Genomic DNA, 56,225 nt, shown 5'->3' with positions numbered 1-56,225 from the left:
ATGCTGTTCTTATCCCGGACAATCGGGCTGTTGTAATAGCCGACGATGTTGGTTGCATCGTTGTAGATCCAGCGCGACTTCATGAAGCGCAGGATGAGGCCCTCATAAATATAGTTCTCACCGGTTTTCTGCGGATAGACGGTGCCGTCGTTGAAGCCCTGGTAGGCGATCTTCTTCTCGTCTTCGACGCCGAGGCCGCCGAAGCCGCGGATGAGAATGATAGGCTGCTCGACACGCGTCGCTGGGGTGGTCGCTGCACCCGTGGCGGGTTTCTTCGCCATGATACCGGTCCCCTTCAAATCGTCTGCGCTCGCGAGATAAGCACAATCTCCGGTGGCGCGCCATCGGACCTGCTGCACATATGCCCGCCTTACCCGCCTCCCTACGCCCCGCCTTTAGGGCGGCGGGGCGAACGTCGCCATGTATCTACGCGCAGGCATGTGTTGCCCATCGAAGGCAAGCGCGGCACACAGAAAAAGGCTGTCAAATCCGAACGATCAACCGGTCGACACAAAGCAGGGTAGCTGCTCCCAGGAGGCCCACGGGCGAGATTGCAAAACGCGACGTGATTTGCTCTAACTTCTGCTACGGGCGGTACTAAACGCGTGCCAAAAACCGTGCCACGCCGATCGGCGGAAATTAAATTTATGAGTCCGAGCAAGGACTTGCGGGCGTAGTTCAATGGTAGAACGGCAGCTTCCCAAGCTGCATACGAGGGTTCGATTCCCTTCGCCCGCTCCAAGCCTTCCGCTACGGGAGCCGCGTACGCCCAGTCGGGCCACCGACGAGGCGCAGCTTAAAAATCATAGATCATCTCGAATCTTGAGCCGCTCTCCCTGAGCTGACGCAGCGTTTCTCTCAAATTGTCCGCGCGTGCCTCCACGGTAACCCGATATCTGTATCCATCTAGATGGAAAAACAGTTCGTGCCGATCGATTGCTTTGACTGGCGCGGAATTTGAAAACGGCGTCTCGATATTTTTTGAGAGATATCCAAGCGCGATCGTCTCGTGTCCCATGAGTTCAATAAAGGTCACGTTCCCATCGAGTAGTTTCAAACGCCCCAAAAAACTTTGCCAAAGTAACCAAACAGAAAATATGCAGGCAAAATTGAACGTGATGGTTCGTTCGCAAAGCTGCGATGGTTCGATTCCTTATCGCCCGCTCCATTCCATGATGCATCCCTATCCCAGCATCGGGTTCATTGCCTCGACCGATGTCTGTTGCATAACCGCGGCGCGTCACCCGCATTAATACGGACGCCGGAGGCGAGGTCGCGTATCTGCCGTTGCCGCGCCTCACACTCGTGCCTGTGTTTCAACGCGCACTTTGCCGGCGGCCTGTACAGATCCGCCTGATGGGGAGTGGTCGGCCCTCGTTTGCGCCTGTGTGCCAATCGCAAACGTGAGCGTGATTGCGACGATGCGTGCAGGCCGCATTTCAACTTCCCCCGTGTTTCTACGGTTGAGAGTTCGCTCGACGGTAAATCGGCGCGCTGACGAAGAACGCCGAGAGCTTCTTCGCTGCACTGGTCGGAACTTCGACTTCGTTCCGCACGAACGGGAAAGCAACAGTCTTACTAAAAAAATCCAGTAGCTCAGAAAAGAGGCTCCCATTTTTTTCGGAGTATGGCCTCCTTAGTTGCCGGAGAGTTCGTGTGATTCGCGAATTGATGTCAGTCCAGAATGGAGGCTGCCATGAAAGCGTTCGGTCGCGTACTAACGATGTTCGGTATTCTTCTGGTGTCTTTTCGTGCTGACGCTCACGATGCGTCGATGCCGCACCACGAGTGGTTCAACAAACAGGAAATGAACCCTGCCGCTCAACAGCGGCTCGGTGTTCCCTGGAAATCGTGTTGCGACAACGGCGATGTATTCAAAACACGCTTTCGCGTCGCAGACGACCATTCGGACCAGTGGCAATACCTCAAAGATGGCCAATGGAAAGTCATCCCACCCGACATCATCAAGTCTGAAGACACGCCAGATCATTTGCCCGTGCTGTTCATAAACAGGCGCACAGGCGACGAGCTCTGCTTCTTCGTTCCGAAGGGTGGATTGTGACGCTTTAGGCCTGTCGCCGGCTCGACCCGTCGACTACGGGCAACAGAAGCCTATCTTTCGTGAGCGATCACGCGTAGGGTCGCTTCGTCGCAAGACGATGGCGCTGAACCTTAGAGTGGACTGCGGGCAGACCCGGGGGCAGTACCCGGCGCCTCCACCTTAGCAGCTTGAGCTTAAAGGTCTCATCTCGGTGAGATCGATTCTGCCGAAAGGCCGAATCCCAGGGCTGCTAGGGCGGGGGCGAACCAGGATCGATGGTCGCAAAGAAGCTCTGAATTGTGCTCGGCATGATACCGCCGTTATCGGGTCAAAAACCTAAATGCAAACGATAACGTTGCATTGAACGAAGTGCGCCTCGCGGCGTAACCGTTCGGGGTTGGTCCACCTAGCAACAGAACGGCCATCGCCGCGTCAGCCTTCGGGTTGGCGCGGCTTTAATTTGCGGCCCGGCTCACGCCTCGCCCGTTGCCTTCAATCTCCGTCGCTGCCGTGCTAAAACGTCAGGCGTGTCGTAAAGAGGAGTGCGGGTTGACCCAGGCGATCACTTCCACCGACACCTCGCGAAACCTGCTCATGATCGCCGCTGGCGGCATCGTGTCCGGCATTCTCACGCCGCTGTTGCCGGCGCTGATCGATCAGATCGTCGGCTTGCCGGGCCAGCTTCGCATTTCGCTGATCGCGGTGCCGTTTGCCGTGCTCGTCTTCATTCTGGTGTGGCGCTTCAGCGCCAATCCCTGGTGGGCGGCGGGGCTGGCTGCGATCGTCACCATGGTCGCTTTTGTCTGCGCGGTGAATGCGGCGATCTTTATCGAGGGACAGACCGCGGGCGCTGCCGCGGTCATGCGCTATCTGCTCGCCGGATTGACTGGCGGGCTGGTCGGTGCGGGCGCGATGGCGCTTGGGATAGGCATGCTGGCGGGGCCACGTGTGGCGGCCGTATGGTGGCCGATGCTGATCACGGGGACGCTCGCCGGCACGCTGCTGGCGCTCGACAATGCGCTTGGCCTCGATCAGGTCTCGTTCCTCTATCCGGTCTGGCAGGCTGGCGTCGCGGTGCGGCTGGTGATGGCGCTGCGGTCCTGACGGCCGAGAGCCGCGTGCGCCCCGTAGTTCTACTGGCCCGCATTAAAGCCTGCATTAAGGCTGCCTTAGCCGAGCTCCGCCTACGTTGACCGCTCCCTCACGCAGCGGAATCACAAATATGCGGATCGGTCGACTCTTTGCGGTATCGATGCTTTCGGTGACGATCCTGGCGGTCATCCTTGGTGCCGGGGTCCTCGTCCCGCAGTACCGGACCTTTGCCAGCAAGACCGAAGCTATCAAGGCGGTGGAAGCCTATGGCACGGTGCTGGCGGTTGGTCAGCAGGTCGCCGGCTACCGCGCGCCCTATGTCGGCCCGCTGTTCCAGGAAGGCGCCGCGACGCAGGCGCAACTCGATGCGGCGGCGAAGGCCGTGCAGGCGGCAGATGCAGCGTTCGCGAAGGCGCGGACCGCCGTCGGTGCGCTCAGCGATGGCGCGTCGATCGTTCAGGGCTTCAACCAGGCGGCGGCCAAACTGGCCGAGGTTCGCGCGGCGAGCGATCGCGCGATGGCGTTGCCGATGAGCGCGCGCGATTCTGCGGCGATGAAAGGCTTCCTGCCGGGCATTACTGCTGTTGTCGGGATTCTCGAACCGCAGTTGAACCGCCTGGAAAATCAGGTCGCGATGGCGGACGCGTCGTTGACGGCGCTGTTGAATGTCGCCCGCACGTCGCAGGATCTACGGATCTCGGCCGGCGGCCGGGCCGCTACGGTATCGCTTGCGATCAGCACCCGCCGTCCACTGACGGCGGCTGAAATATCCAGCATGGACCGCGCCCAGGGCCGCGTCGACCTCGATCGCGAACGGATCGAAGCCGGTGTGGATCAGATCGGCAGCCCGCCGCGTCTTGCGAAAGCGATGAACGACGCGATCGAGGCCTATTTCGGCAAGGCCGCGCCATGGCTTGAAAAGGAAATGGCGGCCGGGCGCAACGACGGCAAATTCGCCATCAACTCCGAGCAGCTCGCCGGCACGATCGTCCCGGCGGTGCAGGCCTTCTTCGCCGTGCGCGATGCCGCGTTGGCGGAAGCCGGAGAACGCGCGGGTGCCGCGCGCGACGCAGCCTTGACGATGCTGGCGCTGGCCGGCCTTGCCGTTATGGCGCTGCTTGCCGTGCTTGCCGGCGTCACCGTGATGTTGCGGCGGCGCGTGATCACGCCGCTCTCGACGCTAACCGGTGTCGTCGGCGACCTCGCTGCCGGCCGGCATGACGTCACGATCCCGACCATCGAGCGTGCCGATGAAATTGGCGCCATGGCGGGCTCGCTGCAGGTGTTCAAGGATGCGCTGATCGCCAAGAAGGCTGCCGACGCTGCCGCTGCGGTCGAAGCGGATGCCAAGATCCAGCGCGGCCAGCGCGTCGACCGGATTACCAGCGATTTCGAAGCGATGATTGGTGAAATCGTCGAGATCGTGTCGTCGGCCTCGACCGAGCTGGAAGCCTCGGCCGGTACGCTGACGGCGACCGCGGAACGTTCGGAGGAGCTTGCCACCACGGTTGCGGCGGCTTCCGAGGAAGCCTCCACCAATGTGCAATCGGTCGCATCGGCCACCGAAGAGATGGCGTCCTCGGTCAACGAGATCAGCCGACAGGTCCAGGGCTCGGCGCGGATCGCGGGTGAGGCGGTGGAGCAGGCGCAGAAGACCAACGACCGCGTCGCTGAACTCGCCAAGGCCGCCGCCCGGATCGGCGATGTGGTGGAGCTGATCAACACCATCGCGGGCCAGACCAACCTGCTGGCACTCAATGCCACCATCGAGGCGGCGCGGGCCGGCGAGGCGGGACGCGGCTTTGCGGTGGTCGCGTCCGAAGTAAAAGCGCTGGCCGAACAGACGGCGAAAGCGACCGGCGAGATCAGCCAGCAGATATCGGGCATCCAGGCAGCGACACAGGAATCGGTCGGCGCCATCAAGGAGATCGGCAACACCATCGGACGGATGTCGGAGATCGCCGCCACCATCGCGGCCGCGGTCGAGGAGCAAGGCGCGGCGACCCAGGAAATTTCCCGCAACGTGCAGCAGGCCGCGAACGGCACGCAGCAGGTTTCCTCCAACATCGCCGACGTGCAGCGTGGCGCCAGCGAGACGGGGTCTGCCTCCGCTCAGGTGCTTACCGCGGCAAAATCATTGTCCGGCGAGAGCGATCGGCTCAAGCGCGAGGTCGGCAAATTCCTCTCCTCGGTGCGGGCGGCTTGAGCCGCCGCTATCGCGAAAGCTAGGGCACGATCGTCAGCACGGCCTTCATGTTCGGATGGTACCGGCAATAGTATTCGATGGTGCCGGCCTTCTTCAGAACCGAAGTCACTGTTTTCTTCGGCGGCATGTTGACGTCGAAGTCGCCATTGCGTGCGGTCGCGGTGTGGACGAACACGTCCTTGTTGATCCATTCGATGGTGTCGCCGACCTTGGCCGAGACCTCGGCCGGCGCAAACACCAGATCGGTCGTCGTGATTTGTATCGTCGCCGCATGCGCCGGGACGGCCATCGTGCCGAACAGCAGGGCGGCCATAGCAGGCAGATAGCGTCCCGGACGCATGGCAGGGCTCCTTACTTCAGCTTGGCGGCGACTTGTTCGGCATGTTGTTGGTGGCCCTGAAAGATCTTCAGGCCGGTCTGCAGCAGGCTTTTCAGCTCGGCATTGCTGGCTGAGGGAATCAGCTGTGTCTCCAGCGCGCCGTTGACGGCCTTGTGGTAGGCGACCTCGTTGGCGACATAGGCCTTGTCGTAGTCGGCGCCTTTCAGCTTGGCGAGTTCGGCGAGCTTGTCGGCGGCCTGCTTCGACAGCGCCTTGCTGGTGTCGTTGTCTTCCGGCGTCACCTTCAGCTTCTTGACGAGGTCTAGCGCCTGCTTGTTCACGGCTTCATGGTCGCGCACCATGTCCTGCGCGAACGTCTTGACGTCCTTGTTGCCAGCTTTTTCGATCGCCTGCTTGGCCGCGGCGATGTCGATGACGCCAGCCGTGTAGGCGATATGCGCGATCTGGGGATCAGTGGGCTTTGCGCCTTGCGCCAGCGCGGCGCTGCTTAGGATGCTCAATGCGGCGACCGCCGCGCTCAATCGAAGGAACATGGTCTGACACTCCTGTGGCGCCGGGCGCGAGCACCCGGCGCATGTTGGTTGCACAGGAGTTGGATGGTGGAGGTGCCCGGAGGTTCCCGGAATTGTCAGGCGAATCCCAGCCGCTTCAGCACGGCGTTCGTTAGCCGCTCGCAGCGCTTGCCGGCAAAGGGAAATGCCTCCATCACCACCGGGCCGATCTTCCTCTCGACGTTGTCGCGCAGCATATGGCGTGCGCGGTGCAGCCGGCTCTTCACCGTCTCCGGCTTGAGCGAGAGAATTTCGGCGGTTTCTTCCACATTCATGCCCTCGATGACGCGGGTGATGAAGACGAGACGAAACGCCTCCGGCAGTTCGTCGATGGCATGCTCGACGACGGCTTGAATTTCGCGTTGGGCCATGGATTTTTCCGGATCGGCGGCAGCGGAGAGGGGGAACTGGATGATCTCGGCTTCGAGCGCGCCTTGCGGCAGCGCGTCCAGCTCCACGGCGGGCCGCCGGCGGCGCAGCCGGCCGAGCGCCTCGTTCATGGCGATCCGCGACAGCCATGTCGACAGGCTGGAATCGCCGCGAAAACTTTCCAGATGCGTGAAGGCGCGAACGTAGGCCTCCTGCACCACATCCTCGGCCTCGCTGTCGTTGCGCAGCAGGCCGCGGGCAAGGCGATAGAGCCTGCGGTTATTCGCCTGCATGATGGCGCGAACTGCCGTCTCGTCGCGGGCCAGCGCCCGCCGCACCAGCTCGGTGTCGCCGGATTCGATGGGCGTTGTTTGCGGTATGTGGGCCTGGCGCATGATGTCCACCAATAACAGGGTATTGGGGTTGGATGCGGCAGAGGGAAAGAGGTTCCCGAAAAAATTACCCGGAAATGCGGCCGCCCGGATCGCCGGGCAGGCCGCGTCGCCGTTCTCACGCGCCAGCCGGCACCTGGTCGAGGAACCCGGTGATGCTGCGGATGCGGCCGTCGCTGAGCACCGCGAAATCCGTTCCCTTGATCGGGCTGTCGCCGCCGTCGGGGCCCAGCCCCCAGGAGAAACGGACGTGGTCGCCAAAGCCGTTGGGTTCGCCGATCAGCCTGAATTTGAAATCCGGAAAGCGCTGCTGCACGCCGGCGACGAGCGCGTCCACGCCGTCATGGCCATCGCCCGACATCAGCGGGTCGACATATCGGGCATCGCTGGTCCAGTTCGCGGCCAGAATTTCGCGCCGACGGCTTGGGGTCCGCTCATTCCACAAATCGATGTAGCGGTTCGCGACGGTCTTGTGATCGGTCATGTTGTTCTCCTTCGATGGCGCCGGATGGATCGGCTGAACGCACTATCGAAGGTTCGCCCGGGCTGATCGATTACCTCGGAGGTCAAGGATTTCGATCTTTGGCCAATCATGTGTCCGCCGTTCCGTTGTTGGCGCGGGCATGGGCGTCCAGTGCATCGAGGAAGCACCTCACCTTGGGCGGACGAACTGCCGCGCTGACCTATTTCCGCTGGTTGCTGGCCGCGGCGGATCGAGGCAGAGGGAAGCGCGGCGCGGGCGGCATAGAGTGCAGTGCGGCCGTGGCCGCGTCGCGCTGCAATCGCTGGAGCGTTACCATTGATCGGGCTGGGGCCTGCGCCGGATTTGGCGTACAAGCGTGATCTCGACCTTGTTGGTTCTTGATCAGAGCCAAAGCTTGGGCCCTTGCCGTCCTCCTCTTATGGGGCGATCAATCGGTGACAGTGAAAAACAAGAAGCCGGAGCAGCACGCGGGCGCCGACTGGGCGCAGCAGGCCTGGCTGTGGCCGCTCGAAGCCACGCGATTGGCGCTGAACACTTACGCGCAATGGTTCGCGGATCAGAAGCCGGTGCCGTCGCCCGCGCCGGACCAGGTGCCGCTGGCCTGGGCAATGCCAAACGTGGTCACGTTGCAGCTTCCGTCGATGCGGTTGCGCGAGTTCTCGCGGGGGAGTTCGGCGCAGCAACCGGTTCTCGTCTGCGCGCCTTACGCGTTGCACGGTGCACTGATCGCGGACTTCGCGCCGGGCCATAGTCTGGTGCAGGCGTTGCAAGAAGGCGGCGTGAACCGCATCTACGTCACCGACTGGTGCTCGGCGACGCCGGAGATGCGCTATCTGTCGATCGACAACTATCTTGCTGATCTCAATGTGGCGATCGACGAAATCGGTGCGCCTGTCGATCTGGTCGGTCTGTGCCAGGGCGGTTGGCTGTCACTGGTCTATGCCGCGCGCTTTCCCGGCAAGGTGCGGCGACTCGTGCTCGCCGGTACCCCGGTCGATGTCTCCACGCCGTCAGAGCTCTCGAAGATGGTGGCCGCACTGCCGCAGCAAGCTTTCGAGCAGATGGTGCAGCAAGGCGACGGCATCGTCAGCGGCGAGCACATGCTGCGAATCTGGAACGCCCCGTTCAGCCAGGATGACGTGGAAGCCGTGCTGCAGCGCAGTCTGGGGGACGGATCGGACGAAGCTCAGGTGCTGCTGGATCGTTTCGAGCGCTGGGACCGCGCCACGCTGGATCTGCCGGGGACCTATTATCTCGAGGTGACCGAGCGGGTTTTCCGGCAAAACCTGATCGCCAGAGGCCGTTTGGTCGCGCTCGGGCGCAGGATCGATCTTTCCGAGGTGCGCGTACCGGTCTTCCTGCTCGCCGGCGAGGACGATATCGTCGTCCCGCGCGATCAGGCGTTCGCGACGGCACGGCTGTTGGGCACACAACCGGCGTGGCTGGAGCGGGCCTCCGAGCCGTGCGACCACCTCAGCCTTTTCATGGGGCGCAAGGTCTTGAGCCATTCGTGGTGGCGGATCGCCCGATGGCTTCAGGCCGATATCGGCGATGTCGCCGGCGCAAAAATCAGCGCGTGACGTGCAAATGAAAATGCCCCGGATTGCGTCTGCAATCCGGGGCAGCTAACCGCTTTGCGGCGGATAACCTTACTTCGCCGCGACCACCATGATCTCCACATTGTACTGCGGCGCGGCGAGCTTGGCCTCGACGGTGGCGCGCGCCGGCGTATTGCCGGCCGATACCCAGCCGTCCCACACCGCGTTCATTTCGGGAAACGTCTTCATGTCGGTGATGTAGATCGTGGCCGACAGCAGCTTCGACTTGTCAGTGCCTGCCTTGGCGAGATGGCCGTCGATGATCGCGAGGATGTCCTGCGTCTGCTCGGTCACGCTCTTGCCGGCGGCCTTGCCGGCGACGACGCCCGCGAGATAGACGGTGTTGCCGTGGACGACGACCTGGCTCATGCGGGGTCCGGTTTCGAAGCGCTGGATGGTCATGTTGTTCTCCTGATGAGGGGCGGCGGCTTCTTAGCGCGCTGATGCCTTGTGCGCCACTGCGTTATTTGCATCGAACCTCGGCATAGGCGAGCGGAAGCGACGCCGTCCCTTCAGACGGCTATGTCAGGGCTTGACGAGAAGCCGTTTCACGCCGCCGCCTTCGCCGCCGCGCGTCCGGCATTCCTGCCCGAGAACAGGCAGCCGCCGAGGAAGGTGCCTTCCAGCGAACGGTAGCCGTGCACGCCGCCGCCGCCGAAGCCGGCCGCTTCGCCTGCGGCATAAAGTCCCCGGATGATCTCGCCATTGCTGCCGAACACGCGCGAGTCGAGATCGGTCTCAAAACCGCCCAGCGTCTTGCGCGTCAGGATGTTGAGCTTGACCGCGATCAGCGGGCCGTGATCGGGATCGAGAATCCGGTGCGGCTTTGCCGTGCGGATCAGCTTGTCGCCGATGTAGCGGCGCGCGTTGTGCAGGTTCATCACCTGCGCGTCCTTGACGTAGGGGTTGGTGATCTCGCGGTCGCGCGCCTCGATCTGCGCCTTGATGTGATCGAGCTTGAGCAGATTGTCGCCGGACAGCGCGTTCATCGCGCTGACCAGATCGGCGAGATTGTCGCGCACGATGAAATCCGCGCCGTTCTTCTTGAACGCCTCCACCGGCGCGGGTGCGCCCTTGTTGGTGGCGCGCTTGATCGTCATGCGCCAGCTCTTGCCGGTGAGATCAGGGTTCTGCTCGGAGCCGGAGAGCGCAAATTCCTTCTTGATGATGCTCTGGGTCAGGATGAACCAGGAGTAATCGTAGCCGGTCGACATGATGTAGTGCAGTTGGCCGAGCGTATCGGAGCCCGGGAAAAGCGGCGCGGGCAGGCGTTTTCCGGTCGCGTCGAACCACATCGAGGACGGGCCGGGCAGGATGCGGATGCCGTGGCGCGGCCAGATCGGATTCCAGTTTCGGATGCCCTCGACGTAATGCCACATCCGGTCGCGGTTGATCAGCCGCGCGCCGGCCGCCTCGGTGATGCCGATCATGCGGCCGTCGACATGTTCGGGCACGCCGGAGATCATGAATTTCGGCGGCTCGCCCAGCCGCTTCGGCCAGTTCTGCCGGACCATGTCGTGATTGCCGCCAATGCCGCCGGAGGCGACGATCACGGCCTGCGCGCGCAAGCTGAAATCGCCGATCACCTTGCGCGATGAACTCTTGCCGCGCTCGACGCTGTCAGGTTCGAGCACCGCCCCACTGATGCCCTCGACCACGCCGTTCGTCATCACGAGTGTGTCGACGCGGTGGCGAAACCTGAACGTTAACCGGCCGTTTTTTTGCGCTTCGCGTGCGCGGCGCTCGAACGGCTCGACGATGCCGGGGCCGGTGCCCCAGGTGACGTGAAAGCGCGGCACCGAATTGCCGTGGCCCATCGCGTCATAGCCGCCGCGTTCGGCCCAGCCGACCACCGGAAAAATACGGTGGCCCATCGCGCGCAGCCAGTCGCGCTTTTCGCCGGCCGCAAACGCGACATAGGCTTCTGCCCATCGCTTGGGCCAACGGTCGTCGTCGCGGTCGAAGCCCGCGGTGCCCATCCAGTCTTGCAGTGCGAGATCGTAGGAATCCTTAATGCCGAGCCGACGCTGCTCGGCAGAGTCCACCAGGAAGAGTCCGCCGAACGACCAAAAGGCTTGTCCGCCAAGGCTTTGCTCGCCTTCCTGGTCGACGACGATGACGCGTTTGCCGGCGTCTGCGATCTCCGTCGCTGCGACCAGTCCCGCCAGTCCGGCGCCGACTACGATTACGTCTGTGACCTCGGTCATCGTTTCCTCCCCCGTGCCATTTATGATTCAACCCCGCGTCGTTGCGCGCGGTCAACGGCAAAGCGTCTTGCCTGTGGCTGCGTCGCCACCTCGGCGAGAGTCGTTTGTTCCAGTATGGGACCTTTTCGCGCGGAGGGTGCAGCGGCCCGGCAACACTTAATTTGAATTTGTTTTGACGGGCTGTGTTTGCCTAGACAAAATCACGATCTCAAACGACGCTACATCCTGTCTTGCATCACTAAGACGATCAGATTCGGTTTCGACATTCTTCCGACTGGGGCTGGGATATGAAGCTGGTTACGGGGTTGCTTGCAGCGGTGCTGCTGCTGGCGGGGGTAGGGGCGAGCCAGGCGGTGGTGCGGATTGCCGACGATCGCGGCGGCCGGATCGGCACCTATGTCGACAAGTACCAGGGGCTGCGTACCTCGGGCGAAACCGTGATCATCGACGGCCTGTGCGCCTCGGCCTGCACCATCGTTCTCGGTGCGGTTCCCCATGATCGGATCTGCGTCACCTCGCACGCAAATCTCGGTTTCCATGCCGCCTGGGATTTCGGCGCCAACGGTCGCGCCGTCACCAACGCCGAAGCCACCCACATGCTTTATTCGATGTATCCGCCGCCGGTCCGGAAGTGGATTTCGGCGCGGGGCGGCCTGACCCAGCGCATGATCTTCCTGCGCGGCAAGCAGCTGCAGGCGATGTACAAGCCCTGCTACCTCGACGCGCAAGCCTCCACCAACAAGCCGGCATCGCGCTGAACTAGGGGCGGCCGTTTCGCCGAAATTGGACGTGGTGGCCGGGCCTTGTCCCGGCCATTTACTTTTCGTGCACCTCTCGCCCAGCTTGCCCCTCCGCATGACGTGATGTCGCGTGCGGCCATTCCGCTTGCCTGCCCTTGGAACTAGCCCTATCTGAAACGCATGGCTCAGCCGATTTCCACCCAAGCCGGAATGATGACCGCGACCCCGCGTCAGGGCAGGGTGGCCTCGATCATTGTTTGGAGCGCTGCCGGCCTCAGCGCGCTGGCCGTGCTCGGCGCGGCGGCATTGTGGTTCCATTACGGCACCGCGGTGTTTTTCGAGATGATTGCCGCCGGCATCTCGGCCTGCTTCTGATACGACGAAAAGGAAATCGACGATGGACCGGACGATCCGCCCGCTGGTGATTATCGCTGCCTTCGCCGCGAGCCTCGTGGTCGGGCTGGTGATCATGCTGTGGGCGATGGGCGGGCTGCGCACCGTGACCGCACCGGCCGCGATCGGCGGTCCCTTTCAACTGACCGATCAGGCCGGGCAGGCCGTCACCGAGCAGAATCTGAAGGGCAAGCCGACGCTGATCTTCTTTGGCTTCACCCATTGCCCCGATGTCTGCCCGACCTCGCTGTTCGAGATTTCGGAAGTGCTGAAGGCGATGGGCAAGGACGCCGACAAGGTGAACGCGTGGTTCGTGTCCGTCGATCCCGAGCGCGACACGGCCGCCGCGATGAAGGATTATCTCTCCAGCTTCGACCCGCATTTGAAGGGGCTGACCGGCGAGCCTGCGGCGGTGGCCAAGGTGATTTCGGCCTACCGGGTCTATGCCAGAAAAGTCCCGCTCAAGGACGGCGACTACACCATGGACCATACCGCGCTGATCTATCTGATGGACCGCGACGGCAATTTCGTAGCGCCCTTCAACCTGAAACGGACGCCGGAAGAAGCCGCCAAGGATTTGAAGCGCTATCTCTGAGCGGCAACCCAGCCTCAAAAGCCGAAAACGGCCCTCGCATCGCGGGCCGGATGGTCTATAAGGCCCTGAAATTCCGCTAGCATTGCCGAAGATGCCATATCCTAACGCCCCGTTAACCAATGCAAGACTGCGTCGAACCATCAGCGCCTGGCTGGCCGGGTTGCTGGTCGCGTCCGCGTTGATGGCTGTTGGCGGGGCTGCGGCGCAGGCGCAAACCCAACCCCGCCCGACGGTCGAGGCGGCTCCGCAGGCGGTGCCCGGCTTCTGGGATCCGCGGCGGCGTCCGGACCGGCCGGACATGTCGCGCCTCACCGTGATCCGGTTCCTGACCGAGACCGACTACCCGCCGTTCAACTTCACCGGCGCCGACGGCAATCCCGCCGGCTTCAATGTCGATCTGGCGCGCGCGCTGTGCGACGAGATCAAAATCAGCTGCACCGTCCAGATGCGCCGGTTCGAGACGCTGGTCGACGCCATCACCAGCAACCGTGGCGACGCCATCATCGCCTCGATGGCGGTGACGCCGGCCTTGCGCGCAAGGCTCGATTTCACCGATCCCTATTACCGCGCGCCGGCGCGCTTCGTGTCGCGGCGCGACGCCGTGATGCCGGAGGTTCGTCCCGAATATCTCGAAGGCAAGAAGGTCGGCGTCATCGCCGGCACCTCGCACGAGGCCTATCTGAAGGCGATGTTCACCGACGCCGAGCTCAAGTCCTATCCCAATGACGACGCGCTGCGGCTGGCGCTCAGGCGGAGCGAGGTCGATTTCATCTTCGGCGACGCGATCTCGCTGGCGTTCTGGATCAACGGAACCGATTCGGGCGAATGCTGCGCGTTCTCGGGCGGGCCCTTTGTCGAGAGCCGCTATTTCGGCGAGGGCATCGGCATCGCCGTCCGCAAGGGCAACGATTTGCTGCGGACGTCGCTGAACTGGGCGCTGTTCCGGATCTGGGAAAAAGGCCGCTTCACCGATCTGTGGCTGCGGTATTTTTCGATCAGTCCGTTTTAGGAGTTCGAGACTTCGTAGGGTGGGCAAAGGCGCCCTTGCGCCGTGCCCACCATTTCTTGCACGGAACGCGATGGTGGGCACGCTACGCTTTGCCCACCCTACGAATTCCGGCCGTCATTTTGCATTTCTACGCGGAAGCGCTAGTTTCCGCGCCCTTGGAGACCACCTGATGTCCGTCATCGACCTTGCCGCTAGCCCGAGCGATTTGCGCACGCTCGCCGAACAATCCAACGCCTGGCCGTTCGAGCAGGCCAAGGCCATTGTCGCGCGGCTGAAGAAAAACCCGAAGGACGAGGTGCTGTTCGAAACCGGCTACGGTCCGTCCGGCCTGCCGCATATCGGCACCTTCGGCGAGGTCGCGCGCACCACCATGGTCCGCCACGCCTTCCGCGTGCTGACCGAGGACAAGATAAAGACGAGGCTGCTGGCGTTCTCAGACGACATGGATGGCCTGCGCAAGGTGCCGGACAACGTACCAAACAAGGAGATGCTGGCATCGCATCTCGGCAAGCCGCTGAGCCGCATTCCGGATCCGTTTTCGAACGAATATCCGTCGTTCGGCGCGCACAACAATGCGCGGCTCCGCGCCTTTCTCGACACCTTCGGTTTCGACTACGAGTTCGCGAGCTCGACTGATTATTACAGTTCGGGAAAGTTCGACGCGGCGCTGTTGCGCATGCTGGAGCGTTTCGATGCGGTGATGGCGATCATGCTGCCGAGCCTGCGCGAGGAGCGCGCGGCGACCTATTCGCCGTTCCTGCCGATCTGTCCGCGCACCGACGTGGTGCTGCAGGTGCCTATCGTCGCCCATGACGTCAAGGGCGGCACGGTTTCCTACGACGATCCCGAGACCGGGGAGCGCGTCACCGTCCCCGTGACTGGCGGGCATTGCAAGCTGCAATGGAAGCCGGACTGGGCGATGCGCTGGTTCGCGCTCGGCGTCGACTACGAAATGGCCGGCAAGGATCTGATCGACTCGGTCAAGCTGTCCGGCAAGATCTGCGCGGCGCTCGGCGGTACGCCGCCGGAGGGCTTTAACTACGAACTGTTCCTCGACGACAAGGGCCAGAAGATTTCGAAGTCGAAGGGCAACGGGCTCACCATCGACGAATGGCTGCGCTACGCCTCGCCGGAATCGCTGTCGCTGTTCATGTACCGCGAGCCCAAGGCAGCGAAGCGGCTGTATTTCGACGTCATCCCGCGCAACGTCGACGACTACCAGCAATTCCTCGACGGCTTCACGCGGCAGGATGCGAAGCAGCAACTGCAGAATCCGGTCTGGCATATCCATGCCGGCAAGCCGCCGAAGGCCGACATGCCGGTCACGTTCCAATTGCTGTTGACGCTGGTGTCATCGTCGAACGCGGAGAACGCCGAGACGCTGTGGGGCTTCATCGGGCGCTATCGTCCGGGCGTGACGCCGCAGACGCATCCGAAGTTGGACGCGATGGTCGGCTACGCCATCAACTATTATCGCGACTTCGTGGCGCCGACGAAGCAGTTCCGCGAACCGACCGACAACGAGCGCGCGGCGCTGCAGGATCTGCGCGATGCGCTGTCGCAATTGCCGGCGGGAGCGAGCGCGGAAGACATCCAGAACGTGGTCTACGAGATCGGCCGCCGCGAGCCATTTCTGGATCAGGTGAAGAAGGGCAAGGACGGCCGTCCCGGCGTTTCGCTCGACTGGTTCAACATGCTTTACCAGGTGCTGCTCGGCCAGGAGAAGGGCCCACGCTTCGGCTCGTTCGTCGCGGTGTATGGCGTGACAAATGCGATCGCGATGATCGACGGCGCGCTGGCGCGGTCGGCATAACTCTCTCCGTCGTCCCTGCCTAGTGCGCAATTGCGCACGGGCGCAGGGACCCATAACCACAGGTCGACATTACTGGCGTCGCTGTGGCTCCGGCTTGATGCAAGCAACGAACGCCTGTGGTTATGGGTCCCGGCTCAAGGCCGGGACGACAGCGGAGGCTTGGCCGCAGCCTGGGTCCGCAAACCGGGATGGCAGGCCCGCCGCAATTTCAGCCACGGCAGCGCCGGATTGCGCTACAATCCTCTCATAACAGCCGTCAAAGCCCCCGCCGAGGGGCAGGCAACACAGTGGGAGAAAGCTCATGCAGTTCAGGGTTTCGCCGAACACGCTCAGCGAATACAGCGCCGAGCAATGGCAGGCGCGGGTCGATCTCGCCGCCGCGCACCGGCTGGCCTTCATCCAGGGATTTTCCGAAGGTATCTTCAACCATCTGACCTTCGTGGTGCCGGGCAGCACGGATCGCTACTATCAGATCCCGTTCGGCACGCATTGGTCCGAGGTCACGGCTTCCTGCTTCATGGAAGTCGGCATCGACGATGGCGAGGTCAAGCGCGGCGAAGGCGAGGTGGAGCGCTCCTGCTATTGCATCCACGCGCCGATCCACAAGGCGCTGCCGCAGGCGAAGGCGGTGTTTCACACCCACATGCCGCATGCCAGCGCGCTGACGCGGCTCGAAGACCCCCGCATCAAGGAGATCGGCCAGACCGAGGTCGGGCTGTCGGGCGCCATCGCCTATGACGACGAGTATGCCGGTCCGGCGCTCGATCCTGCCGAAGGCGCGCGGCTCGCAAAGGTCATCGGCGACAAGACGGTGCTGTTCATGGCCAACCACGGCATCTCCACCGTCGGCGCGACCGTCGCGGAGGCCTACGACATGCTGTACTACGTCGAGCGCGCCGCCCAAGTGCAGATCTACGCGATGTGGACCGGGCAGAAGCTGAAACAGCTCCCAGCGCCTGTGGTGGAGAAAACCAAGCGCGATTACAAGGACGAGCATCTCTACAAGGGACCAACCCCGGCGCAGCGGCATTTCGATGCGCTGAAGCGGATGCTGGACCGGAAAGAGCCTGACTACGCGATGTAAGTGCGCTGCTGCCGCGTAGACAGCTTGTAGGGTGGGCAAAGGCGCGCTCTTCGCGCCGTGCCCACCATCTTCGATCCGGATTGGTGCTGCAAATGGTGGGCACGCTTCGCTTTGCCCACCCTACGGCTTCCTTCCTGTGGGAGAAGGAAGGCAGTCAGCCCGCCGCTCTGACCGCATCCGCAAACTGGTGCCAGATTTCCGGACGCCAGCTTCCATTGGCGGCGCCCGATGTCGACGGCAATATCCAGACCCTGGTGTCGCCGATCAGCTCGAGCTGCTCGCCATAGTCCCGCTTGCCGTCGAAGAATTTCTGTCCGGCCGTCTTGCTGGTGAATGCGAGGAATTGCGGGCGGAACGTCGCGATGGCGGTGCGTAGCCGGGCGCGATCCGCCGCCGTCAGTTTTGGCAGCGTGGCGCGATCCATCCCCGCGCCCGCTTTCACGAGATCAGTCAGGCCGATCCGATGTTGCAGCAGGCTGCGATATTGATGCGGCAGCAGCAGCTCCGGCGTGAGCCTCGTCTCGTGCAGGATCTTCCAGAACTTGTTTTGCTTGTGCGCGTAGTAGGCCCGCTCGGCGGCGGACGTCGTGCCTGCGGCGGTCCCGCACAACACGATGCGAAGGGAAGGTTGCAGCAGGTCGCTCAGCACATCAGTCACGCTAGCGACAATCCTACTGGCTCGCCCACACGATCCTTGCGATCCAGGCGACGTCGTCGGCGTCGAGCGTGCGGTCGGCCTGGGCCGGGTTGAGCGACTGCAATTCCAGCGTCTTGGTGGTGCGACGCTTCAATTCCTTGACCATCACTTCGCCGCCTGACGTTTTGAGCACCACGCGGTCGCCGCGCCGGATCGGCGTTCCCGGCGACACCACGATGATGTCGCCGTCGCGATAGGCCGGCTTCATCGAATCGCCCGAGATCTCCAGCGCGTAGGCGTGCTCGTCAGAGGCCTGTGGCAGCGCCACCTCGTCCCAGCCACGGCCGGCGGGAAAGCCGCTCTCGTCGAAATGGCCGCCGCTGCCGGCTTGCGCCAGGGCGAGCATCGGCACCGATTGCAGGCTGCGCGTGCCGTCGCCGATCAACTGCACAAAGGTGTCGATCGACGAATTGGTCGCGGCCAGCGCCTTGGAAACCGATTCGGTCGAAGGCCAGCGCTCGCGGCCGTCGGCGGTAATGCGCTTGGATTTGTTGAAGGTGGTAGGGTCCAGGCCTGAGCGCTTGGCGAGACCCGAGGGCGACATGCCGGCGCGTTCGGCCAGCCGGTCGAGCGCGGTCCAGACCTGGCTGTGGGTCAGAATCCGTTGCGCCTTGGATTGTCTCGGCATCGAAAATCCCGGAATTGCCTAGGAATTATTGCCTCATTCGGCCCCTTTGCGCAAATCTCGCGTAGCGCTTGGCTCGGCAGCGCTTGAGTTAGCGGCCTGCGGCCTTTACGGTCTGCCGCCACCCGGCCATTTCCGGGAAAATCCCAACCCTCTCAACGACAAGCCCGGAAAGCCGTGCCGAGGACCATCTACAAAATCACTCCCGCCTCGGCCTGGCGCGAGGCCGAACGGCAGGGCGTCTACCGGGGCAGCGCGGACGATCTGCGCGACGGCTTCATTCATTTCTCCACGGCGTCCCAAGTTGCCGAGACGGCGCGAAAGCATTATCTCGGCCAAACCGGCCTGTTCCTGGTCGCGATCGACGCGGACGCGCTCGGCGATGCGTTGCGCTGGGAGCCCTCGCGCAACGATGAGCTGTTCCCGCATCTCTACGGCGAACTCGATCTCGGCGCGGTGACCGCCGTCCTCGACATGCGCGCGCGGTCCGACGGCACGCACGACATTCCGGAGCTTATCCCGTGATCCGCGCCTTCGACGCCTTTTCGCTGCCGCTGCTGCGCTGGTTCGATCCGGAGGACGCGCATCGCATGGCGATCCAGGGCCTGCGGCTGCTGCCGCCGGTCAAGCCGCGGGCCGACGACCACAAGCTGGCGGTGCGCGCCTTCGGCCTGAATTTCCCTAATCCGATCGGCATGGCCGCGGGCTTCGACAAGAGCGCGGAGGTGCCCGACGCGCTGTTGCGTCTCGGTTTCGGCTTCGTCGAAATCGGCACGGTGACGCCGAAGCCGCAGGGCGGCAATCCGCGGCCGCGGCTGTTTCGCCTCGAGCGCGATGAAGCCGTGATCAACCGTATGGGCTTCAACAATGATGGCGCCGAAGCCGCGCTGCGCCGCCTTGCGGCGCGCGCCCATCATGGCGGCATCGTCGGCGTCAATGTCGGAGCCAACAAGGATTCGTCCGACCGCGTCGACGATTACGTCAAGCTGATCGAGACGTTTGCGCCGGTCGCGAGCTATTTCACCGTCAACGTCTCCTCTCCGAACACGCCCGGCCTGCGCAACCTGCAGCAATCCGCAGCGCTCGACGATCTGCTCGCCAAGGTCATCGATGCGCGCGAGCGGGTGCGCAAGAATGCCGGCGATTCGCCGGTGCTGCTCAAGATCGCGCCGGATCTGAGTTTGACCGAACTCGACGACGTCGTGCACATCGCGCGCTCACGCGGTGTCGACGGCATGATCGTCGCCAACACCACGCTGGCGCGGCCCTCGGCGTTGCGCGAACAGGCCCGCGCGAAAGAGCAGGGCGGACTATCGGGGCGGCCGCTGTTTCGATTGTCGACGCGCATGGTGGCGGAAACCTATGTCCGCACCGAGGGCGCGTTTCCATTGATCGGCGTCGGCGGCATCGATTCCGGCGGCGCCGCGCTGACGAAGATCCGCGCCGGCGCCAGCCTGATCCAGCTCTACTCGTCGCTGGTCTACAAGGGCCTCGGGCTGGTCGACGACATCAAGAACGATCTGGCATCCACCTTGCTGCGCACCGGGCGCGACTCGCTGTCGGAGATCGTCGGCGCCGATGCCGCGACGATCACGGCAGAGGACTGGCCGGTGAAGTAATTACTGCCGGTAGCCCGGATGGAGCGAAGCGCAATCCGGGATAGGACTCTCCGCTTGCACCAAGACCCCGGATTTCGCTGCGCTCCATCCGGGCTACGGACCAAACGACTTTCTCAACAGCGCCGGATACCTCAACGCCTGCAATCCGCCGCGGGCGGCGTAGTGCACCAGAAACGTGCCCCACAGCCCGGCATTGCCGAACGATCGCAGCGCAAACCACGCGCAAAGGAAGATCAATAGCGACAGCAGCATCAGGTTGCGCATGTCGCGCGCCCAGGTCGCGCCGATATAGACACCGTCAAAGGCAAAGGCGAACACGCCAAGCAGCGGCGCAAAAATCACGAACGGCAGATAATCCCGCGCGATGCGCCGCACCTCCACGCTTGCCGTCATGATGTCGATAAACGCAGGCCCGAACAGCAGGAAACAGCCGGCAACCGCGAGCGCGAAGCCAAAACCCCACATCACGACGAGCTTCACTGCGCCTGCGAAAGCCGCCTTGTTGCGTGCGCCATAGGCCCGGCCGCAAAGCTGCTCCGCGGCGGTGGCGAGGCCGTCGAGGAAAAAGGCGCCGAACAGCAGAAAATTGTTGAGGACGGCATTGGCGGCGAGCGTCATGTCGCCGGCACGCGCGCCCTGCGCGGTGAAGAACAGAAACGCCGCGATCAGCGACGCGGTGCGGATCATGATGTCGCGGTTGACCGCGAGCATGCGCATCAGCTTGGTGCGGTCGAACAGCAACGCGCGGGAAGCCGCGAATTGCCCTTTCGAAAGGTGGCGCGCGATCAGCAAGCCGAGCAGGAGGCCTGCGGCCTCTGCGATCAGCGCCGCGATTGCAGCGCCGGCAATTCCGAAGTCGAACACCAGCACCAGCACGACGGTCGCCGCCACGTTGATGAGATTGATGGTGATCTGCATGCCGAGCGCCAATTTGGCGCGGGCCTGCCCGATCAACCATCCCAGCACGACATAATTGCCGAGCGCCAGCGGCGAAGACCAGATCCGGATGGTGAAGTAGGTTTTGGCCGCAAGCGTGACACCGTCGCTGCCGCCCATCGCGTTGAGCAGAATGGTGGCGAGCGGAATCTGCAGGGCGATCAGCGTCGCGCCAACCAGCGCCGCGACGATCAACCCGCGCATCAGGATCGCGCGTAATTCCGACGTTTCACCGGCGCCGAGCGACTGTGCCGTAAAGGCGACCGTGCTCATGCGCAGGAATCCGAACAGCCAGAATAGGCAGTCAAAAAGTACGGACGCCATCGCCACACCGCCAAGCAGCGTGGCGTCGCCGAGCCGGCCGATCGCCGTGGTCGAGACAATGCCGATCAGTGGCGTGGTCAGGTTCGCGACCATCGCGGGACCGGCGATGGCAAACACCTGTGCCGTCGTGACTTTGGACGGCGCTGCGGGGGAGTGCATGGCTAGCGCTTGAGGATCATGCGGTCACTGCCGCCGGAGCCGAGCGCATCGCCGCAGCCGACAAATCGCAATTGCATCGGCTGCGCACCGCCCGTTGCGTGATTATCGCCCGCGGGGGCTACCGAACAGCCGCGACAACAGCCAGATCGGGATCACGATGACCGCACCGAGCAGGAAGTAGCGCCACAGCCAGTTGACGGCATCGAAGCCGAGATCCCACAGCCGCCGGAACAGCATCTGGATGCTGTGCAAAATATTCCAGGGATCGAAACCGATGGCGGCAAGCACCACGCCGACCAGGATCGACAGCAGGATCAGCCGGAACGCCACCGCCAGCGGCGAGCCGCCGAGGAAGCGGTACAGGCCGTCATTGCTGGCCGGCAGGTCTCTGACGTCGTTGGGCATCGATCTCTCCTCGCGGGTCGCGCGCATTATAGGCACGGCGGGGCAGATGGGGAACCCGCTCGTATCAGTCAATGGCCGCCATACGCCCCAGGAATGTTAATTTGCCGTCACGTCTTTGAGCATCCGCTCCAGCGTCTCCAGCCGGTCGGCCTCGCGCGGCGGCTTGTCCCAGCGCAAGCGGCTGATGCGCGGAAACCGCATCGCGACGCCGGATTTGTGCCGCGGGGAGCGCTGCAACCCCTCGAAGGCGACTTCCAGCACCAGGCCCTGGTCCGGCTCGTGCACCACGTGCCGCACCGGGCCGAATTTTTCCGTGGTGTTGCGGCGGACGAAACGGTCGATCTGCAGGAGTTCCTCGTCGGTGAAGCCGAAATAAGCTTTTCCGACCGGCACCAGTTGCTCACCGTCCTCGCCCGCGGTCCAGACGCCGAAGGTGTAGTCTGAGTAGTAGGACGAACGCTTGCCGTGGCCGCGCTGCGCATACATCAGCACGGCATCGATGATGTGCGGATCGCGCTTCCATTTCCACCACTGGCCCTTTGGTCGGCCCGGCAGATAGGGTGCATCGCGTCGCTTGAGCATCACGCCTTCGACGGCTTCGGCATCCTCTCCCGCGCCGGCGCTGGCGGGATCGGCGCGCGCCGCCATCAGCGCCTCCCAGCTATCAAAGGTAACGGTCGGCGAGAGATCTATGCGCGGATCGTCCAGCTTCCGGACGAATGCCTCGAGGTGGGCGCGGCGTTCGGCAAACGGCAATTCTCGCAGGTCGTTCTCATCGTCGCCGAGCAGGTCGTAGGCGCGCAGATGAATGGGAAATTCCTTGATCAGTTTCGGCGAGACGACTTTTCGATTGAGCCGCTGCTGCAGCACGTTGAACGTCTGCACGCGCCCCTCGCGCAGCACCAGCAGTTCGCCATCGATGGCGCCGGGCAGATGCAGCGACGGCACGAGGTCGGGAAAGCTCTTTGTAATGTCCTCGCCGGTGCGCGAATAGAGCCGCGCCTGCATGTGGCCGTGCTCGTCGCGGCCGGCGACTGCCTGCACGCGAATGCCGTCCCATTTCCACTCCGCGATGAAATCCGTGGGATCGAGACTGGCGAAGTCCGTATCCTCGATCGCATGCGCCAGCATCACCGGGCGGAACGGCGCGGGATCGCGGTTGACGGGTTTTTCGCCGCGGCCCTCCAGCCACGCGAACAGGTCGAGATAGGGTGGGGCCAGTCCCGGCCAGATCAGCTCGATCTCATGCGGGTCCTTTTCGCCGAGCGCGGCAGTCGCGGTTTTCGCCAGTCGCGCGGAAATTCCGATCCGCATCGCGCCGGTGACGAGTTTCAGCAGCGCCCAGCGGCCGGTTTCGTCGAGCTCATCGAGCCAGCGTGCGAGCTGTTTTGGAAGGTCGGTCTTGCCGAGGGTCCGAAGTGTGGTGACGACCTCGGAGAGGGTGGGGGGCGGCGGGTTGTTGTGGAGGTTGGAAACGGGCCACAGAGGTTCCTTACCTCTCCCGCTTGCGGGGGAGGTCGGATCGTCGGGCAGCGCGCCAGCGCTGTCGGACGATACGGGTGGGGGTTCTTTCTCTCCACCGGGCAAGCGGCCAGACCCCCGCCCCGGCCCTCCCCCGCAAGCGGGAGAGGGGGAAGACTTCGGCCACATCAGCGCAACCGTCTCGGATAAATCGCCGACATAGTCATACGACAGGCCGAACAACACCGGATCGGTACGATCCACGATCAGATCGCGGATCAGCCCCGGCTTGGCGTGCTTGAACGACAGCGCGCCGGTCAGCGCCGCCAGCGCGTAGCCGCGGTCGGGATCGGGCGTGTCGCGAAAATAGGCCGTGATCAGCCGCAGCTTGTTGTTGCGGCCGGGCTCGTAGGCGAGGCGATCCAGCAGTTCGGCGAAGCGGTTCATGCCTCGGCCTCATCGGCCGCAACCACCTCGTGCTCCTCCTCGTCGCCGTAGCCGACGAGGTCCAGTGGCCGTGCGGCGAGTCCGCGTGCCTTGCACCAATGCACCAGCGCATCTTCCTGCCCGTGCGTGACCCAGATTTCGCCGGCGCCGGTCGCCGCGATGGTCGCGGTCAGGCCGTCCCAGTCGGCGTGGTCTGATATCACCAAAGGCAGTTCGACGCCGCGCTGGCGGGCGCGCGCCCGCACGCGCATCCAGCCCGAGGCGAAGGCCGTGACCGGATCGGGGAAGCGTCGTGTCCAGATGTCAGACGTGGCCGACGGCGGCGCCAGCGTGATGGTGCCGGCGAGATCGGCTTTCTTCACGCCTTTGACCAGGCGCAGTTCGCCGAGCGCGATGCCGCGGCTTTCATAGTAGCGCGTGATCGCCTCCATTGCGCCATGGAGATAAATCGGCGCGTCATAACCCTGCTCGCGCAGCAGCGCGATCACGCGCTGCGCCTTGCCGAGCGAATAGGCCCCGACCAGATGCGCGCGCTCGGGAAACAGCGCGACAGATGCCAGCAGTTTCTTCACCTCAGCCGCCGCATCGCCATGGCGAAACACCGGCAGGCCGAAGGTTGCCTCGGTGATGAAGACGTCGCAGGGCACCACTTCGAATGGCGTGCAGGTCGGGTCGACGGCGTCCTTGTAGTCGCCGGAGGCGACGATGCAGGTGTCCTTGCAGGTCACGGCGATCTGCGCCGAGCCCAGCACATGGCCCGCGGGATGGAATTTGATTTTGACATCGCCGAGCGCAATTTCCTCGCCATAGCGCACCGCCTGCGTGCTGCGGGCAAAACTGTCGCCATAGCGCAGCCGCATCATGTCGAGCGTTTCCTGGGTGGCCAGCACCGCGCCATGGCCGGCGCGGGCATGGTCGGAATGGCCGTGGGTAATCACGGCGCGCTCGACCGGGCGGACCGGGTCGATATGAAAGCCGCCTGGCTTGCAGCACAGGCCGGCGGCAGCGGGGATCAGGATGTCCTGCGGGCGCATGCCTTCTATATAGGCGGTCTGCTTCCGATGTTTAGCCGTGCGATGTTTGGTCGTCATGCGCGGGCTTGACCTGCGCATCCATCTTTTGAAAAGTCTCCCTTTATTGATGGATTCCCGGGTCGTCCCCGATCGAGATCGGGACTGCCGCCCGGCAATAAAGAATTTGGTTCCTGAAATGCCTTCCCGCCTTTTTCTGTCTTCCGGCGACCTGATGGCCGACCGCCGGTTCGAATTTGCCCGCGACCTGCAATTGAAGGGCGATCTGCCCGCCGCCGCCGATCTGCTGATGCAGGCGATCGAACTGGCGCCGGATTTCACCTCCGCCTGGTTCACGCTCGCCGGCATCCGCGAAGAACTCGGTGAGCACGATGCGGCAATCGCTGCGTTTCAAGAGGCGCGCGCCCGCGATCCCGGCGATCCCCACGGCGCCGGGCTTCGATTGATGCGGCTTGGCGCAGAGCCCGTGTCGGGCATGTCGCAGGCCTATGTGCAAACGCTGTTCGACCAATATGCGCCGCGGTTCGAAGCCTCGCTGGTCGGCGATCTCGGCTATCGCGGCCCGGCGCTGCTGTTCAAGGCCGTGTTGTCGGTGCGATCGGCCGCCCGCAAGCCGGCGTACTTCAAGCGCGCGATCGATCTCGGCTGCGGCACCGGGCTGGCGGCGGCAGCCTTCGCCAGGTCGGTCGATCATTTCATCGGCGTCGATCTGTCGCCGCGCATGATCGAGCGATCCCGCGCCACCGGCTTCTACGCCGAGCTTGATGTCGCCGACATGTTGCAGGGTCTGCGTGCGAGGGGGGATGCCGGCGCCGATCTCATTCTCGCCGCGGATGCGATGGTGTACGTCGCTGAACTTGCGCCGGTGCTCGCGGAGGCCGCTCGCGTGCTGGCCCCCGGCGGGCTGCTCGCCTTCACCACCGAAACCCATGACGGCGAAGGCGTCGTCATAGGTCATGGCCTGCGCTACGCCCATGGTGCTACCTATGTGCGCGCCGCGGTCGAATCCGCAGGCCTCAAATTGTCCCTGCTGGAAGATCGCTCCGCCCGCAACGAGGACAACGTGCCGGTTCCGGGCCTCGTCGCCGTCGCCGCGAAAACTTGAGTCTAGACGCTACGCAATGCCCGAATGGCGGCATTGCGTGCGACATGTGAGCTATTGCCACCTGCGCCGGAATGGCTGATCAAGACTCCCATAAGGGAGAAACAACAATGAAGAACAAGCAAACCCGGCGCGAATTCGGCGCCACCGCGCTCGCCACCGTCCTCGCATCCGCCATGCCTGCGCCATCAGTCTGGGCGGCGGAGAAGAAATACGATCCCGGCGCCAGCGACACCGAAATCAAGATCGGACAGACCGTGCCGCATTCCGGTCCCGGCTCGCTCTATGGCGTGTTGGGGCGGGTCGGCGAGGTCTATTTCCAGATGCTGAACGAAAAGGGCGGCATCAACGGACGCAAGATAAAATTCCTCTCTATGGACGACGCCTACAGCGCGCCGAAATGCGTCGAGGCGACGCGGCGGCTGGTCGAGCAGGAGGAAGTGCTGGCGCTGTACGGCTCGCTCGGCACCGCGCCGCAGACCGCCGTACACAAATATCTCAACTCGAAGGGCGTGCCGCAGCTCCTGCTCAACACTGGCGCGTCGAAATGGAACGATCCGAAGAATTTCAAATGGACGATGGCGGGCCTGCCGCTCTATCCGACCGAAGCGCGCATCCTCGCCAAGCATGTCGTGGGAGTAAAGCCGAACGCCAAGATCGGCATCCTCTACCAGAACGACGATTTCGGCCGTGATTTCCTTGCGCCCTTCAAGAAGGTGCTGGCGGACGCCGGCGGCACCGCCAAGGTGATCATGGAGCAGACCTATGATCTGACCGAACCGACCATCGATTCGCAGCTCATCAATCTCTCGAAATCCGGCGCGGATGTTTTCTACAATATCTCGACCGGCAAGGCGTCATCACAGTCGATCCGAAAATTGGCCGAACTCGGCTGGAAGCCGCTGCACTTGCTGTCAGCGGGATCGACGGGCCGTTCGATTCTCAGCGCCGCCGGCCTCGAGAACTGCACCGGCATCGTCGCGATCCGCTACGCCAAGGAAGTCGGCGTGCCGCGCTTCGAGAAGGATCCCGACGTGATAGCGTTCGAAGAGCTGCGCAAGAAGTACCTGCCCAATGTCGACCCTGACAACACCATCGCTTTTGCCGGTTACGGCCAGGTGGTGGCGATGGCGGAGATCCTGCGCCGTTGCGGCGACGAGCTCACCCGCGCCAACGTTCTGAAGCAGGCCACGACGCTGGCGGGCTTCCACTCGCCCTACATGCTGGACGGCGTGACCTACAGCTACACGCCCGACGACTACACGCCGATGAAGACGCTCTACATCTCGGAGTTCAACGGCAAGGATTGGGATATTTCGGACAAGCCGGTGACGGAGTAAAACTCTCACAGATGGCGTTCCCCGGATGCTGCGCAACGCGCCGCGCTTGCGGCGTGGTGCGCTGCTGATCCGGGGTCCACGCGCCGCGGCATAGGTCCCCGTTCTGCGGAGCAGCGTTGCACGCTGCACCGCGCCCGGGGGGGCATCCGGCCGAATTGCCCCCGACGGCCTCGACGAACCCGCCCCGACGGCTTACCTCTTCTCCGTGCCGTCGCCCGATCCCTTGCCCTTCACGCCGCTTGAAACGGCTGCGCTGCTGCCCGACCGTTTCCGGCGCTGGTTCGCCGCGCGTGGCTGGTCGCCGCGCGAGCATCAATTGGCGCTGTTGGCAAAAGCCGCCGACGACCGTTCGGCACTCTTGATTGCCCCGACCGGCGCCGGCAAGACGCTGGCCGGGTTTCTGCCGACGCTGGTGGAACTGTCTTCTCCCGCCGCCTCAAAGGGTGGTGGCGAGAAGAGCCTCGTTTCCACCGGCCGCAGCGTCAAACGTACCGGCGGCCTCCACACCCTCTACATCTCGCCGCTGAAAGCGCTCGCGGTCGACATCGCGCGCAATCTGGAGACGCCGATTGCCGAGATGGGGCTGCCGATCAAGGTCGAGACCCGCACCGGCGACACGCCGGTATCGCGGCGGCAACGGCAGCGGCGCTATCCACCGGACATTCTGCTCACCACGCCAGAGCAACTGGCGTTGTTGCTGTCCTCCGACGACGCGCCGTTTCTGTTCTCCTCGTTGAAACGTATCGTGCTCGACGAACTGCATGCGCTTGTCACTTCCAAGCGCGGCGATCTGCTGTCGCTCGGTCTGGCGCGGCTGTGGCGGCTGGCGCCCGAAATGCGCGCGATCGGGCTGTCCGCGACGGTAGCCGAGCCCGAATCGTTGGCGCGGTTCTTGATGCCACAGCACGACCGCAAGGAAATCTCGGCCGACATCGTCGTGGCGGGCGGCGCGGCGGCGCCTATCGTCGAGATGCTCGACACCCAGGAGCGGCTGCCCTGGGCCGGGCACACCGCGCGCCATGCGCTCGGCGAAATGTACGAGCTGATCAAGCGCAACAAGACCACGCTGATCTTCGTCAACACCCGCAGCCAGGCCGAAATGCTGTTCCAGGATTTCTGGCGCATGAACGACGACGGTCTCGCGATTGCGCTGCATCACGGCTCGCTCGACGTTGCGCAGCGCCGCAAGGTCGAGGACGCGATGGCGGCGGGAAAGCTGCGCGGCGTGGTCTGCACATCCTCGCTCGACCTCGGCATCGATTGGGGCGACATCGATCTCGTTATCAATGTCGGCGCGCCAAAGGGCGCCTCGCGCCTGATGCAGCGGATCGGCCGCGCCAACCACCGCCTCGACGAGCCGTCGCGCGCGGTATTGATTCCGGCCAACCGCTTCGAGGTGCTGGAGTGCCGCGTCGCGATCGACGCGATCGCGGAGAATGCGCAGGATACGCCGCCTTTGCGCAACGGCGCGCTCGACGTGTTGGCGCAGCACGTGCTCGGATGCGCCTGCGGCGAGCCGTTCCTGTCGGACGAACTCTACGCGGAAGTGCTGACATCGGCGCCATATGCGTCGCTGGCGCGAACCGATTTCGACGACGTGGTCGATTTCGTCGCCACTGGCGGCTATGCACTGAAGACCTACGAGCGATTCGCGCGCATCAGGCAGGACAAGCAGGGCCGCTGGCGCATCGCCAATCCAAAAGTGCGGCAGAGCTATCGCCTCAACGTCGGTACCATCGTTGAAGAGGCCATGTTGAAGGTAAAGCTGGTGCGCGGCCGCGGCGGCGGGGCGGGCTCCACGGGCATGATCGGTCGCGGCGGCAGGATGCTGGGCGAGATCGAGGAATACTTTATCGAGGGGCTGGTCGTCGGCGACACTTTTGTGTTCGGCGGCGAGATCGTGCGCTACGAGGCGCTGGTCGAGGACCAGGTCTATGTCTCCCGTTCCAACGACAAGGACGCCAAGGTGCCGTCCTACATGGGCGGCAAGTTTCCGCTCTCGACCTATCTGGCCGAACGCGTGCGGAAATTGCTGGATGACCGGCGGCAGTGGAATGCGCTGCCGGAGCAGGTGCGCGACTGGCTGTCGCTGCAGCGGCATTTTTCCCGCGTGCCGGCCGTGCGCGAGCTTCTAATCGAAACCTTTCCGCGCGGCGGCAAGCACTACCTCGTCTGCTATCCGTTCGAGGGGCGGCTGGCGCACCAGACGCTCGGCATGCTGCTGACGCGGCGGATGGAGCGCGCGCGGGTGCGCCCGCTTGGCTTCGTCGCCAACGAATATGCGCTCGCGATCTGGGGGCTTGGCGACATCTCGCATCTGGTTCGACACGGCAAGTTCGATCTTGCTGCCTTGTTTTCCCCCGACATGCTTGGCGATGACCTCGAGGCGTGGCTGGCGGAATCCGCGCTGATGAAGCGTACCTTCCGCAGCTGCGCGCTGATATCCGGCCTGATCCCGCGGCGCTTTACCGGGGAGGAAAAATCCCGCCGCCAGGTGCTGTTCTCGACCGACCTCGTCTATGACGTGCTGCGCAAGCACCAGCCCGACCACGTGCTGTTGCGCGCGGCCCGCGCGGACGCTGCCGCCGGCCTGCTCGATCTCAAGCGCCTGGGTGATATGCTCTCGCGCATCCAGGGGCGAATCATCCATCGGGAACTCGAACATGTTTCGCCGCTCGCCGTCCCCGTGATGCTGGAAATCGGCCGCGAGTCAGTTTATGGCGAAGCGGGGGACGAGTTGCTGGCGGAAGCCGCCGATGAGCTCGTCAAAGAGGCGATGGGATAGAACGTGACGGCAGGGGCGCAATCTTCGGGAGACGATCAACAGATGCGCGCCTCGAAGGTCACAATATCGGACGTGACGTTCGTTGCCGATCTTTCCGGCGCGCTGTTCTGGCAGGAGCAACGCCTGCTTGTCGTCTCCGACCTGCACCTGGAAAAGGGCTCCAGCTTCGCGAAGCGCGGCGTGCTGCTGCCACCCTATGACACGGTTGCGACGCTGAGCCGTCTCGCCGCCGTCATCGCGCGGCACGACCCGCGTATGGTGATTGCGCTCGGCGACAGCTTTCACGATCGCAACGCGCATGAGCGGCTGTCGGCGCCCGATCGCGATGCACTCTCGGCGATGCAGGCGCGGCGTGACTGGATCTGGATCTCGGGCAATCATGATCCCGCCCTGCCGTCCGATCTCGGCGGCGCGGTGGCGAGCGAAGTCGCGATCGGGCCGATCGCGTTCCGCCATGAGCCGACCGGGAAGGCGGGCGAAATCGCCGGCCACCTCCATCCCAAGGCGCGCGTCGCCACAAGGGGACGATCGATGGAGCGGCGATGCTTTGCTTCCGACGGCGAACGCGCCGTAATGCCCGCGTTCGGCGCCTATACCGGCGGCCTGAGCATCCGCGATATGGCATTTGCGAAAATCTTTGGCGCGCCCGGCTTCATGGCGCATGTGCTCGGTGACAACCGCGTGCACACGATTGCGGCCTCGCGCTGTTATTGAGCATCCGCCACGTAGCGGCGTAGGGTGGGCAAAGCGCAGCGTGCCCACCATTAAAACGCACGCTCGGTGATGGATGGTGGGCACGGCGCAAGAGCGCCTTTGCCAACCCTGCGATTCCTCGTTCCATTACGCCGCCTTCGCCTGCACCGTGCTGCAGAACTCGGCCAGCCGATCCGCCAGCCGCAATGTCGCGGGGCTGGCATCGGGAGCGGCCACCAATGCCACTTCGGTGCGGTCGATCGGTGCGAAGCCATCCTTCGCGGTCAGCACGCGATGGTCGGCCTGGATTGCCATCTCGGACAAAATGCTGAGGCCCATGCCCGCGGCGACCGCGGCCTGGATGCCTGAGAGGTTGGAAGAAGTATAGGTCATGTGCCAGTTGCGCCCGGCGCTTTCCAGCGCATGGATCGCGCCCGCCCGATACAGGCAGCCGGTGGGAAAGCCGATCAGCGGCACCGAGCCGGTGCGGGTATCGCGCGGATGGTTTTTGCTGGTCACCCAGTGCACGCGCTCCGGCCACGCCGCGATGCCGCCCTTTTCCCCCGCGGCTCGCTTGAACAATGCGAGATCGAGTTCGCCGCGTTCGAGCTCGCGCTTGAGGTTGGCGCTTTGATCGGCGCGCACATCGAGTCGCAGGCCGGGATGCGAGCGCGAGAATGCCGCCAGCAGTTTCGTCAAGCGATAGGCGGCAAAATCCTCGGGCACACCAAGCCGTACCGCGCCCTCGCTCTCGGGGCGCGCCACCACGTCGCGCGCTTCTTCCGCAAGCGCCAGCAGCCGCCGCGCATAGGACAACAGCCGCTCGCCGGCTTCCGTCGGCGTCACGTCCTTGCCGTTACGGTTGAGCAGCGGCTGGCCGACATCGTCCTCCAGCCGCTTGATCTGCTGGCTGACGGTCGACTGGGTGCGGTGGACGCGTTCGCCGGCGCGGGTGAAGCCGCCGGAATCGACGACGGAGACGAAACTGCGCAACAGCTCCAGATCGAGCATCTGAATGCTCCATTCAAAAATCCACTGGATGTCAGTTTATCATTTAATTTCCAAATATCAAGGTGCAGGCCTAGATCAGGGGAAAGGAGACTTCCCATGTCGCTCGCCCCCTCGGTCGCGGTTCCCCGCGCCAGCTTCAACTCGCTGCCCCTCTATATCGGCCTGTTCTGCCTCCTCTGGAGCTTTGCCTTCGTCGCCGGCAAGATCGGCGTCACCGATTGTCCGCCGCTGATCCTGCTCACCGCGCGGTTTTCGCTGGCCGGCATCCTGATCCTCGGCGTCACCGCGCTGCGCGGCGAAGCGTGGTCCTCGCTCACCTGGCGCGATGCCGGCATCTTCGCGATCCTCGGCATCGCCAACAACGCGCTCTATCTCGGCCTCGGCTATACCGGGCTGCAGACCGTATCCGCCGGCCTCGGCGGCCTGATCGTCAGCGCCAATCCGGTCTTTACCGCCGTGCTTGCGGCGGTGTTTCTCGACGAGGCACTCACCTTGCGCAAGGTGATGGGCCTCCTGCTCGGCATCGCCGGCGTCGGCTTCATCGTCTGGCACCGCATATCCGTTGGCACTGATGACTGGCACGGCATCCTGTTCACGCTGGCCTCCTTGGCCTCGATCGTGGCCGGCACCATCCTGTTCAAGGTGCTGGCGCCGAAGGGCAGTCTCTGGGTCGGCAATGGCGTGCAGAATCTCTCAGCCGGCATCGTGCTGTTGCCGTTCGCGTTCACTTTCTCGAGCATCGGCGACATCGTGCCGAGCGCGCGGCTCCTGGGCGCGTTCGCCTTCCTCGTGCTCGGCGGTTCGATCCTTGCGTATCTGCTCTGGTTTCATCTCCTGAAAGTGTGTGGCGCGACCGCTGCGAGTGCCTATCATTTCCTGATGCCGCCACTCGGCATGCTGTTCGCGTTCCTCGTGCTCGGCGAACATGTCGAGTTCCGAGATCTGCTCGGGATCGTTCCGGTGGCGCTCGGCATCTATCTGGTGACCCGCCCCGCGGCGTCAGCGTCGACCAAGAGAGTGCGACATGACTCTCACTATTACCCTGATCGGCGGCCCCACGGCCCTGATCGAGATCGACGGCTTCCGCCTCCTCACCGATCCGACCTTCGACGAATCCGGCGCCTATCAACTGCCGCATGTGAAGCTCGAGAAGCTGACCGGGCCCGCGATGAGCGCGCGCGATGTCGGCGCGATCGACGCGGTGCTGCTGAGCCACGATCAGCACTCGGACAATCTCGACCATTCCGGCCGCGAGTTCCTCAGGGAAGCGAAGCGCGTGCTGACGACGGAGGCGGGTGCAAAGCGGCTCGGCGGCAAGACCGAGGGTTTTGCGCCCTGGGCATCGACCGAGTTGAAGAAGGGCGGCCAGTCGTTGACCATCACCGCCACACCCGCGCGCCACGGACCGGCCGGCATCGAGCCGCTGTCGGGCGACGTCGTCGGCTTCGTGGTGGAATCGAGCAAGGCGGGCAGTCGGCCGATCTACATCAGCGGCGACACCACCTGGTTCGATGGCGTCGCGGAAGTCGCACGCCGCTTCAAGTGCGGCGTGGTGCTGCCGTTCGCCGGCGCCGCCCAGACTCGCGGTCCATTCCATCTCACCATGGACACCAACGACACCATCGAGACCGCGCGCGCCTTTGCCGATGCGGTGATCGTACCCGTGCATACCGACGGCTGGGCGCATTTCCGCCAGAACGCCGGCGATTTGCGCGCCACCTTCGACACGCTGGGGTTTGGATCGCGCTTGCGGATTTTGCAGCCGGGCGTGGCGACGATCATCGAGACGGTGCCGGCGTAACGACAGGTTCCTCTGTCAGGAACTTGCGCTATTCAGCTTCGTTATCGCGGCTGCATGGACCAGACGAAATCGAAAATGAAGCATCGCGGCAAAGCGGGCGTAGCGGGCGCGAGGCCGGCGGCGAAAGCCGAAACATCTCGGCCGTTTCGTTTCCGCGATGCGCTGAAGGCGCTCGGCCCCGGCCTGATCACCGGCGCGTCCGACGACGATCCGTCGGGGATCGGTACCTACAGCCAGGCCGGCGCGCAGCTCGGCTACGGCATCGGCTGGACCATGCTGCTGACGTTTCCGCTGATGGCGGCGATCCAGGAAATCTCCGCGCGGGTCGGCCGCGTCACTGGCCACGGTATTTCCGGCAATGTGTGCCGGCATTATCCGGCGTGGCTGCTCCACGTGGTGGTGACGCTGCTGTTCATCGCCAACACCATCAACATCGCCGCCGATCTCGGCGCCATGGCGGATGCCAGCAAACTGCTGATCGGCGGCCACAGCATCGTCTACGTATTGCTGTTCGGCGTGACGTCGGTGGCGGCGCAGATCTTCCTCGACTACAAGCGATACGTCTCGGTGCTGAAATGGCTGACGCTCAGCCTGTTCGCCTATGTCGCGGCGCTGGCCTTTGCCAAGGTGTCGTGGGGCGAGGCGCTCGCCGGCGTTCTCGTTCCGCGCGTGAGCTGGAGCGCCGACTATTTCACCACCATCGTCGCGATCCTCGGCACCACGATCTCGCCCTATCTGTTCTTCTGGCAGGCCTCACAGGAAGCCGAGGACCAGCGCGTCGATGCAACGAAGCGGCCCCTGATCGAAAAACACTACGGCGCGCGGAGGGAGTTTTATCGCATCCGCGCCGACACCATCATCGGCATGGCGTTCTCCAATTTGATCGCGCTGTCGATCATCGTGACCGCGGCGGCGACGCTGCATGCATCCGGCAAGACCGATATCCAGAGTTCGGCGGAAGCCGCCGAAGCGCTGCGTCCGATCGCCGGCGCGTTTGCGGAAGCGATCTTTGCACTCGGCATCGTCGGCACCGGATTGCTGGCGATCCCGGTGCTGGCCGGCGCTACGGCGTACGCCGTCGGCGAGGGGCGGCGATGGCCGGTCGGGCTCGCGCGCAAGCCCAAGGAAGCCGCCGCATTCTATGCCGTGCTGGCGCTGTCGGCGGGGATCGGCATCGCGCTGAACTTCACGCCGATCAACCCGATCTCGGCGCTGTACTGGAGCGCCGTCATCAACGGCGTGCTCGCCGTGCCCGTGATGGTGCTGCTGATGTTCATGGCGCGGCGCAAGGACGTGATGGGCCGCTTCGTCGTCGGGGGGCCACTCTATTGGCTGGGCTGGCTGTCGACGGGTGCGATGATCCTGAGTGTCGTGGCGATGGGCGTGGGGTTTTTGGTAAAGTAGGATGGGTGGAGCGAAGCGATACCCATCACGCTGGTGCCGCAGCAGCCGATGTTGGGTATCGCTTCGCTCCACCCAACCTACATTAAAGCTCAATCCTTCCTGAACACGATCGACGCCATCCATCCGGTCATCAGCGCCATGAAGGCGGTGATCAGCCCGTAGACGAAGCCGTGCTGCTGCGCGGTGGTGGCGACGAATTGCTCGAAGCCGACCTTGACGATTTCGAACGCGGTGTCGGTCTTGGTTACCAGCGCGCCGTCGGCGAACAGCTTGATCTCGACGTTATAGAGACCGATCGGCACTTCCGCGGGCAGGGGAATGCCGGTGCGGAACAGCGTCGGCGTCAGGAACGTCACCGCCGAGGTTTCCTCGCGATAGAGGCCGTGCTGCCGGCGCAGCCGCACGAAGGCGCTGCGGAACACGTCGTCGGGCACCACGTCGGCGTAGTCGCCGCTGACGCGCTGGGTCAGCAAGACGTTGTTCAGCCCGAGCTGCTGCCGCCGCTGCACCTCGGGCGAGGCGATGGCGTCGAACGGCCGGTTGGAGAACAGCGCCAGGTAGGCCGGCACTTTCAGGAACTGCCGGGAGTCGGTGTTGATCCAGATCCCAAACCGGCGCTCCTTGCGGCGGGTGACCATGTCGGCGCGCGGGCCGGCAATCGTCACCACCAGATCGTAAGTGCGATCGGCCGGCGTGGTGGCGTCCTTCTCCACCGAGCCGAACAGCACGAGTTCCTCGCCGGAGTAATTCGGTGTCACGGTGACGCGGTGGTTCGACACCGACACGATCAACTTTTCGGCCCTCACGGACGTGACCGCGAGCGTGGCGCCTAGCGCAAGACCTCCAAGTATGAGCAGGAGGCGCGCGGTCATCCCGTCACTCCTGTTTCCCGCACGCTGAAGAGATCTTCGGGCCGGATCACGAGTTCGACCGCAAAGCGGATGCCGACGGCGAGCACCAGCAGCCCGAGCAGCAGCCGCAAATGTTCGCCGCGGATTTTCTGCCCCGCGCGCGCGCCGAACTGCGCGCCGGTGACGCCGCCGACCATCAGGATCAGCGCCAGCACGGCATCGACCAGATGATTGGTGACGGCGTGCAGCATGGTGGCGAACACCATCGTGACCAGGGTCAGCACCATCGAGGTCCCGATCACGGTCGAGGTCGGCACCCGCAGCACGTAGATCAAAAGCGGCACCAGGATGAAGCCGCCGCCGATGCCCATCACGGCGCCGATGAAGCCGATGACCAGGCCGATCACGACGATGGGAATCACGGACAGGTAGATTTTCGAGCGCTTGAAGCGCATCTTCAGCGGCAAGCCATGGATCCAGACATGGCTGCCGGGGCGGCGTGTGGTGACCGGCCCGCCGCGGCGGGCCCGCAACAGCGCCCGCAGGCCCTCCCAGAACATCAGGCCGCCGACAGTGGTCAGCAGGATCACGTAGGACATCGCGATCATGAGATCGAGCTGACCGAGCGAGCGCAGCAGCGTGAAGGTCCATACCCCCAGCGCCGTGCCCATACTGCCGCCGGTCAACAGCACCGCCGCCAACAGCGGATCGATGGCGCGCCGTCGCCAATAGGAGAGCGCGCCTGAGAACGAGGAGGCGGCGATGTGGCTCGCGACAGAGGCGACCGCGACCGCCGGCGCAATGCCGACGAAGATCAACAGCGGCGTCATCAGGAAGCCGCCGCCGATCCCGAACATGCCGGACACGAACCCAACCGCCGCGCCCATCGCCAGGATGAGGAAAACATTGACCGGAATGTCGGCGATTGGGAGGTAGAGCTGCACGCGCGTCTGCTTTTTGTAGCTTTGCCGCAAGAGACAGCCGGGGAGCCGCTCTTGGCACGGTTTCTGTTGTATTTGCCGGCAGTGGAAGCCGGTTCGCGCATGCACCTTTGCGTGCGCAGGGCCGGTTCCCGCGTATTTGCATAACTGAATTCGGGGGGATGAGGGACTAAAAATGCCCGGGAAGGCAAATTTTTGCCTCATGTGCCCGCGCATTCGTCAGGACGTTGAAACGCTGCAACAAATCCGCGGGGGCGCGCGCAGGTGGGGGCCCGGCGATTGGCCGGCTCAGGGTTTCCCGAGCGGGTCGGTGACGAGGTTCATCGCCAGCGCCTGTTTGGGGCTGAGCCAGCGAATGTCCCTCGTCTCGGACATCGCTTCCACGATGGAGGACGAGACCCCCATTTTGGTCATGTAGCCCAGCACGGCGCCTGAAATCCGCTGCGCCTCCGCGACGGGGTCGTCCACGGGCTTGCTTGTGACAAACCGATGAACGCCCAATGCCGAGCCCAAGACGCCGAAGCGGGTCTTGCCGCCGGCATAGACCAGCACGCAGGCGCTGGCGCAATAGCCCGGCTTGACGCGGCCTGACGCGTCGGCGCTGCCGACCGCGGTCGCCAGCGACCGCTGCCGGATGATCTCGCCCATGATCGCGGCCTGGTTCAGATCGCCGCCGGGGGAGGCCAGCAGCACGATATCGCCCGCCGCGAGATTGGCCTGGTCCAACCTGCCGCGAAACCAGTTTGCAGCGGCAGGGCCGATCGTCCCGCTGACCAACAGCGCCCGCCGGCCCTTGCTCGAACCATCGAGATGGAGCGTGTCGATCACCTGCGATGTCAGGCTGGGCGAGACGTACTGGTCCTTCCAGTAGTGCCAGGCCTCCGGCTGCGACAGGTCCCGGTAGGCGCGAATGCAGACGCCGGAAACCAGCAGGATGAAGATGGCGACCGACCAGAAATGCCGTTTGCGCCGGGGCGGCTGGACCGGCGGCGGGGGAGGTTGATGGAGCGGAATGCGAGGCGGTGCGACCGAAGGACCTGTCGGCGGCCTCCGGAAATTATTCTCCCCGCCCTGGCTATTCTGGTCTGACAAACAATCCTCTTCGCAAGCCCAGCCGATCGCGATTCGGCTGACCCGATCCGCTACACCCATTTATGGTCGGGGAGATGACCATGCCAGCGGCATGGCCGCGACTTACGGAATCTTAATTCGCGGCGGCGGTGCGCTTGGTCGCAGCCGGCTTGGTGCCGGGCTTGCCCGTGGCGGGCGCCGGTGCCGAATCCCAACCGCCAGCGGGTGCCGCCACGTTGACGACGTCGTCGGGCTGTGGCTCCGGCGTAAAGGTCTGGATCGCGAGTCTCGCGGCCGCCAGCGACTGGACGTCGAGGCGCTTGGCGATATCGTCGCGCTTGCGCCCCGCGTCCGCATCGCCCTGGGCCGCGGCGAGGCTGAACCATTTGTAGGATTCGGCGAGGTTCTGTTCGACGCCGATGCCGCGTGCATAGAGGATGCCGAGGTTGAACTGGCTGTCGGCGACGCCGCGATCGGCGGCCTTGCGGAACCAGATCGACGCGCTCTTGTAATTGGCGCCCTTGCCGCCGCCATCAGCGTCGAGCACGGCCAGATTATGCATCGCCTTGGCGCTGCCGCGCTCGGCCGCCTGGGCATAATAGCGCCGCGCGACATCGACGTCCTTTTTCACGCTCAGGCCCTTCTCGTAGAAGGTCCCGAGCCGGAAGATGGCGGGCACCACGCCGGCCTGCGCCGCGCGGTCGTACCATTTTGCGGCCTGGTCGAGATCCGCGGCAACGCCCTTGCCTTCGGCAAAGCGCACGCCAACCTCGTAAGCCGCGGCCGGGTCGCCCTTCAACGCGGCGGCGCGCAATACCGGGCCGCCGATGCCGTCAGGCAGCCGCTCGGTCGGCGGCACGGCGATCATGGCAAGCTTGCCGCCGGTGGGAGGCAGCGTCGTGATTGCGCCGGTGATGTCGCTGGCTGCGGCAGGCAGCGGCGCGGCCTGCGGCGGGACTGCGATCCGCGCGCTATCCAGCGTGTTCGGCGCGGAAGAATTGTTCGACTGCTTCTCGACCGGCGTCGGCGAGATCATCAAGGGTGCCGCGGGCATCATGGGCGCCACAGGCATAGCGGGCCTGGCGCCGCTCTCCGACGGCGCAGGCGCCTGCGCCGGGGCGGCCGGCTCGCTGGGCTGTTCCATCATCGGCAGTTGCAGCATGCTGCCGGTGTCGAGCAGCGTCATCGCCATCTTGAAAGTGCCGAGCACGATCACGACCACGCTCGCGCCGACCAGCAGCGAGCGGATCTTGGAGGAAATGTTGGAAGGGTTCTTGTCGTCCGCCTTGGCCTTGTCGCCGCCCTTGTCCTTTGGCGCGGCCTTCGCCGAACGTCCTGCCTTCTCGGGGGGTGGCGCGGCGGCTGCGGCCTGCGCGGCGCGGCGCGCGGCGGCGATGAAGCTCGACGAGTTCACCGGCTCCTTCGGCGCGGAAGCAATTTCGCTGATCGCGTTTTCGGAAGCGGCGATCCGTTCCGATGGCGAAGAGACGCGCACCGGCGGCCGGGTGCCCGGCTCGAGCGGATGATCCGGCGGCAATTCCGGCGCGATCGGGGCGCGGGGCGCTGCGGCATGCGGCTCCAGGATTTCGCTGATCGCCCGCGGCGGCAATGGCGGGGCGGCCGGCGCGGCCGGCGGCTGCGCCGCGTGGAATTCGCGTGGCGCAGCGACAAAGGGTTCCTGCGGGCCGGCTTGCAGCGCGGCGGGGTTCGGCAATTCCGGCTTCGATTGCTGCGGATAGGTCTGCAGCGGCGTCATCACGCGGGGCGCTTCCTCGCGTATTTCGGCGGCTGCAGGAGCAGAGGCGGCCGTAGCCGGCGCGGTGCGTACCACGCGCAGATCGCCTTCGATCATCGACAGGCGATCGACCACGTGGCCGAGCGTGCTGTGAACGGTCTCCAGCGAGTCCTGCGTGCGGCGATCGGTTTCCGACTGGCTGAAGCGGATGTCGGACAGCTCGCGCTTGACCAGATCGACGATGCCGGAGTCCATCGGCTGGGCCGTGTCGCCGGAATTGCGGTTGGAATCGGCGAGCGCGACCAGGCTGGCGTGCTGGCGTTCGAGCGAACGCAGAATGTCGTGCAGCCCTTCCTCGACCCGTCCGAGGTCGATGGCGGGGGCGGCGGAACGATCGCCGGAGGCTTCCAGGCGCTCCAGCAGATAGGACACGCGCTGTTCGAGATGGGCAAACGCCGACGCATTGTCGTTGCCGACCGGGATGCGGTCGAGCCGTTCCGACAGCGAGCGCACCGCGTTTTCGAGATATTCCGAATGCTCGCTCGTGGCCGGCGGCTGCCTTGTTTCCAGCGTCGAGGTCAGCGCAGTCAGGCGCTGCTCGAGCTGTCCCCAGGCATCGCTGTTGCCGTCAAAGCGGGAAAGCTGATCGACCTTGGCCGACAGCGTGTGCACGTCTTCGGCGAGCCGGGCCAGCGCGTCGTTGGAGGCGACGTTGGAGACGATGCCGCGCAGCGCCGCGATCGCGCTTTCGAGCTGCTGCACCGTCGACGGATCGTCGTTCGAACGCAGGATCAGATCGAGCTTGGCGCCGAGATTGCGGATCGCCTCGTCGTAGCCGGTGAGCTGCTCGGCCGGCGTCAGCGAGCGCAGCACCTCGCGGATTTCGCCGAGCGCGCGCTCGATGCCGGCCAGCGTCTGACCGTCGCTGCCGTGCTGTCTGTTTTCGTCGATGCGGCGGGACAGCGAGCGGATTTCGTTCTCGAGCGATTCGATCTCGCGGCGCGGCACCGCTTCGGTGATGGCCTGGCGGATTTCGGCGAGTTCGCTGCGGAAGGCCGCGATCGACTCCTCGACATGATCGGGACGCTGCAGCGCTTCGATCTGGCTGGTGATCTTGAGCAGGTGCCGTTCGAGCGAAGAAAAATCCGGACCGGCCGGCGCTGCCTGCATCATGGGCTGTGCAGAATTGGGTTGGGCGGAAGATGCCGCCGGCGCGGCATGGCGCGGTGGCATCTGCCGCGGCGGTGGGCCGTCGAGTTCGTTCTGGCGCGCGGTGATCTCGGCGATCGCGAAATCCATCGAGGCTGGACTGAGCGGCGGCGCTGGGCGATAGACTTGGGCCGCGGCACGCTCGACGATATCGGTCTGGCGCTGCTTTTCCTGCATCTGGGCCTGACGGACCGGCGCGGGGTTTGAAATCTGCGACAGCCGCGCGTCGAGGCGCGAAATGGCCTCGTTGAGCTGCCGGGCCACCGTCGGCTCGCCACGGACGGCTTCGCCGCGCGAAGTGTCGCCGCGCGGCGCGGCGGGCCGCGAAATCTGCTCGATCTGCTTGGTGATTGAATCCAGCCGCTGGTGAATGTCGGCCACGTCGGGGATTTGCCGCGGCATCGCCGACCGCTGCTCGGAAGGCGCGCCGAAACTGGGCGGGGCTGGTTCGCCGACGGTTGAATTGAGCCACTCGTTCAGCGACATGCCGGCGCGGCGCGCCGCCGCCTCGGCCCTTTCGCGGACAGAGGGATCGATGCCGTCAACACTCCACGATACGCGCGAATTCATGCTTTCGTCCGGTTCCGCTTCGGCGCCCCACCTGCGCCATCAGCCTCCCCGCGCGTCCCACCGAAGAGACAATCGTATTTCCGCGCGGCTCGCCTGCCTCGGAACTGACTTTTTCGCGTTACGGTAAAGAACGGGTTAAGGAATGGGACGGGCGGCCCTAAAAGTTACCGGGCGGCTAAATCGGCTGGCTCTGTAAGGCCCTAGCCGTTCTTTTCGCGTTGGCTTTCCTCAAGCGGGACGACGTTGGTCCGTTCCACGCCGGAAGTGAGGGCCGACAACGCCTCGATCGCCTCTTCGCACCATTCCGCCACGGCGCGCTCGTGCGCGAGGCCGATGCGCAGCCCGAGCAATTTGCCCACATCGGCCGACGGCGCCGTGCCTTGGGGAAAACGTTTGTTGAGCAGGCGTTCATATCGCGCAAAACGGTCGCGGTGGTGCTCCAGCCGCGCCATCAGATCGGTGCGTAACGGTTCGACGTCGACGCTGTCGAGTGCATAGAGCCGCACCAGCAGGTCGTCCTTGATTGAGGCCGGAACGCTCGGCCGTGCCGCCCAATGTCTGAGCGCGGCCCGCCCTTCCGGCGTGAGCGTATAGACCAGCTTGTTCGGCTTGCCTGATTGCACCACCTCGCGGCCCTGGATATGGCCGCGGTCGCGAAGCTTGGTGAGTTCCCGATAAATTTGCTGGTGGTCGGCCTTCCAGAAGAATCCAATGGAGTTGTCGAACGTCTTGGCGAGCTCATAGCCCGTCATCGGACGTTCGGTCAGGCAGGCAAGGATCGCGTCACCAAGCGCCACGACGCCGGCCCTCCGGATTTTAACAGTGATTGACACTATGCATAAAGTTGCATATGCGTCAACGCGCATACGCTCCGGAGAGGTCCCATTCCCCGGCGCCCAGCCCGTCATCGCCCGCTAGAGGAGACATGATGACCATGAGCGGCCTCGACAAGTGGTACGGCTACATGAAGTCCCATGACACGGCGGCGTTGTGGGATCTGCTGCATCCGGATGCGGTGTTCGAAAGCCCCGTCGTCCACACGCCGCAGCGCGGGCGTGACATCACCTTCAAATATCTGGCGAGCGCCGAGAAGGTCCTTGGCGGCACCGGCTTCAAATACACAGGCGAATGGCGCAGCGCCAATGGCGCGGTCCTCGAATTCGAAAACGAGATCGAGGGTATCAAGATCAACGGCGTCGACATCATCACCTTCAGCGATGACGGTAAGATCACGCACTTCAAGGTGATGGTGCGTCCGCTGAAAGGAATCAATCTGCTGCACCGCTTGATGGGAGAGCAACTCGCCAAGCAGTGAGACCAAGGCCGCGATGTCCGGTGCAGTCCATATCGCAATGCTGCCCGGATATTTCGCTCACCCGCTCACTCCCTAGGACTGCCGGAACCGGATAAGGTCTCGTTCCGGAACGCTACGACGAATTTCATCTCAAACGCCTTCACCACCTTTCGCCGCTGCCGGGAGAACATCATGCCGATCTACAAAGCCCCTGTGGAAGACGTCACCTTCCTGCTCAACGACGTGTTCCAGATCGATCGCTACGACAATCTACCCGGTTTTACTGATGCCTCCGCCGACGTGCGCGAAGCGATTTTGGGCGAGGCCGCAAAGCTTTCCGAAGAGGTGCTGCAGCCGCTCAACCGTGTCGGCGATCTCGAAGGCTGCAAGCGGCATGACGACGGTTCGGTGACGACGCCGAAGGGCTTTAAGGAAGCTTTCAAGCAGGTCGCCGAAGGCGGCTGGCTCGGTCTGTCGGCGCCGGCGGAATATGGCGGGCAGGGGCTGCCGGTGACGCTGAGCCAGGTGGTCACCGAATTCCAGAGCGCGGCCAACATGGCGTTCTCGATGTATGGCGGTCTCACCATGGGCGCGACCGCGGCGCTCCTGGTGCACGGCAAGCCCGAGCAGAAGAAGATGTTCGTGCCGAAGATGGTGGCGGGCGAGTGGACCGGCACCATGAACCTCACCGAGCCGCAATGCGGCACCGATCTCGGCCTGTTGCGCACCAAGGCGGTGAAGCAGGCCGACGGCAGCTACAAGATCACAGGCACCAAGATCTTCATCTCCGCGGGCGAGCACGATATCGCCGAGAACATCATCCATCTGGTGCTGGCACGCATCGAAGGCGCGCCGGCAGGCATCAAGGGCGTGTCGCTGTTCGTGGTGCCGAAGGTGCTGGTCAATGGCGACGGCTCGCTGGGCGCGCGCAACGGCGTGTCCTGCGGCTCGATCGAGCACAAGATGGGCATCCACGGCAATTCGACCTGCGTGATGAACTATGACAACGCCACCGGCTGGCTGATCGGCGAAGAGAACAAGGGCATGCAGGGCATGTTCGTGATGATGAACGAGGCCCGCCTCGGCGTCGCCGTGCAGGGGCTGGCGCAGTCCGAAGTCGCCTATCAGAACGCCGTCCAGTATGCGCGCGAGCGTCTGCAGGGCCGCTCGCTGACGGGCGCAAAGGAGCCGGAGAAGCCGGCCGATCCGATCATCGTGCACCCGGATGTTCGCCGCGTGCTGCTCACCATCCGGGCCTTCAACGAGGCGGCGCGCGCCATGGTGGTGTGGACCGCACTGAAGAGCGATGTCGCCCACCGATCCACCGACCCGAAGGACCGTCAGGAGGCCGACGACCATATGGGCCTGATGACCCCGGTCATGAAGGGCGTGATGACCGATGTCGGCTTCTCCAACGCGGTGCTGGCGCAGCAGATGTATGGCGGCCATGGCTATATCGCCGAGCACGGCATGGAGCAGTTCGTGCGCGATGCGCGCATCGCTATGCTCTATGAGGGCGCCAACGGCATTCAGGCGCTCGATCTGGTCGGCCGCAAGCTGCCGCGCGACGGCGGCCGCGCCGTGATGGCGTTCTTTGCCGAAGTCGGTGCTTTCGCCAAGGAGCACGGCGGCGATGAGGCGATGAAGCCGTTCGTCACCCCGCTCTCGACCGCCCTCGGCCATCTGCAGCAGGCCACCGGCTGGCTGATGCAGAACGCGCTGACAAAACCCGACAATGCCGGCGCCGCCGCCACCGACTACATGCAATTGTTCGGCCTCGTCACCTTTGGCTACATGTGGGCGCGGATGGCCAAAGTAGCTCAGGACAAGATTGCGAGCAGTGGCACAACGCCCTATCTGAGCACCAAGCTGGTGACCGGCCGCTTCTTCATGGAGCGGATGTTGCCGGAAACCCACGTCCATCTTGCGCGCATCCAGACCGGCTGCGCGACCACCATGGAATTGGCGGCGGAAGCGTTCTGAGATTTTTCGCCGTTTCTCCGTCCTTTCGCCTATAATATTATGATCCTCATACCAGGAGGGCGTCATGCCTGAGGCATATATCTACGATCACGTTCGCACCCCGCGCGGCCGCGGCAAGGCCGATGGCGCACTCCACGAGGTCACCGCGCTGGCGCTCGCCACCGTGCCGCTGCAGGCGCTGAAGGAACGCAACAATCTGGCCGAAGACGTCGTCGACGACGTCGTGCTTGGCGTGGTCGATCCGGTCGGCGAGGCCGGCAGCGACATCGCGCGCTTCGCCGCGCTGAAGGCGGGCCTCGGCGAGACTGTCCCGGGCGTGCAGATCAGCCGCTTCTGCGCCTCTGGCCTGGACGCCGTGAATTTTGCCGCCGCCCAGATCATGGCCGGTCAGCATGAACTCGTGATCGGCGGTGGCGCCGAATCGATGAGCCGCGTCGGCATCGGCGCCTCCGGCGGCGCCTGGCCGATGGACCCGTCGATGGCGGTGCCGGCCTATTTCATGCCGCAGGGCGTCTCGGCCGATCTGATTGCGACCAAATACGGTTTCTCGCGCGACGACGTCGACGCCTATGCCGTGCAGAGCCAGCAGCGCGCCGCAAAAGCCTGGGACGAGGGCCGCTTCAGCAAGTCGGTGGTGCCGGTCAAGGACATCAACGGCCTGACCATCCTGGCCAAGGACGAGCACATGCGGCCCACGACCACCATGCAGTCGCTGGCGCAGTTGCAACCGTCCTTCACCGTGGTCGGGCAGATGGGCGGGTTCGATGCGGTGGCGATCCAGTCGCATCCGGAAATCGAGCGCGTCAATTACGTGCACCATGCCGGCAACTCCTCCGGCATCGTCGATGGTGCCGGCGCCGTGCTGCTCGGCAGCAAGGAAGCGGGTGCCAAGCACGGCCTGAAGCCGCGCGCCAAAATTCGCGCCTTCGCCAATATCGGCTCGGAGCCCGCGATGATGCTGACCGGTCCGGTCGACGTTACCGAAAAGCTGTTCGAGCGTTCCGGCATGAAGAAGTCGGACATCGACCTGTTCGAGCTCAACGAGGCCTTTGCTTCCGTCGTGCTGCGCTACATCCAGGCGTTCGAGATCGATAATTCGAAGATCAACGTCAATGGCGGCGCGATCGCGCTCGGCCATCCGCTCGGCGCGACGGGGGCCATGATCCTCGGCACCGTGCTCGATGAGCTGGAGCGCACCAACAAGTCCACCGCGCTGGTGACGTTGTGCATCGGCGGCGGCATGGGGACCGCGACGATCATCGAAAGGGTCTGAGCGCGTAGGGTGGGTTAGCGAAGCGTAACCCACCACTTCTTTCGCCACGGGATGGTGGGTTACGCCTTCGGCTAACCCACCCTACGGGATCACAATCAACCGCCGCGCCTGACATCGGCTGCCGGCATCGAGGGAGCACCAACATGGCCTTCAAGAATTTCAAGCTAGAGACCGACGCCGACGGCATTGCGCTCGCCACCTGGGACATTCCCGGACGTTCGATGAACGTGCTGGACGAGACATCGACCACCGAGCTCGAGGAGATACTGAAGCAGACCACGGCCGATGCCGCCGTGAAGGGCGTCGTCATCACTTCCAGCAAGGACGCCTTCTGCGCCGGCGCCGATCTTTCCATGCTCGAGGGCATGAACGTCGCCTATGCCAAGATGCTGAAGGAGAAGGGCGAGGAAGCTGCCAACCAGATGCTGTTCGAGCAGAGCCGCCGCTTCTCGCTGGTGCTGCGCGGCATCGAAACCTGCGGCAAGCCGTGGGCGGCCGCGATCAACGGGCTGGCGCTCGGCGGCGGTTTCGAGGTGACGCTGTCCTGCCACTATCGCGTCGCGGCTGAAAATCCCAAAACTCGCCTCGGCCTGCCCGAGGTCAAGGTCGGCCTGTTCCCCGGCGCCGGCGGCACCCAGCGCGTGCCGCGCCTGGTGCCGCCGCAGGACGCAATGACGATCCTGCTCAAGGGCGATCCGGTCACGGTCGACAAGGCCAAGGCGCTGAACCTGATCCACGCCATCGTTCCCGCGGCCGACCTGATCAAGGCGGCCAAGGACTGGATCAAGGGCGGCGGCAAGGCCGTCGCGCCCTGGGACGAAAAGGGCTTCAAGCTGCCGGGCGGTCCGGTGTTCTCAAAGGCCGGCATGATGATGTTCCCGGCCGGCAACGCCATCTACCGCCGCGAGACCTACGACAATTATCCGGCGGCGCGCGCCATCATGAGCTGCGTCTATGAGGGCCTGCAGTTGCCGATCGACGCCGCGCTGCGCGTCGAGTCGCGTTACTTCACGAAAGTGCTGCGCTCCAAGGAAGCGGCGGCGATGATCCGCAGCCTGTTCCTGTCGATGCAGGAGCTGAACAAGGGCGCCCGGCGTCCGGCGAACATGCCGCCGACCAAAATCAAGAAGGTCGCCGTGATCGGCGCCGGCTTCATGGGCGCGAGCGTCGGCTACGTCTCGGCACGCGCCGGCCTCGACGTCGTCCTGATCGACCGCGACCAGGAAAGCGCCGACAAGGGCAAGGCGCATGCGCAGAAGGTGATCGACGAGCAGGTCGCCAAGGGCCGTGCGAAGGCCGGTGACCGCGACGCGCTGCTGGCGCGCATCACGCCGACCGCTGACTATGCCGCATTGAAGGATTGCGACCTCGTGATCGAGGCCGTGTTCGAGGACCGCAAGGTCAAGGCGGAGACTTTTGCGAAGGCGCAGCAGTATCTGAAGGCGGACGCAATCTTCGCTTCCAACACCTCAACGCTACCGATCACCTCGCTTGCCGAAGGATTCAAGGAACAGGGCAAGTTCGTCGGCATCCATTTCTTCTCGCCGGTCGAGAAGATGATGCTGGTCGAAATCATCCTCGGCAAGAACACCGGCGACGTCGCGCTCGCCGCCGCGCTCGATTATGTGCGGGTAATCGGCAAGACGCCGATCGTCGTGAACGACTCCCGCGGCTTCTACGCCAACCGCTGCGTCGGCCGTTACATCGCCGAAGGCAACGAGATGTTCCTCGAAGGCGTGCCGCCGGCGATGATTGAGAATTGCGCCAAGATGGCCGGCATGCCGGTCGGTCCGCTGTCGCTGTCGGATGAAGTCGCCCTCGACCTCGGCCTGAAGGTCATCAAAGCGACGGAGACGGATCTTGGTCCCAACGCCATCAACCCCGATCAGAAGAAGCTGATGGTGGAGCTGGTCGAAAAGCAGGGCCGCTTGGGGCGCAAGAACAGCAAGGGCTTTTACGACTATCCCGAGAAGGGCAAGGGCCAGAAGAGTCTGTGGCCGGGCCTGTCGGCACTGCAGCCGAAGCAGCTCGATCCGGATACCCTCGACATCGAGGAGCTGAAGCAGCGTTTCTTAGTGGTGCAGGCGGTGGAAGCCGCGCGCACGGTGGAAGACCACGTCATCACCGACCCGCGCGAGGCCGATGTCGGCTCGATCCTCGGTTTTGGCTTTGCGCCGTTCACCGGCGGCACGCTGTCCTATATCGACTTCATGGGCACGCGAAAATTCGTCGAGCTCTGCCACAAGCTGGAAGCCAAATACGGCTCGCGCTTCACCCCGCCGAAGCTGCTGGAAGACATGGCGGCGAGGAACGAGACCTTCTACGGCCGCTTCCCGCCGAAGAAGGCGGCGGCGTAAGGCGGCAGCGCAAGATCTATCGTCGTCCCTGCGAACGCAGGGACCCATACCGCGTGATCTATCGATAAGGCACGTTGGTCGACGCCTTCGGCAAACAACAACTTCCTGTGGTTATGGGTCCCTGCGTTCGCAGGGACGACCACTGGAGAGAGCGGTGACACGAATGAAAAGGGCCGGATCATCGATCCGGCCCTTTCGCTTTCCGCAATCCCTGAAATCCCTCACGCCGCCTTCAGCAGCCCTTCCTTGGTCATCGCTTCCTGCACCTTCGGGCGCGCTGCGACGCGGGCCTTGTAGGCCAACAGGTTCGGCATATCAGAGAGATCGAACTTCAAGCGGTCAGTCGCCCACATCAGCATGGTGAACAGGTAGCCGTCGGCGACGGTGAACTGCTTGCCCATCAGGTAGTCGCGCCCCGTTAGCTCGGTTTCCAGATATTTGAACTTGGCCATCGCGCGGTCCTTGAAGAAACCCTTCGCCTCGTCAGCGAGCACGGGCGAGAACATCGGCCCGAGATTCTTGTGCAGCTCGGTGGTGGTGTAGTTCAGCCATTCGAGCAGCTTGTAGCGCTCCTCCGAATCGCGGGCGGGCGCCAGATTCTTGCCCGCCTTGTCGGCGATCATCTGGACGATGACCGGCCCCTCGGTGACCAGTTCGCCCGAATCGAGCGCCAGTACCGGCACCTGGCCCTTCGGGTTGACCTTCAAAAAGTCGTCACCGTTTTCCAGCTTCTTGGCGCGCAGGTCGACCTTGACCAGATCGTAGGGCAGACCGGCCTCGAGAAGGGCGATATGAGGAGATAGCGAGCAGGCGCCTGGGGCATAATACAGTTTCATCGACTTTTCCTTCCCTCGACATTATTGGCGGACTGACTAAATGCATCTGCATGGAATAGTCAAGATTGATGCACCTGCATTTAGTGCGGTACACTGATCTGTGACAGACACGGACCTGACTATGAAACGCAAACCATCGACCGAGGCGACCGCCGCCTGGATCCGCCTGATGCGGGTACAGAGCCGGGTGCTCGATGCCGTCGAGCAGGATTTGAAGAAAGCAGGCTTTCCGCCGCTGGCCTGGTATGACGCCCTCCTGGAACTGTCGCGCGCGCCGTCCGGCGAGATGCGCCCGGTGGAACTGGAAAAGCAGATGCTGATCCCGCAATATTCCACCTCACGGCTGATCGACCGCCTGGTCGACGAGGGCCTGGCGGCGCGGCGCGAATGCAAGATCGACAAGCGCGGCCAGTTCGTGGAGATCACCGAGGCCGGGCGTGAATTGCAGAAGAAAATGTGGAGCGCCTATTCGGCGGCGATCGAAAAGCACGTCGGCTCCAAACTATCCGATGCCGACGCCATGAAGCTTTGCGGTCTGCTTGACCGGCTGGGCTGCTCCTGCTCCGACGTCAAGACGGCCGCTGCCCGCGACGGCGTGCCGGCACGATGACGGCGCTGATATGTTTCGTTGATGCGGACGACGCCGTCCGCATTCCCTTGGCCACACGGCGCGTTCGGTCGAATCGCCAGTTATCCGGATTTTTTCATGGCGCGTGACCAGATCGATATGACGCCGCTGCAATCGCGTGACGAGCTCGTCGCGTGGCTCGAAGCCGGCATCAAGCCGCCGTCCGAGTTTCGCATCGGCACCGAGCACGAGAAGACCCCGTTCACGCTGGAAGGCCGTCAGCCCGTGCCATACGAAGGCGCGCGCGGCATCGGCGCGCTGCTCGAAGGCATGCAGCTCCTGCTCGGCTGGGAGCCGATCATGGAGCAGGGCAACATTATCGGGCTCTATGACGTCACCGGCGGCGGCGCGATTTCGCTGGAGCCGGGCGGCCAGTTCGAATTATCAGGCGCGCCGGTCGAAAACGTGCACCAGACCCAGGCCGAGTTGATGGCGCATCTGGCGCAGGTGCGCGAGATCGCAACGCCTTTGGGCATCGGCTTTCTCGGGCTCGGCATGACGCCGTCCTGGTCGCGGGAGCAGATTCCGGTCATGCCCAAGGGCCGCTACAAGATCATGACCAATTACATGCCGAAGGTCGGACAGTACGGCATCGACATGATGTACCGGACCTGCACGGTGCAGACCAACCTCGACTTTTCCTCCGAAGCCGACATGGTCAAGAAGCTGCGCGTGTCGATCGCGCTGCAGCCGGTGGCGACCGCCTTGTTTGCCAATTCGCCGTTCACCGAAGGCAAACCCAATGGGTACCTCACGTTCCGCTCCGAGATCTGGCGCGACACGGATAACGCGCGCTCCGGCATGTTGCCGTGGGTGTTCGAGGACGGCATGGGGTTCGAGCGCTGGGTCGACTACGCGCTCGACGTTCCCATGTATTTCGTCAAGCGCGGCGAGACCTATATCGATGTCGCAGGTTCCTCGTTCCGCGCCTTCTTCGAGGGCCGCAACAACTCGCTTCCCGGCGAGCGTCCGACCTTGTCGGACTGGGCCAATCATCTTTCGACGATTTTCCCGGAAGTCCGCCTGAAGCGTTATCTGGAAATGCGCGGCGCCGATGGCGTGACGTGGGGCCGGCTGCCGGCGCTGCCGGCGTTCTGGGTCGGGCTGCTGTATGACGACGAAAGCCTGAACGCGGCCTGGGATCTGGTCCGCCACTGGACCGCGCAGGAGCGTCAGGCATTGCGCGACGACGTCCCGCGCTTCGGCTTCAAGGCCCGGATCAGGGATCGCTATCTGTTCGAGATCGCCCGGGAGTGCCTGAAGCTGTCGCATGCCGGCTTGCGGCGGCGTGGTCGCATCGATCAACTCGGCCGCGACGAGAGCCGTCACCTCGAACCGCTGGAGCGCATCCTCGAATCGGGCCGCACGCCCGCGGAAGAGATGCTGGACAAATTCAACGGCGAGTGGGGCGGTTCCGTGGAGCCTGCCTATCAGGAATACGCGTTTTAATTGAACAGGTTGCTTGGCTTTTGGGCCGTTCATCCACCGTACAGGTTGATGGCGCTCAAATGACAGCCGGATGGAGCATGATTTCTGAAAGATCATGCCCAACTTAAAGGGCTGGGGCGGGACGACGGTTCGAAGCACGTCATCCCGCGCTGGAAACGCGTACGCGAAAGCAACTGCAGATGGGGACTGTTCGCCTGCTCAGGGCGTGTATGGTGACGCTCGCCTTTTTGGCGGCGGCCATATCCGCGCGCCCGGCGCTGGCGCAGGCCAATTTCGACCGTCCCGGCGGTGATTATCTCAGTGCGCCCGTGATCTCGGGCGATCCCGCGGAATGCGCGCTGGTGTGCGAGCGCGACCGGCGTTGCCGGGCCTGGACCTTCAGCTATCCGACTGATCTCGCCAACCGTGCGGTGTGCTGGCTCAAGAGCAACGTGCCGCCGCGGGTGCAGAGCGATTGCTGCGTCACCGGCGTGCGCGGCGCCGGCGTGGTCGAACGGCGCAACGAGGCCATCGAAACCTCCATCGACCGCTTCGGCGGCGACTACAAGAGTTTTGATCTCAAGAGCGGCGATGGCGAGGACGCCTGCAAGGCCGCCTGCGCCGCCGACAACAAGTGCCGTGCCTGGACCTATGCCCGGCCGGGCTATGCCGGCAAGGAGGCGCATTGTTTTCTGAAGAAAGATATCAAGCCACCGCGACGGAAGGCGGGGTTTACCTCGGGCGTGGTGCGGTAGGGGCGGCATACACCGGTGTCGTCCCTGCGAACGCAGGGACCCATACGCCGCGGCTTCTCGTTTTGGCACTGGGGCAGTCGCCTTCGTAACAACAACGGCCGGTGGCTATGGGTCCCTGCGTTCGCAGGGACGACGGCGATTGTTACGATTCCGTATCCGCCGACAGCACCGTGATCTCCGGCCATAGCGCCTTCCAGCGCGCCGCCTTCGCTTCGTAATTTGCCGCCGAAAAATTCGGCCCCGGATTGGGCCGCACGATCAGTGCGGCGACATCGTCGTAGCCATTCGGCGCGTACACCTCGTATCCCCCGCGCGCGCGCCGAATTCCGATCTGCGTATTCTTGGTCAGGAAGCGATCGATGCCTTGCGTCGAACAGCGCAAGTCCGGGTAGGGCAGGCCATGCTTTTCGGGGTACCAGAGATGAACGCGCGCCTGGTTGCGTGCCTCGACCGCGATGCCGCGGCTTGCAAACCGCTCCGCCAGCGTGCGGATGACCTTGTCCTCCGCTTCCCACGACGTATCGGGATCGAAGTAGAACACGTCGTAATCATTGATGCCGTAATCGACCGCGCGCTTGGTCAGCACGTTCCACACCGTTTGCACCAGGCATCCGGAGACCAGCCACGCGTCAGGGAGTGCCAGCCGGAACAGCTCTTCGGCAATGATCGCGTTGGCGGGATTTTGCAAGGCGGCGGTGAGGAATTGGTCGCGGTCCATCGTACTGCCGTAGGGTGGGGCAAAGCGGCTTGTCCGCCGTAGCTCAACGAGCGAAGGCGGAAGCGTGCCCACCATTTCTCTTACGATCGTGGAAAGACGGTGGGCACGGCTCAAGCGCGCCTTTGCCCACCCTACAAAGTCGTATCGAACGCCTTCACCGCCTTCTTCGATGCCAGCGTGCGCCAGTGTCGCCGCAACAGCGGCTCGACGATGGCGCGCTTGGCTTTCGAGAGGCGGATCAGCACCATCGGATAATCGCGGTAGTGATCGGTGAAGTAAAACAGCTTCGGCTGGCTTTCCACCAGCATCTCGCGTTCGTCTTGCGGCACGCCCGGCACCACCAGGCTGTCGCCGTCTTCCCTCAGCCGGGCCAGCATCTTCTTGCGCACCTTCAGGGCCGGCGTGCCGTAGGAGGTGCCGTCTTCGACCTCAGGCCAGGCCAGGGCAAATTTTCGTAACTCGTCGAAGGTCATGTGGTCGCGCGCCCGACGAAGAACGTAGCTCGGATGGAGCGAAGCGCAATCCGGGGAAACTGCGCCCGCCGGCGAAACCTGTCCCGGATTTCGCTTCGCTCCATCCGGGCTACGTCCTCAATGCACGGACGTAAAAAAACGCGCCAGCCGAAAACCCGACAGCCACGTCCACATCGGTTGGCTGCGCATGCCGAGATCCCACGAGCCGACCACGGCGTCAGCGCGGCCGATCAGATTGTCGATCGGCAATAGGCCCACGCCGCCGTCGCGCACCGCGACGCGGCTGTCGGCGGAATTGTCCCTGTTGTCGCCGAGCACGAACAGTTGGCCCGGCGGCACCGTCACCTCGGGCGTGTTGTCGAGCCTTCCATTGTCGCGCATCTTGAAGATCGCGTGGCTGACGCCGTTCGGCAGCGTCTCGACGAAGCGATAGGCGCGCTCGGTGTTGCCGCGATCGTCTTCGGCTTCACCCAAGCCGTCCGGCTTCAACTCAGCCGCATGGTCGTTGATGAAGAGCTGGCCCTGCCGCATCTGGATGCGGTCGCCCGGCAACCCCACCACGCGCTTGACCCAGGCCTGCGAACGGTCGCCGGGCCAGCGGAACACGACGACATCGCCGCGCTTGGGCGTATCGCCGAACAGGCGGCCGGTTTCCGGCAGCGTGATCTGGATCGGCAGCGATGCCGCGCCGTAGCCGTAGGGAAATTTCGACGCCACCAGCGCGTCGCCGATCAGAAGCGTCGGCTCCATCGAGCCGGACGGAACATAAAAGGGCTCGGCAATTGCGCCCTTGGCAATGAACACGACGGCCACGATCGCAGCCAGCTGCACGGCCTGCGCGCGCCAGCTCACAGGCTTGGCGGTCGAGCCTTCCTTCTGGTCATCAGCCAGCTTCTCCTCGCTCATGCGCCGGTTCCTCCGACCGTGATCTTTTCCATCCGCAGCGTCGGCTGGCCGACGCCGACAGGCACGCCCTGGCCGTTCTTGCCGCAGGTGCCGATGCCGGTATCGAGCGCGAGATCGTTGCCGACCATGGTGATGCGATGCAGGTCGGTCGGCCCGTTGCCGATCAGCATTGCGCCCTTCAAGGGCGCGCCGAGCTTGCCGTTCTCGATTTTGTAGGCCTCGGTGCACTGGAACACATATTTGCCGGAGGTGATGTCGACCTGGCCGCCGCCGAAATTCGCGGCATAGATGCCGTTCTTCACCGACGCCAAAATTTCCGCCGGGTCGCGTTGCCCCGCCAGCATGTAGGTGTTGGTCATGCGCGGCATCGGCACATGGGCATAGCTCTGCCGACGACCGTTGCCGGTCGGCTTCATGTTCATCAGCCGCGCGTTCTGGCGGTCCTGCATGTAGCCGACCAAAATGCCGTCCTCGATCAGCACGGTGCGGTTGGTCGGCGTGCCCTCGTCGTCAATGGAGAGGGAACCGCGCCGCGAGGCCATGGTGCCGTCGTCTACCACCGTGACGCCCTTGGCCGCGACCTGCTTGCCCATCAACCCTGCGAAGGCCGAAGTCTGCTTGCGGTTGAAGTCGCCTTCGAGGCCATGACCGACAGCTTCATGCAGCATCACGCCCGGCCAGCCGGCGCCCAGCACCACGTCCATTTCGCCGGCAGGCGCGGGGACCGATTCCAGATTGACCAGCGCCTCACGGATCGCGCCGTCGGCGGCCTCGCGCCACGCCTTGGTCTCGATGAAGCGCGCATAGCCCTCGCGGCCGCCATAGCCCTTGCTGCCGCTCTCCTGCCGGTCGCCCTGGCCGGCGACCACGGAAATATTGACGCGAACCAGCGGGCGGATGTCGCGATAGCTCTCGCCGTCGGGCCGCAAAATTTCCACCACCTGCCAGGTGGCGCCCAGGCTGATCGAAGCCTGCCGCACCCGCGGATCCTTGTCGCGCACATAGGCGTCGATTTCGGCCAGCAGCTTCACCTTGGCCTCAAAGCCCGGCGCATCCAGCGGATTGTCGTCGCCATAGAGCCGCACATTGGTATGCGCGGGAGCGGCGGCAAAATTGCCGCTGTAGCCGCCGCGCACGGCCGCCACCGCATCCGCCGCACGGATCAGCGCGGGCAGAGAGACGTCGGAGGAATGCGCATAGCCAACCGCGTCGTCCTTCACCGCGCGCAGGCCAAACCCCTGGCTGGTGTCGTAGGTCGCCTGCTTCAGCCGGCCGTTGTCGAAGCCCAGCGCTTCGGTCTGGCCATATTCCAGAAACAGCTCGCCATCGTCGGCGCCCTGAAGGCACCGTGTGATCTCGCGGCGGACGGCATCGCGGTCGAGATTGGCGCGGTCGAGAAGGGAGGTCGTGGCGGGATTGGTCATGCAAACTCCGATGCAGCGCAAATGCTTCGTCGTCCCTGCGAACGCAGGGACCCATAACCACAGGCCCCGGTATTGTAAGCGCAGACCAATGGCGAGCTCATCTTACAACACGGTAACCTGTGGTTATTGGTCCCGGCTCGCGCTCCGGGACGACGATGATTCGAAAGATAGTCATGACCGCCGCGAAAGGGGAGGCCCCTCACGGCAGCTTGTCATCCCCTTTGCCGGCAGCGTCCGCGCCGGGCTCCAGCCTGGCGTGAGCATTGGCCCAGCGGAACAGTTCGTCGAACACCGGCTGCAGCGCCCGGGCCGCTGGGGTCATCTCGTATTCCACCCGCGGCGGCACTTCGGGAAATACCGTGCGCTTCACCAGGCCCTCGCTTTCGAGGTCGCGGAGCTGGGTCGTCAGCATATGCTGGGTCACGTCGGGGATGGCGCGCCGCAATTGGCCGAACCGCTGCTTGCCGTCGACAAGCTGCCAGAGGATTTCGCCCTTCCACTTGCCTGAGAGCAGACGAAGCGCCCGCTGCAACTGCGCTCTGACCCGTTCGGAGGGGCATTCCTGCTCCTCAGCCTCGTTAGTCTGCTTTTCCATACTACCCCAGAAAAATCATCCTACTTGTCAATTTCATCTTAGTCCCGAATTTTGGGTTTGACAGCCCCTCAGGGGGCTCCGCCGGCGGATGGCACTGCTGTCCGTCGCCGCTTTCACCATTTCGGGAGCTTTCTCGATGTCTACGATTGTTGCACCTACCAGACCGTACTGGAGCTCTGTCGCCCTGTGGGTCGTCAGGGATTGCTTGTGCTCGCCTTTGTGGCGGCCGGCGGGGCGAAGCTCTATGGCGTTCCCATGCTGGTCGAGGAGTTCCAGCATATCGGGCTCGGGCAGTGGTTTCGCTATGTCACCGGCGGTCTCGAAATCATCGGCGCAATCCTGCTGCTCTTGCCGCAGAAGGCTGTGCTTGGAGCGCTGCTGCTGATCTGCATCATGGTGGGCGCGGTGATTACCCATTTATTCG

The 56,225-nt window shown here is 64.0% G+C and carries 52 protein-coding genes, 1 tRNA gene, 1 other RNA gene and 1 pseudogene (2 of these 55 running past the window's edge); 29 read left to right on the top strand and 26 right to left on the bottom strand.

Annotation, left to right across the window (positions count from 1 at the left end; genetic code table 11):
- Positions 1 to 281 carry the beginning of a triacylglycerol lipase gene (locus KIP88_RS31675; RefSeq protein ID WP_214492074.1) on the bottom strand. Its footprint begins 1,375 nt before the window's first position, so only the first 281 of its 1,656 coding nucleotides appear in the window; the start codon lies at positions 279 to 281; its stop codon lies off the left edge, out of view.
- A 386-nt stretch (positions 282 to 667) separates the two neighbouring features.
- Here KIP88_RS31675 and KIP88_RS31670 point away from each other — a divergent pair.
- A tRNA-Gly gene (locus KIP88_RS31670) sits at positions 668 to 741 on the top strand.
- Positions 742 to 796: 55 nt separating this feature from the next.
- Here the strand turns inward: KIP88_RS31670 and KIP88_RS31665 are convergent.
- Positions 797 to 1,036, bottom strand: coding sequence for a hypothetical protein (locus KIP88_RS31665; protein WP_214492073.1), 240 nt, complete (start codon positions 1,034 to 1,036; stop codon positions 797 to 799).
- Between the two features lie 660 nt (positions 1,037 to 1,696).
- On the opposite strand from KIP88_RS31665, the gene KIP88_RS31660 reads away from it, so the two are divergent.
- The 4 genes from KIP88_RS31660 to KIP88_RS31645 all read left to right on the top strand — a co-directional run bounded on the left by KIP88_RS31660 (position 1,697) and on the right by KIP88_RS31645 (position 5,339).
- Positions 1,697 to 2,062 carry a hypothetical protein gene (locus tag KIP88_RS31660; RefSeq protein ID WP_214492072.1) on the top strand — a complete coding sequence of 122 codons (366 nt, stop codon included), beginning with the start codon at positions 1,697 to 1,699 and terminating at the stop codon, positions 2,060 to 2,062.
- 47 nt (positions 2,063 to 2,109) lie between these two features.
- Positions 2,110 to 2,470, top strand: a transfer-messenger RNA (tmRNA) gene (gene ssrA, locus KIP88_RS31655).
- A gap of 120 nt (positions 2,471 to 2,590) precedes the next feature.
- The gene (locus KIP88_RS31650; protein ID WP_214492071.1) at positions 2,591 to 3,145 is read left to right on the top strand and encodes a hypothetical protein; all 555 of its coding nucleotides are present in this window, start codon (positions 2,591 to 2,593) and stop codon (positions 3,143 to 3,145) included.
- A 118-nt stretch (positions 3,146 to 3,263) separates the two neighbouring features.
- Entirely contained in the window at positions 3,264 to 5,339 is a 2,076-nt protein-coding gene (locus tag KIP88_RS31645) for a methyl-accepting chemotaxis protein (RefSeq protein WP_214492070.1), read from the top strand.
- A gap of 19 nt (positions 5,340 to 5,358) precedes the next feature.
- Here KIP88_RS31645 and KIP88_RS31640 read toward each other — a convergent pair whose 3' ends face one another.
- The 4 genes from KIP88_RS31640 to KIP88_RS31625 all read right to left on the bottom strand — a co-directional run bounded on the left by KIP88_RS31640 (position 5,359) and on the right by KIP88_RS31625 (position 7,475).
- On the bottom strand, positions 5,359 to 5,679 hold the full coding sequence (locus tag KIP88_RS31640; protein WP_214492069.1) for a cupredoxin domain-containing protein: 321 nt from the start codon (positions 5,677 to 5,679) through the stop codon (positions 5,359 to 5,361).
- A gap of 11 nt (positions 5,680 to 5,690) precedes the next feature.
- On the bottom strand, positions 5,691 to 6,212 hold the full coding sequence (locus KIP88_RS31635; RefSeq protein ID WP_214492068.1) for a DUF4142 domain-containing protein: 522 nt from the start codon (positions 6,210 to 6,212) through the stop codon (positions 5,691 to 5,693).
- A gap of 95 nt (positions 6,213 to 6,307) precedes the next feature.
- Positions 6,308 to 6,994, bottom strand: coding sequence for an RNA polymerase sigma factor (locus KIP88_RS31630; RefSeq protein ID WP_214492067.1), 687 nt, complete (start codon positions 6,992 to 6,994; stop codon positions 6,308 to 6,310).
- Between the two features lie 115 nt (positions 6,995 to 7,109).
- Positions 7,110 to 7,475 (bottom strand): nuclear transport factor 2 family protein, encoded by a 366-nt coding sequence (locus KIP88_RS31625; RefSeq protein ID WP_214492066.1) that lies wholly within the window; start codon positions 7,473 to 7,475, stop codon positions 7,110 to 7,112.
- A 434-nt stretch (positions 7,476 to 7,909) separates the two neighbouring features.
- Between KIP88_RS31625 and KIP88_RS31620 the strand changes: the two genes are divergently transcribed.
- Positions 7,910 to 9,055, top strand: a complete 1,146-nt coding sequence (locus KIP88_RS31620) for an alpha/beta fold hydrolase (protein ID WP_374226533.1) — start codon at positions 7,910 to 7,912, stop codon at positions 9,053 to 9,055.
- 69 nt (positions 9,056 to 9,124) lie between these two features.
- On the opposite strand, the gene KIP88_RS31615 is transcribed toward KIP88_RS31620, so the two are convergent.
- On the bottom strand, positions 9,125 to 9,475 hold the full coding sequence (locus KIP88_RS31615) for a RidA family protein (protein ID WP_214492065.1): 351 nt from the start codon (positions 9,473 to 9,475) through the stop codon (positions 9,125 to 9,127).
- Positions 9,476 to 9,621: 146 nt separating this feature from the next.
- Complete coding sequence (locus KIP88_RS31610) at positions 9,622 to 11,280, bottom strand: FAD-binding dehydrogenase (protein WP_214492064.1); 1,659 nt, start codon at positions 11,278 to 11,280, stop codon at positions 9,622 to 9,624.
- Positions 11,281 to 11,567: 287 nt separating this feature from the next.
- Between KIP88_RS31610 and KIP88_RS31605 the strand changes: the two genes are divergently transcribed.
- From KIP88_RS31605 to KIP88_RS31580, 6 genes are all read left to right on the top strand, one after another.
- A complete protein-coding gene (locus KIP88_RS31605) occupies positions 11,568 to 12,038 on the top strand; it encodes a hypothetical protein (protein WP_214492063.1) in 471 nt (156 codons plus the stop codon).
- A 195-nt stretch (positions 12,039 to 12,233) separates the two neighbouring features.
- Positions 12,234 to 12,395: a hypothetical protein gene (locus tag KIP88_RS31600; protein ID WP_249791149.1), complete on the top strand. Its 162-nt coding sequence runs from the start codon at positions 12,234 to 12,236 to the stop codon at positions 12,393 to 12,395.
- A 22-nt stretch (positions 12,396 to 12,417) separates the two neighbouring features.
- A complete protein-coding gene (locus tag KIP88_RS31595) occupies positions 12,418 to 13,008 on the top strand; it encodes an SCO family protein (RefSeq protein ID WP_214492061.1) in 591 nt (196 codons plus the stop codon).
- Positions 13,009 to 13,189: 181 nt separating this feature from the next.
- Positions 13,190 to 14,017 (top strand): transporter substrate-binding domain-containing protein, encoded by an 828-nt coding sequence (locus KIP88_RS31590; protein WP_249791160.1) that lies wholly within the window; start codon positions 13,190 to 13,192, stop codon positions 14,015 to 14,017.
- Between the two features lie 169 nt (positions 14,018 to 14,186).
- Complete coding sequence (locus KIP88_RS31585; RefSeq protein ID WP_214492059.1) at positions 14,187 to 15,830, top strand: lysine--tRNA ligase; 1,644 nt, start codon at positions 14,187 to 14,189, stop codon at positions 15,828 to 15,830.
- Positions 15,831 to 16,131: 301 nt separating this feature from the next.
- Positions 16,132 to 16,914, top strand: a complete 783-nt coding sequence (locus tag KIP88_RS31580; protein WP_214492058.1) for a class II aldolase/adducin family protein — start codon at positions 16,132 to 16,134, stop codon at positions 16,912 to 16,914.
- A 154-nt stretch (positions 16,915 to 17,068) separates the two neighbouring features.
- Here KIP88_RS31580 and KIP88_RS31575 read toward each other — a convergent pair whose 3' ends face one another.
- Entirely contained in the window at positions 17,069 to 17,572 is a 504-nt protein-coding gene (locus tag KIP88_RS31575) for a mismatch-specific DNA-glycosylase (protein ID WP_214492057.1), read from the bottom strand.
- Between the two features lie 13 nt (positions 17,573 to 17,585).
- Positions 17,586 to 18,239 carry a helix-turn-helix transcriptional regulator gene (locus tag KIP88_RS31570; protein ID WP_214492056.1) on the bottom strand — a complete coding sequence of 218 codons (654 nt, stop codon included), beginning with the start codon at positions 18,237 to 18,239 and terminating at the stop codon, positions 17,586 to 17,588.
- Between the two features lie 174 nt (positions 18,240 to 18,413).
- Here KIP88_RS31570 and KIP88_RS31565 point away from each other — a divergent pair, with 174 nt between their 5' ends.
- Together KIP88_RS31565 and KIP88_RS31560 are read left to right on the top strand one after the other, a co-directional pair.
- Positions 18,414 to 18,761, top strand: coding sequence for a DUF952 domain-containing protein (locus KIP88_RS31565; protein WP_214492055.1), 348 nt, complete (start codon positions 18,414 to 18,416; stop codon positions 18,759 to 18,761).
- Positions 18,758 to 19,855: a quinone-dependent dihydroorotate dehydrogenase gene (locus tag KIP88_RS31560; protein WP_214492054.1), complete on the top strand. Its 1,098-nt coding sequence runs from the start codon at positions 18,758 to 18,760 to the stop codon at positions 19,853 to 19,855. The genes KIP88_RS31565 and KIP88_RS31560 overlap by 4 nt, the downstream gene beginning before the upstream one ends.
- Before the next feature lie 93 nt (positions 19,856 to 19,948).
- Here the strand turns inward: KIP88_RS31560 and KIP88_RS31555 are convergent, their stop codons facing one another.
- From KIP88_RS31555 to KIP88_RS31540, 4 genes are all read right to left on the bottom strand, one after another.
- The gene (locus KIP88_RS31555) at positions 19,949 to 21,274 is read right to left on the bottom strand and encodes an MATE family efflux transporter (RefSeq protein ID WP_214492053.1); all 1,326 of its coding nucleotides are present in this window, start codon (positions 21,272 to 21,274) and stop codon (positions 19,949 to 19,951) included.
- Positions 21,275 to 21,376: 102 nt separating this feature from the next.
- Positions 21,377 to 21,679: a DUF6460 domain-containing protein gene (locus KIP88_RS31550; protein WP_214492052.1), complete on the bottom strand. Its 303-nt coding sequence runs from the start codon at positions 21,677 to 21,679 to the stop codon at positions 21,377 to 21,379.
- A gap of 96 nt (positions 21,680 to 21,775) precedes the next feature.
- Entirely contained in the window at positions 21,776 to 23,587 is a 1,812-nt protein-coding gene (locus KIP88_RS31545; protein ID WP_214492051.1) for a cisplatin damage response ATP-dependent DNA ligase, read from the bottom strand.
- Entirely contained in the window at positions 23,584 to 24,621 is a 1,038-nt protein-coding gene (locus KIP88_RS31540) for a ligase-associated DNA damage response exonuclease (protein ID WP_214492091.1), read from the bottom strand. The genes KIP88_RS31545 and KIP88_RS31540 overlap by 4 nt, the downstream gene beginning before the upstream one ends.
- Positions 24,622 to 24,796: 175 nt before the next feature.
- On the opposite strand from KIP88_RS31540, the gene KIP88_RS31535 reads away from it, so the two are divergent.
- The 4 genes from KIP88_RS31535 (at position 24,797) to pdeM (ending at position 30,559) form a co-directional block, all read left to right on the top strand.
- Entirely contained in the window at positions 24,797 to 25,723 is a 927-nt protein-coding gene (locus KIP88_RS31535) for a class I SAM-dependent methyltransferase (protein ID WP_214492050.1), read from the top strand.
- A 107-nt stretch (positions 25,724 to 25,830) separates the two neighbouring features.
- On the top strand, positions 25,831 to 27,060 hold the full coding sequence (locus KIP88_RS31530; protein WP_214492049.1) for an ABC transporter substrate-binding protein: 1,230 nt from the start codon (positions 25,831 to 25,833) through the stop codon (positions 27,058 to 27,060).
- Between the two features lie 205 nt (positions 27,061 to 27,265).
- Positions 27,266 to 29,845 carry a ligase-associated DNA damage response DEXH box helicase gene (locus KIP88_RS31525; protein ID WP_308163685.1) on the top strand — a complete coding sequence of 860 codons (2,580 nt, stop codon included), beginning with the start codon at positions 27,266 to 27,268 and terminating at the stop codon, positions 29,843 to 29,845.
- 42 nt (positions 29,846 to 29,887) lie between these two features.
- A complete protein-coding gene (pdeM, locus tag KIP88_RS31520) occupies positions 29,888 to 30,559 on the top strand; it encodes a ligase-associated DNA damage response endonuclease PdeM (protein ID WP_214492048.1) in 672 nt (223 codons plus the stop codon).
- A 126-nt stretch (positions 30,560 to 30,685) separates the two neighbouring features.
- Here pdeM and KIP88_RS31515 read toward each other — a convergent pair whose 3' ends face one another.
- Positions 30,686 to 31,549, bottom strand: a complete 864-nt coding sequence (locus KIP88_RS31515; RefSeq protein ID WP_214492047.1) for a LysR family transcriptional regulator — start codon at positions 31,547 to 31,549, stop codon at positions 30,686 to 30,688.
- A 96-nt stretch (positions 31,550 to 31,645) separates the two neighbouring features.
- Between KIP88_RS31515 and KIP88_RS31510 the strand changes: the two are divergent.
- From KIP88_RS31510 to KIP88_RS31500, 3 genes and pseudogenes are all read left to right on the top strand, one after another.
- Positions 31,646 to 32,557 (top strand): annotated as a pseudogene (locus KIP88_RS31510) (DMT family transporter); the annotation flags it as partial.
- Positions 32,558 to 32,573: 16 nt separating this feature from the next.
- Positions 32,574 to 33,350 carry an MBL fold metallo-hydrolase gene (locus tag KIP88_RS31505; protein WP_214492046.1) on the top strand — a complete coding sequence of 259 codons (777 nt, stop codon included), beginning with the start codon at positions 32,574 to 32,576 and terminating at the stop codon, positions 33,348 to 33,350.
- Positions 33,351 to 33,425: 75 nt separating this feature from the next.
- Positions 33,426 to 34,754 carry an NRAMP family divalent metal transporter gene (locus KIP88_RS31500; protein WP_214492045.1) on the top strand — a complete coding sequence of 443 codons (1,329 nt, stop codon included), beginning with the start codon at positions 33,426 to 33,428 and terminating at the stop codon, positions 34,752 to 34,754.
- 89 nt (positions 34,755 to 34,843) lie between these two features.
- Here KIP88_RS31500 and KIP88_RS31495 read toward each other — a convergent pair whose 3' ends face one another.
- The 5 genes from KIP88_RS31495 to KIP88_RS31475 all read right to left on the bottom strand — a co-directional run bounded on the left by KIP88_RS31495 (position 34,844) and on the right by KIP88_RS31475 (position 41,928).
- The gene (locus KIP88_RS31495) at positions 34,844 to 35,626 is read right to left on the bottom strand and encodes a TIGR02186 family protein (RefSeq protein ID WP_214492044.1); all 783 of its coding nucleotides are present in this window, start codon (positions 35,624 to 35,626) and stop codon (positions 34,844 to 34,846) included.
- Complete coding sequence (locus tag KIP88_RS31490; RefSeq protein WP_214492043.1) at positions 35,623 to 36,549, bottom strand: sulfite exporter TauE/SafE family protein; 927 nt, start codon at positions 36,547 to 36,549, stop codon at positions 35,623 to 35,625. The genes KIP88_RS31495 and KIP88_RS31490 overlap by 4 nt, the downstream gene beginning before the upstream one ends.
- Before the next feature lie 285 nt (positions 36,550 to 36,834).
- Positions 36,835 to 37,638 (bottom strand): hypothetical protein, encoded by an 804-nt coding sequence (locus KIP88_RS31485; RefSeq protein WP_214492042.1) that lies wholly within the window; start codon positions 37,636 to 37,638, stop codon positions 36,835 to 36,837.
- Positions 37,639 to 37,750: 112 nt separating this feature from the next.
- Positions 37,751 to 41,131, bottom strand: coding sequence for a tetratricopeptide repeat protein (locus KIP88_RS31480; RefSeq protein ID WP_214492041.1), 3,381 nt, complete (start codon positions 41,129 to 41,131; stop codon positions 37,751 to 37,753).
- Positions 41,132 to 41,331: 200 nt separating this feature from the next.
- Positions 41,332 to 41,928 carry a PadR family transcriptional regulator gene (locus tag KIP88_RS31475; RefSeq protein WP_214492040.1) on the bottom strand — a complete coding sequence of 199 codons (597 nt, stop codon included), beginning with the start codon at positions 41,926 to 41,928 and terminating at the stop codon, positions 41,332 to 41,334.
- Positions 41,929 to 42,059: 131 nt separating this feature from the next.
- On the opposite strand from KIP88_RS31475, the gene KIP88_RS31470 reads away from it, so the two are divergent.
- From KIP88_RS31470 to KIP88_RS31455, 4 genes are all read left to right on the top strand, one after another.
- Positions 42,060 to 42,446: a nuclear transport factor 2 family protein gene (locus KIP88_RS31470; protein WP_214492039.1), complete on the top strand. Its 387-nt coding sequence runs from the start codon at positions 42,060 to 42,062 to the stop codon at positions 42,444 to 42,446.
- 171 nt (positions 42,447 to 42,617) lie between these two features.
- Positions 42,618 to 44,408 carry an acyl-CoA dehydrogenase C-terminal domain-containing protein gene (locus KIP88_RS31465; RefSeq protein ID WP_214492038.1) on the top strand — a complete coding sequence of 597 codons (1,791 nt, stop codon included), beginning with the start codon at positions 42,618 to 42,620 and terminating at the stop codon, positions 44,406 to 44,408.
- 64 nt (positions 44,409 to 44,472) lie between these two features.
- Positions 44,473 to 45,681: an acetyl-CoA C-acetyltransferase gene (locus KIP88_RS31460; RefSeq protein ID WP_214492037.1), complete on the top strand. Its 1,209-nt coding sequence runs from the start codon at positions 44,473 to 44,475 to the stop codon at positions 45,679 to 45,681.
- A gap of 143 nt (positions 45,682 to 45,824) precedes the next feature.
- Entirely contained in the window at positions 45,825 to 48,038 is a 2,214-nt protein-coding gene (locus KIP88_RS31455) for an FAD-dependent oxidoreductase (protein ID WP_214492036.1), read from the top strand.
- Between the two features lie 221 nt (positions 48,039 to 48,259).
- Here the strand turns inward: KIP88_RS31455 and gstA are convergent, their stop codons facing one another.
- Positions 48,260 to 48,874 carry a glutathione transferase GstA gene (gstA, locus tag KIP88_RS31450; protein ID WP_214492035.1) on the bottom strand — a complete coding sequence of 205 codons (615 nt, stop codon included), beginning with the start codon at positions 48,872 to 48,874 and terminating at the stop codon, positions 48,260 to 48,262.
- Between the two features lie 121 nt (positions 48,875 to 48,995).
- Between gstA and KIP88_RS31445 the strand changes: the two genes are divergently transcribed.
- The 3 genes from KIP88_RS31445 (at position 48,996) to KIP88_RS31435 (ending at position 51,685) form a co-directional block, all read left to right on the top strand.
- A complete protein-coding gene (locus KIP88_RS31445) occupies positions 48,996 to 49,484 on the top strand; it encodes a MarR family winged helix-turn-helix transcriptional regulator (protein WP_214492034.1) in 489 nt (162 codons plus the stop codon).
- A gap of 96 nt (positions 49,485 to 49,580) precedes the next feature.
- Positions 49,581 to 50,951 (top strand): glutamate--cysteine ligase, encoded by a 1,371-nt coding sequence (locus KIP88_RS31440; RefSeq protein ID WP_214492033.1) that lies wholly within the window; start codon positions 49,581 to 49,583, stop codon positions 50,949 to 50,951.
- 209 nt (positions 50,952 to 51,160) lie between these two features.
- Entirely contained in the window at positions 51,161 to 51,685 is a 525-nt protein-coding gene (locus KIP88_RS31435) for a PAN domain-containing protein (protein WP_214492089.1), read from the top strand.
- A gap of 142 nt (positions 51,686 to 51,827) precedes the next feature.
- On the opposite strand, the gene KIP88_RS31430 is transcribed toward KIP88_RS31435, so the two are convergent.
- The 5 genes from KIP88_RS31430 to KIP88_RS31410 all read right to left on the bottom strand — a co-directional run bounded on the left by KIP88_RS31430 (position 51,828) and on the right by KIP88_RS31410 (position 55,801).
- Positions 51,828 to 52,403: a nucleotidyltransferase family protein gene (locus KIP88_RS31430; RefSeq protein ID WP_214492032.1), complete on the bottom strand. Its 576-nt coding sequence runs from the start codon at positions 52,401 to 52,403 to the stop codon at positions 51,828 to 51,830.
- Positions 52,404 to 52,534: 131 nt separating this feature from the next.
- Positions 52,535 to 52,876, bottom strand: coding sequence for an MmcQ/YjbR family DNA-binding protein (locus KIP88_RS31425; protein ID WP_214492031.1), 342 nt, complete (start codon positions 52,874 to 52,876; stop codon positions 52,535 to 52,537).
- 117 nt (positions 52,877 to 52,993) lie between these two features.
- Positions 52,994 to 53,782: a signal peptidase I gene (gene lepB, locus KIP88_RS31420; RefSeq protein ID WP_214492030.1), complete on the bottom strand. Its 789-nt coding sequence runs from the start codon at positions 53,780 to 53,782 to the stop codon at positions 52,994 to 52,996.
- Positions 53,779 to 55,206, bottom strand: coding sequence for a metalloprotease TldD (gene tldD, locus KIP88_RS31415; protein WP_214492029.1), 1,428 nt, complete (start codon positions 55,204 to 55,206; stop codon positions 53,779 to 53,781). Before tldD ends, lepB begins: the two co-directional genes overlap by 4 nt.
- A gap of 199 nt (positions 55,207 to 55,405) precedes the next feature.
- The gene (locus tag KIP88_RS31410; protein WP_214492028.1) at positions 55,406 to 55,801 is read right to left on the bottom strand and encodes a helix-turn-helix domain-containing protein; all 396 of its coding nucleotides are present in this window, start codon (positions 55,799 to 55,801) and stop codon (positions 55,406 to 55,408) included.
- Between the two features lie 207 nt (positions 55,802 to 56,008).
- On the opposite strand from KIP88_RS31410, the gene KIP88_RS31405 reads away from it, so the two are divergent.
- Positions 56,009 to 56,225 carry the 5' portion of a DoxX family protein gene (locus tag KIP88_RS31405; RefSeq protein ID WP_308163683.1) on the top strand. 104 nt of this gene lie beyond the right edge of the window, so the window shows 217 of its 321 coding nt (coding positions 1-217); it begins with the start codon at positions 56,009 to 56,011; its stop codon lies off the right edge, out of view.

This window comes from Bradyrhizobium sp. SRL28 (assembly GCF_018596315.1).
GTDB lineage: Bacteria > Pseudomonadota > Alphaproteobacteria > Rhizobiales > Xanthobacteraceae > Bradyrhizobium.
The sequence above is the reverse complement of the archived record's forward strand: the minus strand, read 5'-3'. Positions and strand labels throughout refer to the sequence as shown.

Bases quoted from the DNA above. Each gene is read 5' to 3' on its own strand.
- KIP88_RS31660 (WP_214492072.1), top strand. From the start codon at position 1,697: ATGAAAGCGTTCGGTCGCGTACTAACGATGTTCGGTATTCTTCTGGTG.
- KIP88_RS31645 (WP_214492070.1), top strand. From the start codon at position 3,264: ATGCGGATCGGTCGACTCTTTGCGGTATCGATGCTTTCGGTGACGATC.
- KIP88_RS31640 (WP_214492069.1), bottom strand. From the start codon at position 5,679: ATGCGTCCGGGACGCTATCTGCCTGCTATGGCCGCCCTGCTGTTCGGC.
- KIP88_RS31635 (WP_214492068.1), bottom strand. From the start codon at position 6,212: ATGTTCCTTCGATTGAGCGCGGCGGTCGCCGCATTGAGCATCCTAAGC.
- KIP88_RS31630 (WP_214492067.1), bottom strand. From the start codon at position 6,994: ATGCGCCAGGCCCACATACCGCAAACAACGCCCATCGAATCCGGCGAC.
- KIP88_RS31625 (WP_214492066.1), bottom strand. From the start codon at position 7,475: ATGACCGATCACAAGACCGTCGCGAACCGCTACATCGATTTGTGGAAT.
- KIP88_RS31615 (WP_214492065.1), bottom strand. From the start codon at position 9,475: ATGACCATCCAGCGCTTCGAAACCGGACCCCGCATGAGCCAGGTCGTC.
- KIP88_RS31610 (WP_214492064.1), bottom strand. From the start codon at position 11,280: ATGACCGAGGTCACAGACGTAATCGTAGTCGGCGCCGGACTGGCGGGA.
- KIP88_RS31605 (WP_214492063.1), top strand. From the start codon at position 11,568: ATGAAGCTGGTTACGGGGTTGCTTGCAGCGGTGCTGCTGCTGGCGGGG.
- KIP88_RS31600 (WP_249791149.1), top strand. From the start codon at position 12,234: ATGACCGCGACCCCGCGTCAGGGCAGGGTGGCCTCGATCATTGTTTGG.
- KIP88_RS31595 (WP_214492061.1), top strand. From the start codon at position 12,418: ATGGACCGGACGATCCGCCCGCTGGTGATTATCGCTGCCTTCGCCGCG.
- KIP88_RS31590 (WP_249791160.1), top strand. From the start codon at position 13,190: ATGGCTGTTGGCGGGGCTGCGGCGCAGGCGCAAACCCAACCCCGCCCG.
- KIP88_RS31585 (WP_214492059.1), top strand. From the start codon at position 14,187: ATGTCCGTCATCGACCTTGCCGCTAGCCCGAGCGATTTGCGCACGCTC.
- KIP88_RS31580 (WP_214492058.1), top strand. From the start codon at position 16,132: ATGCAGTTCAGGGTTTCGCCGAACACGCTCAGCGAATACAGCGCCGAG.
- KIP88_RS31570 (WP_214492056.1), bottom strand. From the start codon at position 18,239: ATGCCGAGACAATCCAAGGCGCAACGGATTCTGACCCACAGCCAGGTC.
- KIP88_RS31555 (WP_214492053.1), bottom strand. From the start codon at position 21,274: ATGCACTCCCCCGCAGCGCCGTCCAAAGTCACGACGGCACAGGTGTTT.
- KIP88_RS31550 (WP_214492052.1), bottom strand. From the start codon at position 21,679: ATGCCCAACGACGTCAGAGACCTGCCGGCCAGCAATGACGGCCTGTAC.
- KIP88_RS31545 (WP_214492051.1), bottom strand. From the start codon at position 23,587: ATGAACCGCTTCGCCGAACTGCTGGATCGCCTCGCCTACGAGCCCGGC.
- KIP88_RS31540 (WP_214492091.1), bottom strand. From the start codon at position 24,621: ATGCGCCCGCAGGACATCCTGATCCCCGCTGCCGCCGGCCTGTGCTGC.
- KIP88_RS31535 (WP_214492050.1), top strand. From the start codon at position 24,797: ATGCCTTCCCGCCTTTTTCTGTCTTCCGGCGACCTGATGGCCGACCGC.
- KIP88_RS31530 (WP_214492049.1), top strand. From the start codon at position 25,831: ATGAAGAACAAGCAAACCCGGCGCGAATTCGGCGCCACCGCGCTCGCC.
- pdeM (WP_214492048.1), top strand. From the start codon at position 29,888: ATGCGCGCCTCGAAGGTCACAATATCGGACGTGACGTTCGTTGCCGAT.
- KIP88_RS31515 (WP_214492047.1), bottom strand. From the start codon at position 31,549: ATGCTCGATCTGGAGCTGTTGCGCAGTTTCGTCTCCGTCGTCGATTCC.
- KIP88_RS31505 (WP_214492046.1), top strand. From the start codon at position 32,574: ATGACTCTCACTATTACCCTGATCGGCGGCCCCACGGCCCTGATCGAG.
- KIP88_RS31500 (WP_214492045.1), top strand. From the start codon at position 33,426: ATGAAGCATCGCGGCAAAGCGGGCGTAGCGGGCGCGAGGCCGGCGGCG.
- KIP88_RS31495 (WP_214492044.1), bottom strand. From the start codon at position 35,626: ATGACCGCGCGCCTCCTGCTCATACTTGGAGGTCTTGCGCTAGGCGCC.
- KIP88_RS31480 (WP_214492041.1), bottom strand. From the start codon at position 41,131: ATGAATTCGCGCGTATCGTGGAGTGTTGACGGCATCGATCCCTCTGTC.
- KIP88_RS31470 (WP_214492039.1), top strand. From the start codon at position 42,060: ATGACCATGAGCGGCCTCGACAAGTGGTACGGCTACATGAAGTCCCAT.
- KIP88_RS31465 (WP_214492038.1), top strand. From the start codon at position 42,618: ATGCCGATCTACAAAGCCCCTGTGGAAGACGTCACCTTCCTGCTCAAC.
- KIP88_RS31460 (WP_214492037.1), top strand. From the start codon at position 44,473: ATGCCTGAGGCATATATCTACGATCACGTTCGCACCCCGCGCGGCCGC.
- KIP88_RS31455 (WP_214492036.1), top strand. From the start codon at position 45,825: ATGGCCTTCAAGAATTTCAAGCTAGAGACCGACGCCGACGGCATTGCG.
- gstA (WP_214492035.1), bottom strand. From the start codon at position 48,874: ATGAAACTGTATTATGCCCCAGGCGCCTGCTCGCTATCTCCTCATATC.
- KIP88_RS31445 (WP_214492034.1), top strand. From the start codon at position 48,996: ATGAAACGCAAACCATCGACCGAGGCGACCGCCGCCTGGATCCGCCTG.
- KIP88_RS31440 (WP_214492033.1), top strand. From the start codon at position 49,581: ATGGCGCGTGACCAGATCGATATGACGCCGCTGCAATCGCGTGACGAG.
- KIP88_RS31435 (WP_214492089.1), top strand. From the start codon at position 51,161: ATGGTGACGCTCGCCTTTTTGGCGGCGGCCATATCCGCGCGCCCGGCG.
- KIP88_RS31430 (WP_214492032.1), bottom strand. From the start codon at position 52,403: ATGGACCGCGACCAATTCCTCACCGCCGCCTTGCAAAATCCCGCCAAC.
- KIP88_RS31425 (WP_214492031.1), bottom strand. From the start codon at position 52,876: ATGACCTTCGACGAGTTACGAAAATTTGCCCTGGCCTGGCCTGAGGTC.
- lepB (WP_214492030.1), bottom strand. From the start codon at position 53,782: ATGAGCGAGGAGAAGCTGGCTGATGACCAGAAGGAAGGCTCGACCGCC.
- tldD (WP_214492029.1), bottom strand. From the start codon at position 55,206: ATGACCAATCCCGCCACGACCTCCCTTCTCGACCGCGCCAATCTCGAC.
- KIP88_RS31410 (WP_214492028.1), bottom strand. From the start codon at position 55,801: ATGGAAAAGCAGACTAACGAGGCTGAGGAGCAGGAATGCCCCTCCGAA.